This is a genomic window from Clostridium sp. SHJSY1, assembly GCF_031626875.1.
In the GTDB taxonomy this organism is placed as follows: Bacteria; Bacillota; Clostridia; order Clostridiales; family Clostridiaceae; genus Clostridium.
The window spans coordinates 1-57671 of the sequence record NZ_JANDMF010000007.1 but is presented as its reverse complement, the minus strand read 5'-3'; the positions used below and the strand labels follow the sequence as shown (position 1 = coordinate 57671).

Here is a 57671-nt window from a genome sequence, read left to right as displayed (position 1 = left end):
TTCCTTGTAATGACTTAACTGTTTCCTCTTTTCCATAAGTATCATGCATCAAAAATACAACATTATCTACATTAGCTCCTAAACTTGCTAGATTTATTTTAGTGACTTCAATTAATTCTTTAGCGTTTTTATTAGTCTTTCCTTGAGCATCTTCTGATAAAGTATTCCAATCTATAATGTCATAACCTTTCTGATCAATAATAGATCTTACATTAATTCTTCCTCCCCATGACCAATATCCACCCGGAAATCTAATTACCCTTGTTGAAAAATCTTTGCCTAATGCATGCTTTAAAGTATCATTACACTTTTCAATATCTGACATAAAATTATCTACATTTATTATTCCATTTGGATATAAATAACCATAATCATGAGAATAAGTATGATTTCCTATCGCATGTCCTTCTTCTACAGTTCTCTTTAATATGGCTTTTGCTTCTTGGGAGCCATCTAAATTTCTTCCAAATATCATGAATGTTGCCTTTATTCCATTTAATTTTAATATATCTAAAACTTTAGGAGTGTTTGTTGTGGAAGGTCCATCATCAAAAGTTAGGTATACAACTTTTTTTCCATCTGACCTAACAGGAAATTTTATTTCTTCTTTAAGTAGTTTTTCTGTAGTATTACCTACTATAATTGCATCATCTGCATTTGAATCCTTCTCTAATGGAAGATATCCACTATTATCTAAAGATTTTCTTTTTTCATTATTGGTTATTCCTGAATCATCTTTTTTTTCATTCTCTTCCACTAAATTTTCTTCATTTATATTAATTTTATCTGATTCTTTATTAAGCTTTACCTTTACTATAAATCCCAAACCAATAGTTGATAATATTATTAATATACTTAAAATAAGTTTCTTTCTAACAGTTCTTTTATTCTCTATCAATCTCTGGCATCTAGTCATTCTCTCCATGTCATACATCTCCATATATACAAGTATCTATGCTTTACTATTATTTAATTCTTTTAAGAACCTCATTTCTCCATTCTTCTTTAAAATCTAATTCATTTTCACTTAGAAATACATCTAATTTTTTAATATACTCTTCTCCATTTTCAATACAATTATTAAAACAATCCATAAAACCTTCTATTATACTATCATCAACCGAATCAATTGGTTCTGGAAAATGTGTTTCCATATCATATTCATAAGCCTTACGACAGGTATAAGCAACTGCATAAATAATACAATCCCAAGCACTTCTTTCTTTTCCATCTTCAAAAAATTCTTGTATCACAGTCATTCCACTATCCTCATGATATAATAATTTATAAAAATATTCTCCTGAATGCTTTCTATGATTTACCCATTTCCAACAAGAATCTAAAACATCCATGGCAACATAATGCTCTCTTCTTTCAGATAATAATGGGACTATTTTCTCTGATAATCCTAAAAAATAAATTACTTTATAATCATCTATGAATTTTCCAAAATTTATATTCATCATAACACTCACCTAACCATCAACCTATTTGAAATATTCGAAGCTTATATTATTTAATATGTACCTTTTAATACACAAATTATGCATTTTCTACACTTAAAGAATAACTTTAAGTCCAGGCACAATTTATGGAGCAATTAATTCCCTCCTTACAAAAGGCTAGATTAGTTTATATATTGAAGATAAATAAATTTCATAAAAATTAAAGAGCATACGTTATCATCTTCCCAAATAAAGGGCTATAAGAATCTGGTGGTTAAATACAAGTTTTTTATAATTACATATTTAGCTATATAATAGATACCGAGGTGAAAATTATGGTAAACAATTTTGACATCATTACTAATGGTAATACTAGTAAATTAAAACTAGTATTAAAGGCTTTATTAGTAGGTGTTATGACTTCTTTTGTAGCAATACTTTACAGATTTGCTCTTAGCTATGCTGAAGAGTTATCACTATTCTTCTATAGTTTTGAAAAAAATCATAAATGGACTATTCCTTTGGGATTCATATTTTTAGCTTTAATAGGATGGATAGTAGGAAAAATAGTTGAAAAAGAGCCCTTTTCTGGAGGCAGTGGTATCCCTCAAGTAAAAGGCATTATGGGAGGATATTTAACTAATAGACCAATTTCCTCTATAGTTTATAAATTCTTAGGTGGAGTTTTAGCTATTGTTTCAGGATTATCTCTTGGTAGAGAGGGTCCTTCAGTTCAATTAGGAGCTTGTACTGGAGATTTTGTTAGCAAAAAATTTAAAAGTACTAGACTAGAAAGAAGATTACTTATGAGCAGTGGTGCTAGTGCTGGTCTTGCTGCTGCCTTTAATGCCCCTTTATCAGGAGTTCTATTTTCTTTAGAAGAAATTTATAAATATTTTTCTCCCCTTGTACTATTATCAACAATAACCGCTGCTGTTGCATCTGACTTTATTGCTAAAGAGTTTTTTGGACTACAGCCAGTTTTCAAATTTGGCAAGACAACTCCAATTCCTTTAAGCAATTATTGGTTGCTTATAATACTTGGTATCATATTAGGCTTAGGTGGAGCTTTTTATAATTGGATCACATTAAAATGTCAATATATTTATGGAAAAATTAAATTAAATATGCCAATAAAAATGATTTTCCCATTTATTATTGCTGGTATACTAGGATTAATATTTCCAGTTGTTTTATGTGGTGGACATGTTGTAATTAACAATTTAACATTAAATTCTACTTTAGGATTACTTGTGCTAATTTTAATATTAAAATTTTTATTTTCTATAATTAGTTTTGGTTCTGGAGCTCCAGGAGGTATATTCTTCCCTCTTCTCATAATAGGAGGAGTCATTGGAGCCATTTTTGGATACATAGTGATTAATTATTTTGGAGTTAGTGCTGAATTTTTTAACAATTTTATCATTATATCTATGGCTGGATACTTTACAGCCATAGTAAGAGCACCTATTACAGGAATTATTTTAATTACAGAAATGACAAGTTCATTGCAACATTTACTATCACTAACAATAGTTTCTATAATTGCTTATATTGTAGCTGAAGCTTTGAGAAGTAAGCCTATATATGATTCTTTGTTAGAATCTCTTTTAAAGAAAAATAATATCAATAATTATCATAAAAATAGTGAAAAGAAAATAGTTATAGCAACACTAATCCATTTTGGTTCACAAGCTGATAATAAAACAGTCAAAGATATTGATTTACCACAAAATGCCCTAATAATATCTGTAAAAAGAGGACAATCTTCCTTAGTTCCTAATGGAAATACTATTTTAAAAGCTGGTGATGAGCTATTAACTATGACTGATTTGTCTAATGAATGGAAAGTTCGTGAATCATTAGATGTACTTGCAACTGTAGAGTAACTAAAAAAACTATTGGTTAGCTTAGCCAATAGTTTTTTTATATTCAATATAAGGCATTTCAATTGTGTTTCCTGTTTCATTGTATGCATAGTTTACCCCATAAAGAGGATCTCTATTAGAAACTAAATTCATTCCAACAGCATAAATGGTATTAGCTAATTCATTAGAATCTTGAAAAACAGTACCGCTCATAAACCCTTTATCAACTAATTCTCTAGTTGCTGGTGTTCCATCTATCCCAACTAATGTTATATATTTTGATGGATTACCTTTGTTATATCCATATTTCTGTAATATTTCAACAGTACTCATAGACATAGAATCATCATTTGTAATTATAGCTTCAATTTTATCTCCGAATCTCATAAATACGTTTTGAATAGTAGATATATCACAAGATTTATTTAAAATACAAATTTTTGATGCTAGTTCTTGTGTTTTTATCCCTGCATTGTTAAGTGTCAAAATAGTATATTTCATATCATTAAGTGCTGATAGATCTTTATTTTTATTTATAAGCATAATATATTGAAGCATCTTATCATTATTTTTATCAATATAATTTCTATTGTTATTCCATTCATTTATAAGTATTTTGCCTTCTATAATACTTGCTTGTATATAATCATTATCTATTATAATTAATTTATTGTAAGATTTTAAAGTTGGTTTTATAGTGGATGGTTCTATATTAAATAAAATTAATGGCTTATTAATTTGTTTAACTTTATTAATGGTGTATTCAACTAAATTTCCATTCTTATCATGCAGATTTACTAAAAAAATATCATATCCACCATTAACTAAACCATCTATATTTCTCTCTTGTGTATTTACATTATCTTTTCCATCAAAGAAAGTAAATTTCACTGCATTTTCATTTTTACTTTAAATATCTTCTAAACTTTGCTTAACCTGAGCTAGGTAGTTGTTATTAAGATTAGAAATTGCTACCCCAATATTAACCACTTTTCTATTATCTTTATCTAAATCTACTTTAGCATAGATATTATCCTTAATAATATTCATCATTGTAGCAGGTATCATTATAAGGATTAAAATTATCATTATTTTTTTAGTCATCCTTTTCCCTCCCACAGCTATAAATAAAGTTTTAAAGCAACTTCTAATGAATAAAAGGAGTTGCTAGTGCAAACTCTATTTATATAAAATACTCAACAGTTTATTATGTCTCATTTATATTAAAGTTATAAATGAGAGTAAAAATAATTTTATTGAAGGAAGGGGGAAACGTTGTTGTTTTATTAAATCTGTACAACGTAAGAAAAATGAAAATTCAAAAAAACTTTATAAGTATAATTTTATTAGTAATGCTGATATTTACTCTAACACTTAAAACTATAAGTGTAGCAAGCATAGAAGTTTTATCGAATGGTAATAATAACTTTCCTAGTCAAGTTAAAATTGGATATATGCCTTCGCCTAATGAAGAATTGTTGGCAAAAGCTAATGGTACTATTGAAAAAAAATTCTCCAAAACTAAAGTCATTTGGAAAAAATTCAATACAGGTAGGGAGATGATTACAGCTTTAACTGCTGGTTTAATAGATATAGGAACCATTGGAACTCCGCCAGCTGCACTTGGAATAGCAAATGATTTGCCTTTTAAAATTTATTTTCTTCATGATATTATAGGAGAAAGTGAAGCACTTGTGGTGAAAAACGATTCTGGAATAAATTCTATTGATGATTTAAAGGGCAAAAAGATAGCAACTACCTTTAATTCAACTTCAGATTATAGTTTAATAAAAGCATTACAAATAAATAAAGTTAACCTAAGTGATGTAAAACTTATGGATATGGAAATGCCTGATATTATTAAAGCATGGGAAAATAATAGTATAGATGGAGCTTATGTATGGGAACCAACTAAATCAAAATTACTATCAAATGGTGGTAAGATTATTATTACTTCTGCTATCCTAGCTAATGAAGGTGCAATTACAGGAGAAGTAGGAATTGTACATAATGATTTTGCAAGAAAATATCCAAACTTTCTTAAGGAATATATTTCTGTATTAAATGATTCTGTTCATCAATATAAACAAAATCAACAAGAATCAGCTGAGTCTCTTTCTAAAGAGTTAGGAATACCATTAGATGAAACACTTAAGGTTATGAATGAAATAATGGTACTTGATACAAAGGCCCAAACTAATTCAAAATATATTGGAACAAAAGATACCACAGGTGGATTAGCTAAAATATTAAAAGATACTGGTGATTATTTAGTAACTCATAATGCAATAAATTCTTCTCCTAGTTTATCTATTTATCAAGAAGCAATATTAAACAATTTATATGATTAACTCTAAAAAAATGAGCTGCCAACTAAGACAGCTCATTTTTTTAATTTCTATTCTACTACTTTTTTCTTAAGTATAGCAAGCATTGCCATACCTGCTACTGAACCTGCTAAAATTGCTACTGCATACATTGCAGGATTACCTACAACTGGAAGAACGAAGATTCCACCATGTGGTGCTCTTAAAGCACATCCAAATGCCATTGACAATCCTCCAGCAATTGCTGAACCTACTATACAAGATGGTATAACTCTTATTGGGTCTGCTGCTGCAAAAGGAATTGCACCTTCAGTTATAAATGATAATCCCATTATATAGTTTGTAAGTCCTGATTGTCTTTCTCTCTTTGTAAATTTGCTTTTGAAGAATGTTGTAGCTAATGCTATTGCAAGTGGTGGTACCATACCTCCAGCCATAACAGCTGCCATAATCTCAAATTGTCCGCTTGCAAGTGAAGCTGTACCAAATACATATGCTGCCTTATTGAAAGGACCACCCATATCAATTGCCATCATTCCTCCAAGTAATACACCAAGCAATATTTTACTACTAGAACCCATTCCTGTTAAGAAACCGTTAATTGCACTATTTAAACCTGAAACAGGTGGATTTACAACGTATACAATAATAACGCCAATTAGTAATATACCAAAGAAAGGATATAGTAATACTGGTTTAATACCTTCTAATGATTGTGGTAAACCACTAAATATTTTCTTTAATCCAACTACTAAGTAACCTGCTATGAAACCAGCAAGTAATGCACCTAAGAAACCTGATCCACCAGCACTTGCTAATGATCCACCAACAAATCCAACTGCTAAGGCTGGCCTATCACCTATACTCATTGCTATGTAACCAGCAAGTATTGGTAACATAAATCCAAATGCTCCACCTCCAACTTTCATGAAGAAAGCTGCCATTGGTGTATTAGATCCAAATTTTGAAGGATCTATACTATAATCATCTAATAAGAATGATAACGCTATAAGTATACCTCCACCTATAACAAATGGTAACATGTGAGATACACCATTCATTAAGTGCTTATAAATTTGTCTTCCTATTCCTTCTTTTTCATCAGAAGATTCATCTAATCCTGCACCATCATGATGATATACAGGTGCATCTCCATTAATAGCTCTATTGATCAACTCATCTGCTTTATGAATTCCATTAGCTACCTTTGTTTGGATTACTTTCTTGCCATCAAATCTTGCCATTTCAACTTTTTTGTCTGCTGCAACTATGATACAATCACAATTTGCAATTTCTTCTCTAGTTAGAACGTTTTTAGCTCCACCAGAACCATTTGTTTCAACCTTTATGGTTACGCCCATATCTTTAGCCTTATTCTCAAGACTTTCAGCGGCCATAAAAGTATGTGCTATACCTGTTGGGCATGCTGTTACAGCTAAAATTCTGTATCCTGCTTTTTGTCCTTTGTTCCTTTCTTCTCTCATTTTTTCACCCTCTTTTTCATCAATAAGACTCAAAAATTCTTCTTTAGACTTTGCATTAATTAGTTTATTTTTGAAATTGGTGTCCATAAGTATAGTAGAAAGTCTAGCTAATACTTCTAAGTGTAAATCATTTTTCCCTTCTGGTGCTGCAATTAAGAAAAATAACTTTGCAGGTTCACCATCTAGTGAATCATAGTCAATTCCATCTTTAAGGACTATTGCCGCAAGACCTGCTTCTTTAACAGCTTTAGTCTTCGCATGAGGAATAGCTATTCCTTCTCCAATACCAGTTGTGCTTAAAGCTTCTCTCTCAAGTACCGCTTCTTTATACGCTCCCTTATCTGCTAACCTTCCTGTAGAATCCATTAAATCTACAAGTTTATTAATGGCTTCACTCTTAGTTTTTACATTAGGATTTAATTCAATTCCATTTGATTTTAATAAATCTGTTATTTTCATAAAACTTGCCTCCTAAAAATTATTTTATCTGTTCAAGTAATTCATAAACTTTGTCTTCTGTAGCTAGCCCTTCAGAGAAAGCACTAGCACTTCCTGTTGCAACCCCCATTTTGAAAGCTTCAACTAACTCTCTATTTTTTAAGTAACCTGCAATAAACCCAGCAACCATAGAATCTCCAGCACCTACGGAGTTTTTTAGAATTCCTTTTGGTACTTCACTCATAAATACATCTAAATTTGAATTTATAAGTATTGCTCCATCTCCAGCCATTGATATTAAAACATTTTGTGCTCCAAGCTCAACTAACTTTTTAGCATATTGAACTATGTCTTCTTTACTTTTTAGTTCTACATTAAATAATTCCGCTAATTCATGGTGATTTGGTTTAATTAAAAATGGTTTATACTTTAATACATTCATTAATAAATCACCAGTTGTGTCTACTATAAATTTGATTCCTTTGTTTTGTAATTTCTTCATTATAGTTTCATATATATCTTCTGGTAATGTGTTTGGTATACTTCCAGCTAAAACAAGAATATCATCTTGTGATAAGGTTTCCAATTTAGTGAAAAGTTTTTCTAGTTCATCCTTATTAATTGCTGGTCCATTACCATTGATTTCAGTTTCATGATCTGCCTTAATCTTTACATTAATTCTAGACATTCCTTCTTTCAGTTCTATGAAGTCAGTAGTACATCCAAATTCTTTAACTTTTCTTTCAATTTCTTTACCAGTAAATCCTGCTATGTATCCAAGTGCCTTATTTTCTATTCCTAGATTTTTTAAAACTATAGATACATTTATACCTTTACCACCTGCATATATATCTTCTGAATAAGTCCTGTTTACTGCCCCTAATTCAAAATCATTCACCTTGACTATATAGTCTAAGGCAGGATTAAAAGTAATCGTATAAATCACTAATCCTCCACCTCCATTATTTTTGTTAATTCTTTGTATGATTTATCTTTCAATTTTGTTGTAATTATTATTGCTTTATTAATTTCCCCAAAAGTTATAGAACTTATTAGTTTAAATTTTGATTTATCACATAAAATATAAGATTTCTTACTTCTATACATTGCCTCTTCCTTAACCATGGCTTCACTTATATCAGGGGTTGTATACCCTCTTTCTATATCTATTCCATTTGTTCCAAGAAAAGCTTTGGTGAAATTATATTTTCTTAGACTATTTATTGCCTCTACACCTACTATAGCTTCAGTTGTTAACTTTAGCTCCCCACCTAGGATGAAGGTTTTACAATGATTTTGAATTAATTTCTTAGCATGTACTATTCCATTAGTAACAAAAACTGCATTCTTTTCTTCAATAAATCCTATCATTAATTCAGTGGTTGTTCCTGCATCAAGATATACCATGTCATTTGGTTTAATGAGCTTTGCTGCTTCTTTTGCTATCTTTAGCTTTTCATCTAAATTTAAATTTTGTCTTAACTCAACTATCTCTTCTTTTGTATTTATAGATTCCTGATTTAAAGATGTAGCACCTCCATGAACCTTTTTTAATTTACCTTGATTATGAAGTGTATTTAAGTCTCTTCTTATAGTAGATTCGGATGATTTTAAATAGTTAACTAAATCATTAACATATACTACTGATTCATTCTCTAATTTACTTAATATTAATCTATGTCTTTCTTCTGTTAACATTTACATCACTTCCTTGTCTCTAATATACTTCAAAAAAAATCACCTGTCAACGATTTTTATTCAAAAACATTCAACTTCATTCAAAACCAATCATTTTTCACATAAATAATTCCATTTACTTTATTTAAACACTAGAAACATCCAGTTCTAAAACATTAGAAAACTTCAGCTTTGTAAATATAAAAACAAAAAAACTTAGAAAAATAACTATATACATTAGTTTATCTAAGTTTTACATTTTTTATTTATTTTTTAAATGTTTTTTTACTTCAGCCGCATCTAGAGGTTTACTAAAAAGATACCCTTGCCCCAATCTGCAACCATTTTTATTTAATATATTAGATTGCTCTAAACTTTCTATTCCCTCTATTAAAGTATTAAACTTCAATTTATTTCCCATTTCACAAATAAAATTTATTATTGCTACTGTATTTAAGTTACTGTCTATATCTTTTATAAAATATGGATCAATTTTTAAAATATCTATATTCAAATTTTTTAAAAGACTTAATGAAGAATAACCTGTTCCAAAATCATCTATAGCCACCTTTACTCCTAAAGATTTCAAATTATTTACCACTTCTGAAATTTTATTCATATCCTGCATAATACTTTCTGTTAACTCAATTACAATATATTTAGAATCAAGTTTAGTTTTATTAAGATACATCTTTACAACTTCAACAAAATTTGAATCTTTTAATTGGAGTGCAGATACATTAATTCCAATTGGAACAATATCTAACCCCTCATCTTGCCAAAGTTTATTTTGTTTGCAAGCTTTTCCTATAACCCATTCTCCAATAGATGTAATAAGTGACATTTCTTCAGCTATAGGAATAAATTCTAAAGGAGAAATTATTCCAAGAGTTGGATGATTCCATCTTATCAACGCTTCTATTCCCCATAGTTCTCCTGTTTCAAGATATACTTGTGGCTGATAGTGTAAATAAAATTCTTCCCTTTCAAGAGCTCTTCTCAATCCATTCTCCAATTCTACTCTTCTTGTTATTATTTCATTAAAATCTTTATTAAAGAAACAAAAATTGTTCTTGCCATTGCTTTTAGCTTCATACATTGCAGCATCTGCATTCTTTATTAGAGAATCTACTGTAACACCATCTGAAGGATATAGGCTTATACCTATACTGGTTGAAGTATATATTTCATTACCATCGATTAATAACGGTTTCTTGAATTCATTAATAATTCTATTAGCGATTAAAACACTTTCTTTTTTACTTATATTATTTACTATGATTATGAATTCATCTCCACCATATCTTGAAACAATATCATCCTTTCTCACACAGTTTACAAGAATTTTAGCCACTTCATCAAGTGTCTTATCACCAAAATTATGACCTAAAGAATCATTTATATTCTTGAAATTATCTAAATCAATAAATAATATTGCAAAACTTACATCTCTTCCAGCGATTTTTTTTAACAATTCTTCAACATAAATATTTAACTTATAACGGTTTGGAAGTCCTGTGACCGCATCAAAATATGCCATTTGCTTTACATTCTCTTCTGCATCTAAAAGTGCTTCTTCTGTAATAAGTTTTGATTTAAAATTTACATAAGAAAGTATAAAGAACATTGCAAAAATGGTTAAGTTTATTAAATTATCTTGAGTATTGTTCTTAAAAGAAAGAAAAATGCCAATAATTGAAATAGACATAACTATAATATATATCACTAAATGAACCATTTGCCTAAGTCCTAGTATTACAGCAAATGTAACTAACAAAAGTATTTTTATAAAATTTTCATTACCCTTATTCATATATAAAGAACATAACATAGAAATGCTAGATAAATAATATATGGTGTATAAAATGTTTGTAGCTTTTCTTTTTACATAGTCACTTGTAAATGTTAATACAAATATAAATAAATATATAACTGTAAATAATAGACCTGATATAATCATATATAAATTAAAACTTGAATAACTTTTTTCTAGTAAAGCAACTATTACAATGGTGAAAACTCCTGCTATGAAAGTTATTATTCTTAATAAAATATTTGCTTCTTCACTTTGAGACTTTCTTTCATTAATATTTTTCTTCTTTAGCAAAATAATGTCTCCTTTCAGCATAACTATACTGTTTCAAACAATAAATTTCATAACAAGTGTATCTTTTAGAGTAGTTCACCATTTATTATTCCTAATTTCTTTAAAATTATTTTTTAGTAACTGTTATTGCTTCATTTTCATGTAATCTTTCAGCCATCTTATCATAGAACTCCATTTCAATATCCTTAACTTTACCAATTTTATAAATACTAACTCGAGAATCTTCAGAATCATATTTTCTAAACAAATCCATATCATCATTTTCTTTTAACATTACTCCATCTGCCTTAATTCCAAAATCTTCTGGAGAACCTATACATATTTTCTTCCCTGCATATTCAAAATTATATTTAACTATTAAATTTTCTTCATCTATTCTGAAATTTTCAACATCGATTGATACACTATCAGTTAGTTTAATTTTGAATGGAGAAAAATTATCCAAGTCAATTCTTTTACTATCTATTTGCTTCTTTGTATAATTCTTATCACTACAAATTGGAATTAACTTTAATGAAGATATATTTTCAGTATTAATATAATTCATACTTGATTTTATTTTACCTTCTTCTCCACCTTTACAATCTTTATTTATACTAGTTCCTCCAGAAAATTTGCATTCATTTCCATCTTGATCTATAATTAAAAAATTCATACATGAATCATTATAGTCATGACTTTCTGCATAGTACTTAATATTAGTTGTTAATGGTGATATCGTTATTTCATCTAAATAGAAATTAGTATCGTTCGTTGTAAATTTATTTTCTAATTCCTTAATATAAGTATTCTTTTTAAGATCTCTAGTATCTATTGAAAATTTAACTCCCCACTCCCCTTCTTTGCCATATAGTTCTGGAATTTCCATATCTACATTTAAATATCTAGGAAGCTCAGTATAATTCCATGGAATTGTCCATAAATATTGGGCTGTATTATCATCTACAGCTTTACGCTCATAACTACCACTAGTATTTATATTTTTCCCATTAATCCTTAATGAAATTGGAATAAATGGTATTTCTGCATTTTTTGTTTCTGTATTATTATTTTTCACTATAAAGCTAAAAGTGAACATATTATTATCTGCAACTGCATTTTCAAAAGTTACATCTATCCCCTCTTGTGATTTAGTTTGTCCTACTGTATTCATATAGTCTTCATATTGTTTATTTACATCAACTAATCTCTTTTGTACTAGTTCTCCTATTATTGGTATGCTTTCAGCCCAAGTTGGAGTTACTATAGTCATAGATACAAGACTAATTAAAACTAATGATGCTACTGCTACAACTATTTTTTTCTTGCCCCTTTTCTTTGTATTTAAAGAATTCATTAATTTTCTTTTTCCTTTTTCTCTTTCAAATTCACTTACTTCTATTTCTTCAACATCATTAGAATTTATATTTATTTCACTTAACAATTCATATATGTCCTTCATAATTAAATTACCTCCAACTTAAATTTAATAGCCTTATCTTTGAGCTTTTTCTTATTTCTATAAATCCTACTATCAACTGAAGATTTACTTAAATTAAGCCTTTTTCCAATTTCCTCAGCCTTTAGCCCTAAAAAATACTTCATAATAAATATTTCTTTGTCTATAAATTCAAGTTCGTTTAATAACTTCATCATGTCATTTCTATTTTCATTTATTAAAATTTCTTCTTCTAATGTATATTTCTCTTTCAAATCAATTGAATCTAAAATAATTTCTGACTTATTTACTAAACTCCTATAATAATCAATTGCTTTAAACTTAGCTATAGAACATATCCAATTTCTAAAATTATTTTCATCACCATGAAACTTATCTGAGTTGTTCCATACTGCTAAAAACACATCATTTATACATTCTTCTATAACTCCATTATCTTCAAATTTTATCAGTACTTTATGAACAATGCTTTTAACTAAAGGTATATATCTATCATATGTCCACTCTAAAGCATCCTCTTTTCCTTTTTTCAATGCTTTGATGAAGTTTTTATCATTTATTTTCATAGTCCCCTCACTCATTTCTGTATTTGTAAAAGCTCTTACACACTATATAACGGTGCAAGATGAAAAAATTAGCACATTCATAAAATATTTTTATAGGCTGGCTTTAATTGATAATTAAATACTTTACTACATAAAGAAATCCTATATCTTTTTGTTGATAATTTAAGATATAAATTTTACTATAAATGTATTTTATATATATTCTTTAGAAATAAGTCCTTTAAGTCTTATCACATCACCTAAACTACTAATAGAGAATTTATGCTGCAGCCTTTCTGTCTTTCCTTTATTTCATCTGTTATGGCAATTAATCTGGTTATACTTCCCAAAGCTTCCATGGAGGCTATTCCAAGTGTAAATAATATTTATTACATTACATATATCATAAATAAAATTTCCCATCAAATTTTTATACAATTCCACATTGAAACTTCTTAACATTTTGAAGACATTTACAAGCATAAAGAGTTTGTAATTCTTTATGTTTTTGAAAAATCAGAAATTTATTAAAAATAATTTCAAAAATATCTTGCATTATATAATTGCATGTGTTAGTATTGATGAGTAGCAGAAATTTGCTATAAAGAATAAAGTTTTATTTCGATAATTAGTTTCTCTTGTTTAGAGATTATTATCAATTTAGAATCTTTAAAATAGGAGGATTTTCAATATGAACGATAAGACATTAGTATGTAAAGATTGCGGAAACGAATTCGTATTTACTGTAGGAGAACAAGAATTCTACAAGGAAAAAGGATTCACAAATGAACCTGTAAGATGTGCAGATTGCAGAAGAGCAAAGAAACAACAAAACAACAGAAGATAATTTTTGATTGTTATGAGCTATAGTTTAATACTATAGCTTTTTTTATTTGTTTCTTTATTTACATTATAAAAACAATAAAGAGTATCACCAAATTTCTAAGCAATACTCTTTAACAAATAAATTCTACAGTTCTTCTATAACATAGCACCCATTCTTCTGCACTCATCCATACAAGCATAACATTCTGTAGCACAGTTTCTACAATGGTCATCTTTAAACATATCGCATTCTGCTCCACACTTTTCGCAAATATTAGCACATAACTCACAATGTTCTCTTAAAAATTGTCCATTAGTTGACATAATTGAAGATGACATCTGACACATTTGTGCACATTCATTTAAAAGACTAATACAATTCCTTCTTTCATTAACATCAGGTTCATTTAAGCATGCTTGAAAGCATTCATTACATATTTGTGCACACCTATTACAAGCATCTATACATGCTTGATACATATTTTCATCTCTATTTCCTATATCCATTTTTTCGTCCTCCTGCTTTTTTATTAGATGGTTATAACACCTCTAAATATTATTTGTAATTGAACCCTAGTTATACTTGTAATTATAATTATAATTCATATTAATATTCATCTGATCATTTTAATTAGTATACTAATATAATAAAAACTACACTTAAAACATATCTATATTCATTTCAAGAATTACTTTTTATACTTCAAGCTAAATCTATTTATTTTATATCTCTTTTAATTTAATCTTATATTGTCAGAATATTTAATTATTTTTCAACTTTTTTGTTTAATTACACAAATTTAAAATTTAAGGAGTGGTATACAATGAAAAAAAAAGCTATTTCAATTCTTACAACTGCATTTTTAGCATTATCAATAGGTGCAACATTTGCTCCTATGAAAGCTAATGCAGCTACTGACATTGCAGCTTTATTGGAAAAAGGAGGTACAATCCCTGCTGGAAATTATAAGCTTACTAAAGGTGTAAAAGTTACAAAAGATATTGTTGCAAATGGTGTTATAATTGATGCTTCTGGATGCCCAAATGATACTATTGCTATAGTATCTAAAGCTAGTATTACAGGGATCACAATTAATAATGCTAAAAGACAAGGGATTAGTGTACAAGATTGTTCTGGAAAAACTTTAAAGAATTGTACTGTTACCAAGGCCCAATTTGCTGGAATTGAAGTGAAAAACAATGTTTCAAACATAACATTAGATGGTTGTATTTCAAACAATAATTATGACCCTGCAAAAAAAGGTGAAAATGCTGATGGATTTGGAATAAAGAATGGTGCTAAAAATATTACATTGAAGAATTGCTCTGCTACTGGAAATAGTGATGATGGATATGACACATATACAGCTGGAGCAAATATAACTTTTATTGGTTGTAAAGCAATGAATAATGGTTCTGGTGGTAATGGTGATGGAAACGGCTTCAAACTTGGACCTAATTCTTATAATGGTGTAAATGGTGGCTTGATTACAGTAAAAAATTGCACCGCTACTAATAATAAAGGTTGGGGATTCTTAAGAAATCACAACAAAGTAAATCCAGTACAATCTGGAAATACTGCAACTGGTAACAAAAAAGGTCAATTTAATTGGAACTTAAACTAGAAATATATACTTTCAAAATATGAAAAGGTACTCTATTTTTTTAGAGTGCCTTTTATAAATACTTATTCAATTTGATAACACAAAGAAAAATATGTTATAGTGTATTTTGTATATTATAATATAGGAGAAATTACATATGAAAAAAGCATTTATGTTAGGAATAATAAGTTCCTTCTTTTTCGCCTTTACTTTTGTTTTAAATAGAAGTATGAATTTATCTGGTGGTAGCTGGATATGGAGTGCAAGCCTTCGTTTTATGTTTGCTTTACCCATTATGGCTTTAATAGTTAAAAAGAAATATGGATTTATGAATATTCATAATACTATTAAAAATCATTTTAAAGAATGGCTTATATGGAGCACCATTGGTTTTGGACTTTTTTATGCTCCACTTTCTTATGCCGGTGATTATGGTGAGTCTTGGCTTATTGCAGCTTCATGGCAGATAACTATAGTTATGGGGGTACTTCTTACACCTTTATTTAAAAGAAAAATTCCTTTTAAGAATTTATGTGCTTCAGTAATTATATTAGCTGGCGTCTTTTTATTACAACTCAATAATATAGAAAATTTAAATTTAGCTGCAAGTTTATCAACACTTTTACCAATACTTGTAGCAGCTATTTCCTATCCACTTGGTAATAGAAAGATGATGAAAGTTTGTGATGATAATATATCAACAATAGAACGTGTTTATGGAATGATTTTATGTAGCTTGCCTTTCTGGCTTATATTATCTATCTTTGGTGTTTCTAATGTTGGTTTGCCATCAGCATCACAAACTGTACAAGCTTTTTGCGTTGCACTATTTTCAGGTATAATAGCTACATTATTATTCTTTAAAGCTACTGATTATGTAAAGTCAAACCAGAAATGGCTAGCTGTAATTGAATCCACTCAGTCTGGAGAAGTTATATTCTCACTACTTGGAGGAATTTTGCTTCTTGGAGATTCATTACCTGACCTTTTAGGGTTAATTGGGATTTTATTGATAATCTTTGGAATGATTTTAAATAGCGTATTATCAGCAGAATAATTAGACAATTATGAGCCATTGCTTTATTTCAATGGCTTACATATACTTTCACCACTCTCATGGTCATAAATAAAAGATTCTCCTTCTGAATTGCCAGTCTTATCATTAGTATCCCATGTTTGAGATTGAAATGCTAAAAATATTCCTTCCCAATGATTGTTGGGATATTGTAACAATATGCAACCATCTTGAAATACTCCATTTGAAAATTCATAATCCCCAATACTTCCTTGATTCATATGAACTTCATGAATACCCTTCCCCTTATTGAAATGACCTCCATAAACATAAATTATGGCATGTTTTTTAATAGCCTTATCTCCTATTTGCTTTTGAAAAAAATCTGCTAAGTCATTATCAGGACCAATTTTAGTTGAAGGCAGTACTTTCATTTCACATGGATTAAATAAGTTGCTACGTATAAAGTCTACAGCTATATCTTTAGGATTATATTTAGAGCTAGGGAACTTTATATGTAGTTTCTTAGGATAGTCTGTTCTATGAAAAACAAACTCATTATGATATTTTATTGGATAAAATCCCTGTTTCAAATTTTGCAAATGAGTAATCTGTTTAGCATTAAACTTAGAATTAGCAATATATAAAAGATCATTTTCTACTTTCTTACCATTAATTATAATTGGATTTCTCGGAGCAGATTTAGTATTAACTGCAATATCATATTCTATATTATTAACCTTCACATAAATATGCACATGTGGCTTAATTGTATTGATTCTAGCATCACATTCATCATATCTAGAAACTTTTCCTTTTAACACCCCATATAGCTCTTTTATTCCACTCACATTACTACCTCTCTTTAAATTTTGAATTTCATAATTTTCACCCTTACCTTGACAATGATTATATATTTTCTAATATAAATCTTATTTTCTCCATATATAAAAAATTAAATGTGCATAGAAAAAACAAAAAAATTAAGCTCTAACCATAAATAGCTAAAGCTTAATTTCACCTATAATATGCACCCTATTTCCTACCTAAAGCTACACAAACACCTGACATTCCTATTTAATTAAATTCTCTATATCTTTTACTATAAGCTCATCAGTTAAATGATATCTTTCATATAACTTATCTACTGGCACACTATCAGTAAATTCTTTCTTGCTTCCAAAATTCAATACTTTCATTTCTGATGAACCATAGAAACGAGTAATCTTTTCTCCAAATCCACCATCAACAAGACCATCTTCTAATGTAACAACCACTTTATGATTATTTTCTAATGATTTTAATAATTCCTCATCTATTCCTGTTATGAAATGAGGATTTATAAGTGTAGCATCAACATCTAGCTTATCCTTTAACATAGCTTTTACTTTTTTACCCAGTTTAAAGAAACTTCCTAAAGCTACTATAGCAACTTTACTTCCCTTTTCTTCAACCTTAAACTTATTTAATATAGAATAGTCTGTTGTATCTTCTATTCCTGTTGATATGAGCTCACCACTTGGTACCCTTATAGATACTGGATGTTCATTTTGATCTGCTGCCCAATTTAACATAGTTAAATACTCTTCTTTGCATGTTGGAGCCAAATAAACCATGTTTGGTATATTGCTTATTAATGGTATATCAAAAGTACCTAAATGTGTAGAATCACTCCCTGAAATTCCACCTCCAAATACAAGGATAACAGCTGAATTTTTATTTAAAGATAAATCATGTGATAGTTGATCATAAGTACGTTGTACAAATGAACTTGCTATTGCAATAATAGGTTTTCCTCCATTTGCTGCTATACCTGATGCAAAAGCAACTGCATGTTCTTCTGCTATTCCTACATCTGTATAATGAATTCCAGCTTTTTGTCTAAAATCAGGAGTAAATCCAGTAATCATTGGTGTTGCTGCTGAAATTGCAATAACTTTTCTATCTTTTTGATATTTAGCAGCTATAAATTCTCTTGTAATACTTGCATAATTTTCTGGCATTTCAAACTTTTGCTCTGGTTTAACATCAAGTGCTCCTTGAAGTGACCAGTGCCATTGTTCTTTATTCTTCTCTGCTACTTCTAAGCCTTTTCCTTTAATTGTATGCATATGTAATACAACAGGATGATCTATATCTTTTACTTTATTAAAAGTTTCTATTAATTCTTCTATATTATGCCCATCTTCTATATAGTAATAATCAAAACCCAAAGTTTTAAAGAAATTACTTTCAGCTTTTCCTTTTGTTTCTCTTAAAAGAGATAGATTTTGATACAGTCCACCATGGTTTTCTGCAATAGACATCTCATTATCATTTACTAAAACTATAATGTTACTATTTAAAACTGATGCATTATTAAGCCCTTCATAAGCTTGTCCTCCACTTAAAGAACCGTCTCCTATTACAGCTATAATATTTTCATTATCTCCTTTTAAATCTCTTCCTTTAGCAAGGCCTGTTGCAAGGCTTACTGAAGTTGAAGTATGTCCAACTGTAAAATAATCATGCTCACTTTCATTAGGATTAGTATATCCAGAAACTGAATGATATCTATCAGGATTCATAAAGGCTTCTTTACGTCCTGTTAAAATCTTATGTGTATAGCTTTGATGTGAAACATCGTACACCATCTTATCTTTAGGAGAATTAAAAACATAGTGCAATGCTATTGTTGCTTCAACCATTCCTAAGTTTGGTCCCATATGACCACCAGTTGCATTTACTTTTTTAAGTAAAGCTTCTCTAACCTCACTGGATAATATGTTTAACTCTTCAATTGAAAGTTTTTTTACATCTAGAGGTGAATTTATTTTATTTAAAATATTAAACATAACAATCTCCTTTTTCCTTTAGTTTTTTTATTCATAGATTTATTCTACATAGAAGACTATAACCCTAAAGCCAACTTTAAAGTCAATACTTTCTTTATAAAATTTTTAAAGTTTGTACATATACATATTTTTGTTTATAATATTTTTATGTTATCAATATGATGTAAAAACAACTAATAATGGGAGGTACTATGAAATATACAATTAGAGAAGTTGCAGAAATGATGAACTTACCACTTTCTACAATAAGATACTATGATAAAGAAGGTCTTTTACCATTTTTAGAAAGAAAAGAATCAGGCTATCGTGTTTTTTCAGATTCAGATATTGGTATGCTTGAAATTGTAGAATGTTTAAAAAAAACTGGAATGCCAATTAAGGACATTAAAAAATTTAGTGATTGGGTAAAGAATGGTGAAGGTTCATTGGCTGAAAAATATGAAATGTTTCTTGAAAGAAAAAAAATCATTGAAGCTCAAATGGAAGAATTACAAAAATCATTAGATTTAATTAATCGTAAATGTTCTTATTACAAAGAGGCTATTGAAACTGGTACTAAAGATATACATAGAAAAATATGCTCCAATGTATAATTATAACAAATACAAAAAAAACAGATAACCATTTAAATTTAATGATTATCTGTTTTTTCGTGTTATGCAGCCCTATTAATTTTTTATTTTCATTATACTTTTTCATTGTTTAACTCCTTGTTTTCCTTATGCAGTAAAAATTGTATTTTTCTTATTATCTATTATATAATGAAATAAATATAATTTGAAGTTTAAATAAAGAGGCAAATTTTAATGAATGGAGATGAGAAAATCTTATGAAAAGAATCAAGCTTATTTTACCTGCTGAAGATTACAAAAAACAAGTTATAGATTATAAAGAAGAATTCACTACTAATGGAGACAGTATGGATGGTACTGCTGGACTGAAAAATGCTACTTCTTTTGAAGAATGGCTTTCAGCTATAAAAGATAATTTAAGTGAAGAAACAGTAAGAGAAGGTTTAGTTCCAGCTTCAACATATTTAGCAATAAGAATAGATGACAATAAAGTTATAGGCATGATAGACATTCGTCATAGATTAAATGAATATTTATCGCAATTTGGTGGACATATTGGATATAGTGTTAGAAAATCTGAGCGTAGAAAAGGATATGCAAAAGAAATGTTATCTTTAGCTTTAGAAAAATGTAAAGAGCTAAATTTATTAAAAGTTCTAATAACTTGTGATTCTAATAATATTGCATCTGCAAAAACTATTATTTCAAATAATGGAATACTTGAAAATGAAGTTGCAGAAGAAAATAGATTTACACAAAGATATTGGATAAAATTATAAAGACAATGACTATAATCACTGTCTTTATTTCTAAATTATCTTAAAAATTCAACATTGCCAGTATTGGATATGGTTCCCCTATCAATATCTCCTTCTCCTCCAACCTTTATTGAATTATAATCTTTAACTATAAAATTATCAGTTTTATTATTTTCATTAAATTCTGGCAATTCAATCAATATGCCATTATCAAGTTTATTATTATCATTACATAAAAAGGCATTACTTTCTTCAACCTTTTTTAGATTGTCCACATTACCATCTATAGCTTTCACTGGAATGAAATATTTAGGAATTGATTCTGTATTTATCTCATTTCTAAATATTTCAGTTAAAGCTTCATTTTTAGTTAAAAATCCATCACTCTTTACTTTTGAATTTAAAACATATGGAGTGATACTAGTATCTATACTTTTTTCTCCTGAATCTAAATTTAATAACTCTGAGTTACTTATCTTTTCTGAACATATTGAATTAGTTGTGTCCCTAAAGCAATATCCAAAAACTGCAAATAAAACAATTCCTGATATCATAAAGACTGTCTTTGATCTTTCTCTCATTTTCAACGCTCCTCGTGCATGAATACAATTAATTTATAGATTAATAATGGATTAAAATTCCATTATTATTAACACCATAAAATATAGCACAAGTAAACTTAAAAATACATACTATATTGAAATTTTAATTATTTTTTTACATTTTCCTCAAATATCTTTTTATCACTATGAATGATACACTAATTTTAGTCAACCAAATCAATTAAAATTACAAATTTTCTTTTAGATTCAACTGAAATAAAAAGCTTGTACTATGTAATATCATATATTTTCTTGTATTCACTAATTGCAAAATTATCAGTCATTCCAGAAATCTGATCTGCTATATTCCGTACAATTACTCTTCTCTTCTTGTAATATTCAAGATACTCATCTTTATCTTTAAATTCTTTTAAATCCACATTGCAAATCTTGTTAATTTCCTCTCTAACTATATTTATATCTCCATCTCTAAAATCAATTACATTATTACTAAACTTCCTAATATCTAAATAGATTCTCTTTAATGTTCCATCTGGAAGAATCATAATATTCTCATAATATGCTTTAAAAAGTTTTTCTACAATTTTGCCCGCCTTACCATCAAATCTTGAAACATCAAAACTATTTATTACTTTCTTATTTATAACTTTTTCTAAATACTTTAATATAAACTTGCCATCTACACTAAAATCTATAATTTGTTCATCTACCCTATTATATTTTTCAAAAAAGTCGTTACCACTATTTATATACTTTTCTATATTTAATCTAGAAGCTTTAGTTACGTCATTTATAAAAAATGTTACAATACCTGATACAATTCTAGATCTTTTTATGTCATTTTCATCTATAAAAACTCTATTTTTTCCTTTTAGTTTGCTTTCTGTTTTTATAATAACTTCAATAACATCTCTAATCTTCTCCATCTTTTTTATATTACATATTTCTAATAGTTCAGAAATTGATAAATGCTTAGATGCTAAAGCATCATCTAAATCATGACCTCTTTGTGCAATTTCATCTGCTATATTTACAATTTGTCCTTCTAGAGTTGTTGGGAATGTATAATCTAAAAATAAATTTTCTTTATCTCCATTAACTAAGAATTCATCAATATTAAAGCACTTCTTTTCATCACACTTATGACAGTTTTCACAATCTTTTGTTTTTTGTATATTAGTATGTTTCAAAACTCCTTCTAAAACTTGATAAGACACATCTAAGCCATCAAAATCCAAATATTTTTCTTCTAAATGGCTTAATACTCTAATACCTTGAAAAGAATGTTTAAATCCTCCCATTTTGAGTTCATCACAATTTTTAATTATTTTAAGTTCGTTTTTTAATATAGAATTTAATGTACGTTCTCCTTGATGACCAAAGGGAGTATGTCCAATATCATGTGCTAAAGCTATAGCCTCTACTAACTCATTATGTAAATTCAAATTACTACATATCCCTCTTGCTATTTGTGAAACTTCTAGGGTATGTGTCATTCTTGTTCTGAAATGATCACCTTTTGTAGAGGTAAATATTTGTGCTTTATCTACTAATCTTCTCATTGATTTAGCATGTACAATTCTTTCTCTATCTCTTTGAAATTCTCCTCTTATTACTAAATTATCACTTGGAGTAAATTGTTTACCTATATATCTTCTACAATATTGATTTTTTTGGCTCAACTTATGATATTGTTCTTCTGCTTGAATTTCCTTATACTTCTTTTTTTGTCTGTTAATATCTTCTATATCAATTTCAAATAGATCTTTTACAGAAAACTCTAATTGTTTATATAAATTCATTGAAGTTTCAATACTTAAATATGAATTTTCATAAAAATCTCTTTCTAAATCCAATCCTAAATGCTCTAAAAAATTAGAAATTACTAGCTGTGACTTTACCTTCTCTACTATGTTAAATTCTAAATTCTCCTTAGAATTTTTTTGTGCTTCCCCAAAATAAATCTCTCTCCCAATATATGTTTCTTCATTTTCTTCAGTTATTATAAAAACTATTTTATAGATATTATCCTTATTTAAAACTTTAGATACATCTTTATCATTTCCATTAAGATTGTAGTATCCTTTCTCTTCTTGTTTGTAACTTTCACTAACCCTATCAATAATAACGTCACATTTTCCTGATAGTAGTTTAACTAACAAAAATTTTTCATTATTCAAAAACTCGCCCCCTAGACTTAATTTTACTTTTATAACCTTTTTCTATTATTACAAATATTTTAATCATCTTACTATTTTACCATTTTTATCGATTTTTTGTTAATTCATTGTTAGTATAAATATACAAATTCATCTGCAAACAAAAAAGCACTAAATTAATAATGCTTTTTATTACCAGTAAAAATCAATTTTTCAATTGGATAGTTTGTATATTTCCATCAAGATTTATTGTCACTTCTATTACATCATCTTTAGTTTCTATAGCTCCATTTGTGCTACTTGATTTTAAAGTATATACTCTCTCTACTGGATTATTATCATCAAAGTCTTGTGTCAAATTTCCTGCTTTAGTACCTGTCCTATATGATATTTCTAAATGTTTTGCAGAAGACAATTCAGATAAATCCTTTTTATAATTCACTGTAAGTTGATAATTAGCATCTCCATAGTAATTTATCTTACCATCTTTTTCAGTGATTTTACTTTTTCCATCTACATTGTATTCAGCACTCCAAAGTTCATTTTCACCTCTGTAATTATAATTATAATTTTCAACTTTTTGTTTTGTACACCCTACTATCACAAAAAGCATTAAAGTAGTTAAAATTATCCCTAACTTTTTCAAATTTTATCCCCCGATCAAATTATTTGCAATATTATATATGAATGTTGAAATTATTAAAAGTAAATATACCACTTCCTTGTTTTAGTTGTCCTTTATCATAAATCTGAATAAACCCTTTATAAATATCATTTATAAGAGTTGAACTTATATTTAAATTATGATGGGCAGGTAATATTTTATTTACTTTTAAGTCTTTGGTTTTCTTTACCGATAACATAAAATCATAGGGATTTGTAGTTGGATAAAAAGCATCTAAAGTTCCTTCATAAATCAAATCACCTGAATACAGATATCCTTTCTCCTCTTCATAAAGACATATATGTCCTGGTGAATGACCTGGTGTATGTATAACTTGGATATTTCTATTGCCTAATTCAATATAGTCATCATTATATAATATTAAAGAAGGTTCTCCTTGGAATAACTCATAATCATTTATATTAAAATCTTTTGGAAACTTACATGGGGCTTTAGCAAGATTTGTTTTTACAACATTCAATGGGATTGGAAACTTTGTAGATAACCACTCTTTTTCAGTTGCAAAAACTCCAATATTTTCAAAATGCTTATGACCTCCAATATGATCCCAGTGGACATGTGTAGTAACAACTTGAATTGGTAAGCTTGTAATTCTTTCAACAGCTTTTCTTATATTCGCCACTCCAAGGCCTGTATCAATTAGAAGGCATTTATTACTTCCTAACAGTAGATAACAATGTGTTTCTTCCCAATGTTTATATTCGCTAATTGCATAAGTTTTATTATCTATTTTTTCAATAGTAAACCAATCCTTCACTAAAATCACCTACCTTAAAAATTAAATAAATATAAAACTATATATTTATGAAAGGTTACATTGTTCTCTTAAGCTAGCCTTTAATTTTCTTCTCACTACATTTGTAAATATGAATGTAATTATTAAAACCATTTCCGTATATAAAGAATTTATATGAATAACATAATTAGAAAGTGCAACAAAGTTCACAATAGCACCTAAAATCATAAATATTATAAAAAATAATATCATTAAGATAATTCTCTTTGTATTTCTTTTAGTTAGTATAGCTCCTTTTCTCAGCCATTTAGTAAAAATAAATGTAGCAAATATATAATCAATTATATAAATAAATATCATGTTTAAAGACATTGGACTCTTTAACACCCATAAAGCTAGGCTTGATAATATCAACATGAATAAAGCAAAGTAAATACTATCAACAATATAAAATAAATTTTTATTCTTAAATTTCTTTGACTTAATTATCTCTTTACAAAATTTTTCTATATTATCACCAACAATATTTTTAACATCCATTTCATCTTCCTGTGCACTTATTAATAGATCTTTTACATCTTCACTAACCTCATGCTGAAATTCTCTTGGTATATTACTACTTGATAAATACAATACTATTTTTAAATAAGATTCTTTGTATTCTCCTTTTAATTGACCTACTATGCTCATAGATTTCCTCCTATAATATTATTCACATCAACATATAGCTTCTTCCAATAGCTAATGAAATTTTCAAGCTCTAACTTCCCTTCTTGTGATAATCTATAATATTTTCTATTCACTCCCGTTGTTGATTTCTTTTTTTCTGATATTATAATATTATTTTTCTCAAGTCTAAGAAGTAATGGGTAAAGAGTTCCTTCTACTATATCTTCAAAGCCACTCTTCTTTAATTTTGTTAAAAGCTCATATCCATATGTTTCTTCTTTAGAAATAATACTAAGTATACAACCTTCTAGAATTCCTTTAAGAATTTGAGAATTATTATTCAAAATGTTTCGCTCCTTTACCTTGTATTACAAAGTATATTACAATTATATACATCAATACTTTGTATTGCAAGGTATTTTATATTATGGTATTTCATTAGTAAAAATTCTTAAAATTTTATATAATATAATAAATTTCTTGTTTATGGAGGTTAAATAGGTTGCCAATCTATGATTTTTTACAATGGGAAATTAAATTTCATGAACTGATTAAAGATTTTCCATTTAAATATCATTAAGATTTTATTTTGTTAGTGATTTATTTTAAAATCCATTATAATTTTTGTGTTATGTAAATAAAATATTTGTACACTATCACCTTCTTTTATTTCATTAACTTCTTCTACTTTATAATCTACTCCATTTATAGTTATTAAATCATAAGATGGTGACCTGGAACCTTTTATACATTGTACCTTTTCTACATTACTATTTTCAATTATTTCATATTTGCTATTGTTGTAGGCTGAGAAATCCTTAATATAAGGAATATCTATAATAAGCATAATAATACCAATAACTAAACTGAATATTCCTAAAAAGAAAACTCCACATTTCTGAAACAAAGTTAATTCACTTAAAGGTTTCTTTTCCCCATTCCTTAAAGAAATTTTCTTGTTAATAAATACTTGCTTAATAAAATAGATAAAAGAAACTGTCATAAGAAGTAATCCTAGTGTGTGAGTGATTAAATTATGTAAAAACATATTAAAGCCTCCAATATGTATAATTTTCTAATCAGATTATACCACTTATTCTCCTTATTTTCATTTTATCTCTTATAATATAAACAAAAAGTAGGAAGTCTAGTTTTAACCTATACTTCCTACTCTAAAAATATTCCATTACATATTATTTAAAATTATATTCAGTTACAATACTCTCTCTATCATTAGTTTTATCATTAAAATATTCATATAATGATATGGCTAAAAAGCTTCCTGTTATATTATAAATATTCTTGAATCCAAGATTTTGAAGGGCTAAAGCAGCATTATAGCTTCTTTGACCTGTTCTACAATGTAGATAAACTGGCTTATCTTTTGGGATTTCATTTACTCTTTGTCTAAGTTCACTTAATGGAATGTTAACAGAATTCTTTATATGTCCATTAGCATATTCCCCTCTTTCTCTAACATCCACTATATAAGCATCTTCTTCTACGAGTTTTCTTACCACATCAACATTAACCTGCTTAAAGTCTCCATTCAAAAGATTAGATCCAACATATCCAGCATAGTTAACAAGATCTTTTGCTGTAGAGAATGGTGGTGCATAGCACAATTCTAAATCTTTTAAATCTTCAACAGTTCCATTTAATTTTATAATTGCTGCTATTAAATCTATTCTCTTAGTAACATCACCTTTCCCTATAGCTTGGGCTCCTAAAACTTTTCCTGTTGGAACTTCATATAATAATTTAAGGTGTAATGGAGATGAATCAGGCATAATCCCAACTTTATCATTAAGAATTATCCTTACTACTTCATATTTTATTTTTAGATTCAGGAATTTTATAAGTGCTTCATTTAATCCAGTAGATGCACCATTATAATCAAAAACTTTTATTGCAGAAGAGCCTATGTATCCATTATTTAATCCTTCTCTTCCATTTATATTATCTGCAACAGATCTAGCTTGTTTTTGAGCTGGGCCTGCAAGAGATAATTTTGTTTCTGAATGGGTTAATGAATTATACACCTCTATAGCATCTCCAACTGCATAAATATCCTCATCATTAGTTTTGTAATTTTTATCTACTTTTATTGCACCTGTTTCTCCAATTTCTATACCTGCATCTTTTGCTAATGAAGTTTCTGGAGACACCCCTATTGCCATAACAACAGCCTTTGCACTAATCTTTTTGCCTGAAGATAAAACTACTGTGTCTTTTTCAAATTGTTCAACCTTATCTCCCACAATTAAATTTATTCCCTTATCATAAATTTCCTTATGAAATATTTGAACCATATCATAATCAAAAGGTTTTAATATTTGCTCAGTTGATTCTATTAGAGAAACATCATACCCTGCTTCTCTTAAATTTTCTGCAGCTTCAACACCTATATATCCACCACCAATTACTGCTATATCTTTTATTTCATTTTCTTTAATATATCTATTTAACTTATCTATATCTACAACATTTCTTATAGTAAATACATTAACATCTTCTATCCCAGAAATATTAGGCATAATTGGTTTAGCACCTGGAGAAAGGATTAACTTATCATAATTTTCTTTGTACTTTTCACCTGTTACTAAATTTTTAACTTCTACATATTTTTCTTCTCTATTTATGGATAATACTTCATTGTTTACCCTTGCTTGAATATTATATTGAGCTAAAAATTTTTCTGGACTCATTAGAACTAATTTATTAGCTTCATCTATAATTCCACTTAAATGATATGGAAGTGAACAATTTGAAAAGGATACATGAGGTCCTTTTTCAAACATTATTATTTCATCTTCTTCACTAAGTCTTCTAAGTCTTGCTGCAGCTGATGCACCTCCTGCAACTCCGCCTACTATTAACATCTTTCTTTTCATAAATACCTCTCCTCCAACTGTTGATTAATTTCTTTTACTTCCTCTATATGCCCCCATTCCACCAGAAACATTTATCACATTAAATCCTTGACTTGAAAGTGTCCCACAAGCTCTTGCACTTCTTCCCCCCGATTGACACATTATGTAATATTCTTTGTCCTTTTTTAAATACTTTTCTGGGTTATCTAAAAGTTCTCCCATCGGTATATTCTTTGCTGTTTTTATACTTCCACTTGAATATTCATACTTTTCTCTTATATCTATTAAGTCAACATTTCCAATTAAATCATCCATTTCATTTACATTAACATTTTTTACTTGCTCCCTTTTTAAAAATCCTAACATTTTAATTCCTCCCTAAATTTTATATAAATTATTATTTTTAATAGCTTAACTTATTTTAACCTTATGCCAAATCTTTTATTATTCTTAATTCAAATTTGCTATGTGTTTAGTATATATTAGATTTTTATTAATTTATGTGATTTAGTCACACTCTACAAATAGAACTGATAGACCTTTTAAAAATCCTTAATTTTTCAAACATATCTAATATAAATATTGGTGAACATTTTTATGGAGTAATAGCTGAAAAGTAGATTCATAATGTGATTATTGACATATAATCGTCATAAGTATATCATATACATAAAGGGCATATGCCAATAACTTGTGTTTCATATGCTAATTTATCGTATTATATGGAGGTTATTATGAAAATTGCATTACCATCACGTAACAATAATATTGATGATCATTTTGGTCATTGTGAATACTTCACTGTTTTCACAGTTAATACAGAAACTAAGGAAATAACAGCTTCTGAAACTGTTCAGTCACCAACAGGTTGTGGTTGTAAATCAAATATCGCATCAACTCTTTCTGACATAGGTGTTAAAGTTATGTTAGCAGGCAATATGGGAGAAGGCGCTGTAAGAGTTCTTAATAATGCAGGAATAGAAGTTTTGCGAGGCTGCTCAGGAGATGTAAAAACTGTAACTTTAAATTGGCTTGAAGGATCTCTTAAAGATTCTGGGGACTTCTGTCATGCCCATGAACATGAATGCCACAATGAATAAATTATAGCAAAAAGATTAGCTGGAATTTATTTTCTAGCTAATCTTCTTATTATCAATAACCACTATTTTCTATTACACCATTTCCTGCAAAATTGTTTTTTCTTGTTACACATTACTTTTTCCGAACCACATTTTGGGCAAACTGATCTATCCTGATCATAGTTTATTTCATATATTTCCTCACAATCTAAACATTTAAATTTACAGTGATTTGTAGTGTAATTTCCTCCATTTATATTAATTGCTTTTCCTTCTGTTAAAGCAATAGCAACTTTTTTTCTTGCACTGTCAATTATGTTTTGAAATGTTTGTCTTGATACTTGCATTTTTTCTGCACATTCTTCTTGATTTAATTCTTCTATATCTTTAAGCCTCATTGCTTCAAGTTCTTCAACCTTCAGAACAATTTCTTCCAGTTCACATTTTGGTTTTCCCCAAGGTACAAAATAATTATCTTCTGGGAAAAACTCAACTCTTCTAAATTTTATTGGTCTAGCCATCTTTGTCCTCCAAAAGTGTAATATATTTATTATAAACTTCAATGATCTTATTAAATTTATTCTCAATATATATTATACTATCACATTTAAAACATTAAAATTATTTTTAATATAGTTAACTTCTTAACTTTCTTTTCTATGAAAAAGCATGATATTTGATGATATAAATGCAGTAATAGGGATAATAAGAATAATTCCTATTCCACAACAAACAACTTGAAATACTTCTGACCCAAAAACTTTTGTATTTAAAATAGTTCCTAAGGAATACTTAAGTTCACTAAAGTATATTATTAAAGTCATAAATCCACTTATATATGCAAAAAGTAATGTGTTAGTCATAGTTCCTAAAATATCTTTACCTATATTCATTCCTGATTTAAAAAGTTCTCCTTTTGTCATATTAGGATTATTTGTATATACTTCATTTACTGATGAAGTTATAGATATAGCAACATCAATAACTGCACCTAACAATCCAATTAGAATCTCACATATTACTATTTTAGAAAAATTAAGTTGAACATAAAAAGAATAATATGCAATCGTTTCAGCCTGCTCATTTCCAAATCCCTGTATATTAGCATTTATACTCATCTTGTATGTAATTACTATTACTATCAATATAACAAGAGTTACAGATAATAAAGCTGATAGTGTCTTTTTGTTAAATCCATTAATAAAAAATAGTGTAATATAACTTATTAAAATTGCACCTATAAAAGTTACTTTAATAGGATCAACCTTGGCACCTATTAATATAAACATCAAAAATAGTAGTACAAAATTTAAAATTAGTGTAAAAAATGATTTCACCCCTCTGCCCCCACCAATAAAAGCCATTAAAATAAATAAAATTATAAGTAATATTAATATTGTATTCATCCCTTTTATACCTCTTCCATTTTGTTATTTTTAAAAATTAATATAGAAACATAAATGGTTATAGGAATACTTAATACAATTCCTATGCTTCCAGTAATTGCTCTCATAAATTCTAAGGAAAGATTAATATTTATTATATATGAAATAGGATTTCCATTTCTTAAAAGCAATAAAATCATAGGTATGCTTCCACTTATATAAGCAAAAACTAAAGTATTTGCCATAGTTCCCATGATATCTTGTCCTATTTCTTTTACTGATGCAATTAACTTCTTTCTCTCTATATTGGGATTAGTATCATAAAGTTCTTTAACTGCAGAGCTTATAGATATAGCTATATCCATTATTCCTCCCAAGGTTCCTATGATAAGTTCAATAAAAAATATCTTTTCTGGTGGGTGAGTAAGAAATTCCATATCTTCAAAATGTATACCACTCCAATTATTTGATTTTATAACTATTCCAGCAATTATCATAGATATTATAGTTCCTGATATAGTCCCAATTATAGCTGACAAAGATTTTTTATTTTTCCCAGAAACTATTAATATTGAAATAACTATAAATAAGATACTTGCTATTACAGAGAGGATAGTAAAATCATATCCATTTGAAAATAGGTTAATCAAAATAAATAAAATTGCAATATTTATAACAACACTTCCTAAAGATCTAAAACCTTTAATTCCACCTATAAATAATATTAAAAAAATAAAAATATTAACTATATATACAATGTACTTATCCCTCTTAAATTCTGAAATTCTCGTAGATTCAATATGTCCATTTTTTTCATAGATATTAATAAACACCTCATCATCAACTTTCAAATCTAAATCATTAATTTGAGAGAATGAAGTTTCATTATTAATTTCAACTTGCTCTCCTTTATGCTCCCCATTCATTATAATGGCTTTCATCTTTTGTTTTTTTATTGGTTCAATTTTCTCATTTTCAGTATTTTTTTGATTTGACTCCTCTTCTATTGACAATACTTTTGCTATTGGTTTTCCATACATATTTTCATTTGTTGAAATAAAATATATACTTATGGATGATATTATTGCTAATCCTATAAAAAGAGCTATTTTCCTAATATTATTTTTAGCTTTTAAAATTTCTTTAAATTTCATCATTAATTTTAACTCTCCTTTCTAATTTACAATAATAATCATACTCCTTAAGACAAATTTAGCCAATACATATAAAATAATAATGGAATTACTTAATGAATTCTAAAAGAAATGAAGAGGTATATTTCATTTCTAAAATATACCTCTTCATTTACTTTATTTATTATCTTTTTTACATAAAAATTTCTTATTTTTTATATGCATCCACAACATGGTTTTCTATATATTCTAACTCTTCCCTTGATAAATTTACTTTTTCTTTAAGAAAACTAACTGCTGTATTAGGCAAATATGTATCTTCCTCTATTCCATATTCTACTCCTTTATATAAAGCTACAAACATTTTTACTGAACCAGTACCTATCTCATTTGATAGATTTTCACCATAATAAGCCTCTAAGTCTTTACACTTAAATTCTTTAATATTATCAACATTTTTAATATCAAAAGCTTTTTGAAGATCCTCAACTGAAATTTCAAAGTTGTTGCTTATATCTAAAAAACTAAACGAACCTTTTATATCCGCTGGATTTTTCTGTCCTGATGAGTTACCATTTTGTATTGTCCTCACTGTTTTTGAGGATTCTGTTTTCCAAAGTCCTGCTAAATTGCTGCTGTATATTCCTCCAAAAAATATTAAAAATAGTACCATGGCTAAAGTTAATGTCTTAATTTTCATCTATTTCTCTCCCTTCGCGCTTAACATAAGGTTATCCCCTATTGGACATGATACTTCTGATGTACATTTTAAACATCTTATACATTGATGATTTGTCACTGCATCTTTATCAGATATTTCAATGTTCATAGGACAAGAATTGTTACATTTTTTGCAGCTTACACAAGTAATTTCATTTCTTCTAATTTTAAATATACTCATTAAATTTGTAACACCTAAAACAGCTCCAAATGGACATACATATTTACACCAAGGTCTTTCAACAAATAGTGATGCAATAATAATTATACTTAAAGATATTAATCCACCTATTGCAACTTCTGAAGTCCAAAAATTGAATAATGCATGATATGGATCTATATTGGCAAATAGTAATTTTCCTGAATTAGCTGTCATATATACAACCCAAACTAAAACTAAATATCTTAGGTATCTTAAATATTTATCAACCTTATATGATATAAATCTATTATATTTATTTTTAAATATCTTTCTTCCTATATTCCCAATAAACTCTTGAACTGTACCTAATGGACATATCCACCCACAAAATACTGGTCCAAATACTATCCCTAGAAATATTACTATCCCTAACATAACAAAAGATGATTCATGAATTTTTTGAACAAAAGTACCTTCTGTTATAAGTGAATACATTGAAACAACGCCACCAAAAGGACATACTGCATGTAATGATGCTGAACCTATAAATGGTATTGACAATCCTTTTTCTACTAATTGGTGATTGATTGAAATTAATAATACTAATACTAAAAAGAATAACTGTATACCTAATCTTATTGCCTTATTTTTCTTTATTGCCTTTTTGTTTAACATTCTCAATCCATCCCTTCATTTCTTTGATATGCTCAAATTATAACTTAAATAATAATTCAATTTGTGTCTTAATTATGTCTTACTATTTACTGAAATAATGTATTATCCATCAAGCAATTACAATATGATTAAATTAAAGAAAATTCACCCCACACTTTATGGAAAATGTGAGGTGAATAGAGTAATGATAACTCAACATATCAATTTAGTTATTTATTTTTCACACTATATTTTATTAATGATATTCCTTGAGTAGCTGTTCCCATAGGACAATATACACACCATGAGCGTGGTTTATATAAAAGCATAGTAATTATTCCTAATATAGTTGAAGTTAACATTACACTATAAAAACCAAAGGCAAATTGAGCAATCCAAGGCGAAACAAAACTAGTATCACCCCACTGCCAAGGCATTTTCCAGGTCCAAAGTAAAGTCACTACTTCCTTCATATTATTAGTCCCTGAAAAAACTAAATAAGTGCTGAAAATCATATTTATAAACATAATAAGAAAAAATACTAAAAATCCATATCTAAACCATTTACTTCTAAAAAACTTTGGCATTGGTTTATTTCTTGATAATTTAAATTCTTTTCCTAAAAGTTTAAAAAGTTGACCTCTTCCACAATAACTATTGCAATAAGTCTTCCCCCCACCAGAGATAGATATAATTAGTGGAATTGCAAAACAGATTAAACCAATCCATGCAAAAAGTATATTAAATACACCTAAAAACAAATATACTGTTGAAGCAATCCATAAATATTCATTCCATGATTTCTTTTTAGTTTTAGCCATATTATTTCACCTCTTCTTTAGCTATAATTTCTATAACCGAAGCTGGACATGCTCTTTCACATTTCCCACATCCAACACATCTAGTTTGATCAACTTCTGCAAATACACCTTGAACAACCTTTATAGCACTTATTGGGCATTCCTTTATACAGGTACCACAAGCAACACATTGATTTTTTAAAACTTGAGCTTTCTTTCTTATAACTTTCTTTTTCTCATTTTCCACAACAAGATTCTCCTTTATGATATTACTTAATTTTTTAATATCTTTTATCTAAACAATAAATTCATATTGCTTTTCTCGCATGATTATATTGTATTTAGTATGTCTATTATTTTCTGTAACTTTATCACTAAAATAAAAGCCCATGAAAATATAATATTTCCAAGGACTTAATATTAAAACTTTATTCACAGCATTCTTTCACATATGAAAAAAAGAGCTTTCGCCCTTCTTCCTCTAACTACATATATAGTAACTTCTAAAATAAATTAAACACATTTTTTATTCATTTCTTTTCTTGCTACATTAGTTAACTTAAGTTTTTTATAATCTATAGAAACAACATTATTTTTGTACTTACTTACATCTTGGTCATTTGTTACTGCCCAATCTCTTCCTGTAATATATCTTTTAGATACAAGTCTTTTCAAATAATGTGCTATTTCATTTACTGCAAACTCTTCCTCTATATCACAATTATACTTCACTTTATCATTTCCATTAATTCTTTCATTTACATACTCAAGAACATAAAATTCTTTTTCTCCCATTGTTTTCACCACTTTCTTATTTTCTATATTATACACAATTTTTGTAGTATTTGCATTTATGATTTTAAAACCAATTTTACTACATTTTTCTTATAAAAAGTGTTTTTTCCTTATTTATTTGTAAACTTTTAAATACAGCATTAATTTAAAATAAATCAGTCTAATAAGTCTATAATTTCTTTATAATCAAGACTAATTATCTATAAATATACTATAAATATTTCTTTTTTCATAAGTTATTATCTCATCTTTATACTCCTTATCTTTATTAAAATTATAAATAACTAGATACCCAACATCTAAATCTTGAATATCTAAATACTCTTTAAATTATTTTAATCCTTTTTTATGATATTCACCGCCTCTCCATATTTTAAATTCTATTATATATTTATTTGAAAAATAATGAATATTTTCTCCATAATCTACTTTCCTATTTATCATTATATCATAGGTTATTATTTCTTAACCAATAAGTGCATTTTTAGTGTAAAAAAAATCAGATGGATTTTTATTTCCATCTGAAAAATTATACTTTATTTTGTTAATATAAAACTATTTTAGTTAAAAGTGAAGTGTACGAGATTTCGTTAAAAATTGGCTAGTCTCAATTTTAGACTTACTTAACCTTTTTTCATAATCATTTTCATCATTACATAAGAAGAATCCTAACAATACTAGAAAAATTATTATATAAATCATAATCTCACCTCATTATCATTGTAATCCTTTACCTTCCCTGTTTCAAATGTCTTCATTATTATATTGATAAGTTAATATGAGCATAAATAAACAATATTCAATAAAACTAATATAAAAAAACTCATCTTAAATATATTGAGTATTTTAAATAATAAAGTATGAAATTTATAAGAAATCACTAAAATTATATTGCCTTATTTTTCATAAAATCCCAACTTGTTAAATCTATACCATTCATCGATTTTTTCTATAGACTTAAAATTCAAACACAACATGATCTCCCTAGCAAATTCTAATGAAGCTGTACCATTTGCAGTTATTATACCTAAATCACAAACTACTTGTTTTTCAATAAAATTCCTATCTCCCTTGTAATGTGGTGCTTGTGATTTCATATATGCCAATGTATTTCCTGTATGTTTGATTTTATCTAAATGCCCCTTTTCTGCCAAAAAATTAACTCCATTACATATTGCTGCAATTGGAATATGATTACTTATGGCATGCTCTACAACAAGTTCAATATCATTATTTTTCTGTTTCATCCAAGCATCACCACCAATCAAAAGTAACATCTCGAAATTTTGAGGATAATCATTTACATCATAATCAGGAAGAATTCTAAAACCTCCCATAGAAATTTTAGTCTCCTTGTCTAGACTTAAAGTTTTTACAACATAATCTGTTTCTGCTCCATTGAGTTCTGAACAAATATAGGCACTTTCCCAATCTGCATATCCATCAAAAATAAATACAAGTACTTCTTTTTTCATTGTAACACGTCCTTTCTTAATTATTGTACAAGGATAAATAAGACACCTATATGTCATATTTGTAAATATAAACAACTAAAAATAGCAGCTAACCATATTGGATTAGCTGCTTCTATAAAAATTTTAACATATATGATAAGTAATGCGGAAAAATATGCTCTTAAACCATCTGACATAATCGTTGAATCAAATATTCATAATAATGATGTTATAATCTCTATATCTAACAAAAGTGAACATTTATCTCAAGATAAATTAGATAAAATGTTTGAAAAGTTTTATAGAGTTGACATCTCAAGATCAAGTACTGTTGAAGGTTCAGGATTAGGCCTTGCAATTTGTAAAAAAATAGTTGAACTTCACCATGGACAGATTTGGGCTGAATGTCATGCTGATATTATAACTATACATATTAAATTGCCTATTAAAAAAATTTTACTATAGTTTAATTTTTTTTAATATTAGGAAATGAATTCTTTTTGCATACTATATAGATAAGAAGTTAAAAAAGTATCAATTTAATTAATTTGTAATATTATAGTATTAAACAATAAACGGGAGGATTAAATTGCAAAAAGAAAAACTAAAAACTCTTGCAGTAGTATTGGTGGGTTCCTTTATGACTACTTTAGATATAAATATAGTCAATGTAGCCCTCCCCCAAATGGCATCATCACTTGCAGTAGATTTAGATAGTATACAGTGGGTTGTTACAAGTTATCTTTTAATTATTTCAACTTTTGTACTTATGTTTGGCAGGCTAGCTGATATGAAAGGCAAAAAGAACATATATCAAAATGGTTTCTTAATATTCTCACTAGGTTCACTACTGTGTGCTTGCTCTAAAACAATATATTTCTTGATTATTGCAAGAATTGTACAAGGCTTAGGAGCTTCTATGATGATGTCATGTAATTTTGGCATTATTACAATGGTTTTCCCATTAGAAGAAAGAGGAAGAGCTACAGGCACACTAGGAACTGTAGTTGCATTGGGCACTATGGTTGGACCACCGTTAGGTGGATTTATAGTAGGAAGCTTTAGTTGGCAAATAATATTTTTAATAAATATTCCAATAGGTATTTTAGCATATTTAGCTGGTGTTAAATATCTTCCTAAAGAGAAATTGTCTAAAGGTAATCAAACTTTTGATATTAAAGGTACTATAACTTTTGCAATAGCTGTAGCAGCATTTTTTATTTCTCTTTTAAATGGTGAATCTCTTGGATGGAGCAGTATACCAATTATTCTTGGATTTTTTATATGCTCTATAAGTTTTATAGCCTTTTGTTATATTGAAACAAAAGCTCCTGTTCCAATGCTAGATTTTATACTTTTTAAAAACAAAATTTTTTCAGCTGGGATATTTTGTGCTTTTATATCCTATTGTGTTATATATTTTACAAATATAATACAACCATTTTACTTGCAACATGTATTGAGTTTTTCACCACAGAAAGCTGGTTTTATAATGATGGTTTATCCTGTTACAGCAGCTATCATGGCCCCACTTAGTGGAATATTATGTGATAAGATAGGCTATAAAATCCCAACTTTTATTGGAATTTTCTTTACATGCTTAGGAATATTTATAATGTCTTTTTTAGGATTGACTTCATCTAATTTATTTATAATTATCAGCATGACTATACTTGGATGTGGTTATGGGTTATTTCAATCACCTAATAATGCAGGTGTTATGTCATCTGCTCCAAAAGACAAACTTGGGATATCAGGAAGTATGAATTCTTTAATAAGAAATTTAGGTATGACTAGTGGTATTTCTATTTCAATATCCATTTTTTATAGCCATATGAGTTCAAAATTGGGAACCCATGTTTCTGCACTTTCTTCTGGAAGTCCTGATATTTTTATAAGTTCCATGAATTTCACATATAAGATTGGTGCAATAATAGCAATATTGGGAGTAATTGTTTCACTTTTTAGACTTTTGGATAAAAAATACACAATTTATAAGATTAAATGATAAATAGAGATTAAAATTTTAGTCTCTACAATGCTGTTTCAAAACTAATATAGTTAGTTTTGAAACAGCCTATCTTTTTATAAATAAATCCCCTTATATAAATTACATAATAATTATTTAGGAATATAATCCTCTGTTAAAGCATATTTAGAAAATATCTCATATATAGTTCCATCACTCTTCATCTCTTGCAACTTTTCATTTATTGCATTTAACAATGTAACATCTTCTTTCTTTAAAGGATATGCTGAATAAGAAGATATTTCTGGTTTATATTGGTTTGGTGATAATAATTTAAAATTTGATTTAGTTTTAGACAAAAGAGTACTTTTTGCTATTAAAGATTCTGTCATTATAGCATCTATAGTTTTATTTTCTAATGCTAATATTAAAGAGTTGTTATCATAAAAAGCCATAAAATCTTTAATAGCTCCTTTATTCTTCCAATCTTTAACTATCTCTTCATAAGTTGTGCCTCCAAGTATACCAATAGTTTTACCCTTTAAGTCTTCTTTACTATTAATATTAGAATTCTTTAAGGTCAACATAACATCACTTTGAGTGTACATTGGAATTGTAAAAGCTAATAATTTTTTACGTTCATCTGTTATACTAATTTCTTGGGCTACTAAATCAATATTTGGGTCATTAATAAACTCTTGCAATGCATTAGAAAGTGAAATGTATTTTACATTCACTTTTTTAACTCCTAGACGTTTAGCTACCTCTTTTATAATTTCTGCATCAAAGCCACTGAACTCACCTGTTTGAGAATCTCTATAAGAATATGGTACTATATTAAATGATAATACAGTTAATTCGCCTTTCTCTTTTATCTTTTGCAACCTATCTACTGTTTGCATTGATATACTATTTTCATTTGGTAAATCCATTGCAAAACATGACATATTAACAGTCAAGTTTAATATAACAGTTAAAAACATTAGACATTTGAAAAATTTTTTCACTTAAACTCCTCCTTTTAATGTACTTTAATCTATAAATTATCCATACATTTCTTTAATAATATAATAAACAAATCATATATTTCTATGTTTCCTCTTGCTTCATCTGAATATTCTTTTAAAATGTATTTTTATAAAAGAACTTAGTTATAAACAAACATCCCTAGTCACGTTAATGGTAACTAGGGATGTTTGTTTATTCTGTATATGTTAGCATTTTTATGCTTATATTTAATATTAAATTATCTCTTGTTATCTATATCATCTAATAAATAATCCATTTGCTCCAAGAAATTTGCAATATCTTCAAAAATTATACCTTTATTAGTCATTTGGCTATTTAAATTTTCAATATACTCTGTAACTACATTATAATATTGGTGAGAGTCTCTTATATTTTCTCTTATATTTTTTACTTCTGTATTAGATTCTTTCAATATGATTGAAATCATTTCATTAATATTATTAACACCATGAACATTTTCTTTTATATTTGAAAAAACTTCTTCAGTATCATTTGCTAGTTCATAACTTTTATTTATAGCTTTTTTAAAGTTTTTAAGGAAAATATTTAGTTGATTTGTGTCCTTCTCTATATCTTCCACACTAACAGTTGCAACTTCTCCTAACTTCTTAATTTCTTCAGTTAATTCTACTATCTCTTTAATAGCATCTGTAACTTCTTTTTTTTCTTCTCCATCTTTTCCCGCTTCTGTAGATAATTTTAATGCCAGTAAATTGCTTTTATCAGCAATGTTCATAATTTTAGTTGTATAATCCTTTATTTCAATATGAGGTTTCTCAAAACTTTCAAGAATGCTTCCAATAACTTCAAAACTCTCTTCTACTAATTTTGAACTATCTCTCAAATTTAAAACTTTATTATGTGAATCTTGTACAGATTTTAATATATTCATAATTTTATTGTTAAATTCATATGAAAAATTTTCTATTTCATTAAATTGTCCAGTAAAATTTGTTATTGATCTACTTATTTCATCTGCCTTATCTCTTACTTCTACAAATGATTCTTCAATTCCTTTTATTCTTTCTGCTGTGCCAGTTTCTTCATCAACTAGATCATTTGTTCTATTTTTTAAATATCCTACAGAATATGCAAGAGGATATACTTCTTCACTTAAGTCTCCTTGTTTTACTTTTACTTCTTTACTTACTATATTATTTTCTTCACCTATTTTACGTTTAAAAAAATTCATTTTATCAAATAAGCCCACTATATGTCACCTCCATTATTCAAAAACAGCACATACCATTGTTTGATTTACATGCTGATTAATATATTGTTCACCTTCACTTACAATTCCTACATGTCGCCCTACTGAGCTCATTAAATCCACATATTCTTCAGTAAATTTTATATTTTCAAATAATGAAAATCTATATATACAGTTTATTGAAAATACACCTGATATCTTAGGAAAATCTCTTCTAATATTTCTTAATGTATCATAAACTACATCTCTATAATCTCTTAATTCTAGTATATTCAAAACATCATTTTGATTAATTCTTTTATAACAACTTAAAGCCCCTTTTTCATCTACTGACTTAATTGCTGCTAAAAATTCTTCTTTTCCTATTACTCTTGCCAATGGATTTGCAAGAGCTCCATTTGATACCCCCTGTACTAATACCCTACTATTACCTCTATAACTCCACTGATTTTCAATAACGCAATCAGTTATTTCATCCTTTGATATTCCCAAAGCTTCACAATAAACCTCTGCTGCATTTCTTCCATTTAATTCTATTATCTTTCTATTTTCCACATCAACCTTAGTTGCTATATAATTTTTACTTTTTTCTTTATAAATATTTTCACTATAAACTTTTACTTTGCCCTCTGTGTTTTTTATCAAAGCATATACACAAGCATCAGTGTATAACTTTCCATTTAATGATACATATTTACCACCATCTCTATCTACACCTTGTGCAGTTCCTCCAATCAATGGTATATTCTTCATGTTTATAGCTGAAGAAATTGTAGAGACTATCTTTTCTTCTCCACTTGTGCAAAATTCTAAACAAATTGTATTATCTTCACCTGGATTAATTCTTTGGATCCTATTTTGTAATGTCTTAATGTATTTTACTGGCGCTGTTTTAGCATTTTCTAAAACACCAACTCCTATTTCTACTCCACCAGTTATAGCCCATATTACGACATTATCTCTTACTACACTTCTATTTGCAAAACTATATCCTGTTGTTCCAATAACAATTGTGTTTGGATACTTTTGATTAATTAATGAAACAACTTCTTTAAATTTACTTGCCTTTGAAAAGATAAATATTGCTTTTGGATTGCTAAGTCCATTAGTAGCTTCTTGTACTGCTGTTTGTATATCATGGCTTTCACCTATTCCAATGTAATCTTTCATGTAAACTTCACTCCTTTTATGGATAATTCACTATTTCTCTTCTTCTTTCTATCTTTTATTATTTTCCACTTTATATATTATTTTTATCCTATATTTTTTATAGCTATTGAAATCTAATTCGAGATAGTGTTAGAATTAATTACATAGAATTATTCCAACCTTTTTTATTAAGTTAAACTTGAAATTTGATAAATTTATATTATATAAAGGATATATTAATCCATTGAAAAAATTTAAAAGAATATATTGAAACAACTGATAGGTTTATCTGTAGACTTTAAACTTCATATTTTAATAAGGTTCCCCTATCTAGGTATTTTGATTATCTTTTTATACTACAGTTATGGCTTGTTTTTCTTTATTGTAGTATAAATAATATAATTAAATATTTTACCAGTAACCCCATTTCCCCACTCAATTTAGTATATTTAGTTTTTAAGAGCAATATATTGAATATATTTTATCAAAATTTGTCGACTTTGTACATGTGTTATTTCTATACAATTTATGTAAAATAAAGATTTTATACATATATGTTGAAATTCAAAGATTTGATTTTAGTATTGCTTGAGAAGTGATTCGTGTTAATACAACTTATTTTAGTAAAATTAATTATAAAGAAACCCTAAATAAAATCATTTTATATTTATGATTTTTAAAAGGCTATATTTCAACATAATATTGAAATATAGCCTTTAATTAAATTATTTTAATGTATTATTCTTCTTGCTTTCCACACTGTTCCTAGTTTTGCTATTTTAACTACATCACCTGTATGTGGTGCATGTATTACTTGTCCATTACCAATATATATTTGAACATGTCCACTATGTGGGAATACTAAATCTCCTGGTTGAAGATCTTTTTTACTTACTGCTATACCTTGATTAACTTGTGTTGACGTTGTTCTTGTTATGTTAATTCCTAAAGCCTTCTTATAAACATATGATGTCAATCCTGAGCAATCAAAAGCATTAGGTCCACTAGCCCCATATTTATAAGGCTTACCTAAGTATTTTTTAGCTTCTTTTACAACAGCCTGTCTTTTTTCCGATAATGTAAGTGATTTTGAAGAACCTTTACTTAACGTTTCAAAATTACTACTTTGCAAATCTTTATTGGTATATTGAGCAACAGTTTCAACTGTAGATAATGCTTGTGCTTTGCTTTCTGTAGCAGCACTAGCTTGAGTAAATGGTATAGCTTGTACAATTAATAATGCACATAAAACAACAGTAATATTTCTTTTTTTCATAAAATCAACTCCATTCTTTTTGTATACGTTTATTTTATCACTTTTTCATAAAAATGTAAAATAATCTACAAAAATACTTTAATTGATTTATTTTCATAAAGTTTTTTATAAGATATATTCAAAATAATACCATTATAACTTTATTTTTAACATAGTATATATTTCAACATAATTCATTTATTAAGTATACTCTTCTTAGTAATTTTTATTTTGTTTTATTATCTAGCTTTTCTTCTCTTAATAGTGAGAAAATATTTAAACATAGATGGAGCATAAATTCAAATATGATTTTTTCATTATATTGTATCCATTCATCTATTATTTTTGTTTCATTAACCCATCCATTTGGGTATTTTTTATTTATATAATTACTATAATCATGTACTCCTAATGAATACCATTTTGAAAGTTCACTATATGTAGATTTTTTTAAGTAATCATCAGTTTTTTGTATTGTATCATAATCTGAATTTCCATAAAAGTTAGTATAATAAGTTGAAACTCCCTCATGATATGACTGAAACTGCCATGAGTATATCTGAATATAAACAGATATACATTGATTTTGAATTTCTTCAAGATGTTCACAAAAGAATTCATATAAATCAAAAAGTATATCATTGTCCTCTACATCAATACTAGTTGTATAAGAATTTAATACTATTCCTAAAACTTTAACTTCTTCTATCCTTTTGTGAAATTCTTGTAATTCTTTTTTAATTTCATTTTTCACAATTTATAACTCCTTCTATCAATCAAAAAATTACTTTTTAAGTTTCCATAAACATATATATTCCAAGAATACGCTGATTATCTTTATATGTAAGCAATTAAAATCTTTAGACGCTTCCACTAAATTCATATATTTGTTTGTCTATTTATTAATTAAAAAAAATTCCCATAATACATAAAACCATACCCACTAACTTCTTTATTGTGATTCCCTCTTTAAACACTATTGCACCAACAATTAAAAGAATGATTGCTATACTCATATTTGCCATCAATGAGCCTTTACTGAGTTCCCATCCACTGCGATACATAAAAATATAACCACCTTCAATCCCAACTACAACTAGTCCTAACAGAATATTTGATATACTGACTTTTGTAAGCTCCATAACAAAATAATTTTTTGAAGTAATTAGAAATGTAACAACACTTATTAAACAAGCAACTCCATAGGTTACAAACAAACCAATAAATATGTTTGTGTTACTTTCAATATTTTTACTGATTAAATGATAGAATAAATTACATATAACTACTATCAAAAGAGGCATTAAATAATTTATATTCATTTATCTATGCCTCCTAAATCTTTTTTCATCCAAATATGTGGACATTCCTCTTCAAAATGTACTTCTCCTTGCTTTTTATACCCTTGCTTTTCATAAAACGCTATAGCTTGTAACTGTCCTGATAGCATTACACTTTTCCCAGCATCTTGCTTGATAATATCCTCTGCTACATCAAGAGTTCTTTCTCCAATACCTTTTCCTCTCCATTCCTTTACAACAGCAACTCTTCCTATAACAAATGATTGTTTTGTGCTATTAAAGTAAATTCTACATGTTGAGATTGGTACTTCCATTTCATATATAACTATATGCTTAGCAGCACCATCAATTTCATCAAATTCTTCAATAAATCCTTGTTCTTTTACAAATACCTCACTTCTTATTATTCTAGCTTCTTCTGGTAAGTAATCAAAGTATTTGACTTTCATTTTTTAACCTCCTTCAAAACAAAAGACATCCAGAAGCTAACCTTATAGTGTGAAAACACACCGTACCTACGGTTGGCTTTTGGATGCCTCATAATGCAATCATCCGGTGATGAAAGCACAAGCTTTTATTTATTTTTTACATAAATTATATCTAACAAGTTATTATAAGTCAATGAAAGTTATAAATAAACTACAGAATTATAGTTACTTCATCACCTTGCCGTGATTTTACTTCCACCATTTTCAATCCTTTGTAGCCTTTCAAATGTTTCAAGCTCTTTGCAAGTTCATCGAAATCTATACAATCCAATATTTCTTTTGTCTGATTATCAATATGCTTATCTATCCTCTTACATATAAAATTAGCTATTTTGCAGGCAGCACCTGCAATGCTTAAGGGCACAGGAATAAAAATTTTTTTTCCTGTTTCTTCTCTTATATAAATTCTCATAATAATATTCCCCTTCAGTGATGCTACTCAACTACAATTTCCACATTGTCTCCCTTTTCACTCTTCACATCTACAATCTTTCCATCTAATCCCTCAGATACAGCTTGAAGAATAGCTTGTATATCTATATCCTCAATGCCTTCGACTCCTTCTATCTTAGGTATTCTCTTAATGGCATTTCCTAAAGTTTTTATAAACTTTACAGGTATATTTATATTTACATTATCTCCAGTTGATGAGTTAACCTTAATTTTAAGCATTTTATCTACATTATTCTCAGCAATTGAAACAACTTTTTTTGTTTCATTTAAAGCTTCTATTAATTCACCAGCTTTTTGTGAATCTATTTTTCCCTCTTCCAACATTTTCAATACTTTCATAACCTCTTCATTCATTTAATACACTCCTTTAAATACTATTTTCTTAATAAATCTAATGCTTGCTCAGCTGTAATTTCTCCCTTTTCAAGCTTATCAATTACTTCAGCTCTGTTATCTTCTTTTTTAGTCATTTGTGTATATCCTAAGGATACAATTAAATCCTCTAGTTTACCTCGAACTGTAGGGTATGATATTCCTAGTTCCTTTTCTACATCTTTAATATTACCTCTGCATTTTATAAAGACCTCAACAAAATTTAGCTGTTCCATGGTTAAATAAGAGAACTTAGACAATTCGAAGTCATTTTCAATAACAGTGTTGCACTTTTTACATTTTAGTTTTGTAACATTAAGTTTGGAAGAACATACAGGGCACTGAGTTATTATTTTATATGTCATACTAATCACCCTCCATAATTTCATTATACTACCATAATTAAAAAAATCAATATTAATATTAAATATTTTTATACTTTTTCATTAATATATTAAATATATTAATTTGAAAATTAAATATTTGAATCAGAAAGTTCTATTTAATATAAAAAGAGAAAATTATGCCTAGTTAGCATTATCTTCTCTTTTCTTTAACAAACAGTCACCTTTTTAATTTTAGTTTTCTATATAACTTCAAGAAATCAAACTTTAGGAAATGAAACAGTAATTAAGAATCTCCCATTATTATAAAAAGCCTTTATCTTTCCATTCAGCTGTTTAGTAATTTCCTTAGCTATTGCCAGTCCTAATCCTGTAGTCTTTTTATTTCTAGATTGATCCTTTGTATAAAAACGTTCAAAAATATTATCTAAATCATCTCTAGTCATAGGTTCACTTACATTAGAAAAAGTGAATATGTACCCATTTGATTCCTTGATTCCAAAGCAATATTCCCCTTTACCATGTATGATTGCATTAAATATAATATTTGAAAATATTCTTTTCATCCCTTGTTCATCTCCTTGTATTATGCAAGGTTCTTCTGGCAAACGAACAGTTGGTTCCTCAATGTCATTAAGTTAATGACATTGAGCTATTGCCCTCTTTAACTACTCTTCATTCCAAAACTTTTCAGTTTCTTTTAAAATATCAGAAGTTTCTGTAATAGTTGCTTCAAATATTGTTTTGCCAGTTTTCTCAAGGTAATGTTTTATTAAATGATATCCACATGCATATCCTGCACAATAAGGCATGCCCACAGATTCTACTCCACGCATTGCAATAATTTCATCCCCATAAAGAAATGCTGAAATTTTGTTAAAATCATTACAGTTTAAATTTTCTTTAATTGCAGGTTTTATAACTGTATTTAAGGCTTCTGTTGTTGTATTTTTAACCCAAAATCCAACCTTATCTTCCCCAAACACAAGTGTAGCAAAATTTTCTGCTAACCCTTCGCTAACAATCATATCTCCTAAGGTTATTTCATTGCTCCATTTCATAAATTGCCATCTTACATTGTGATTAGCTTCATGAGCTAATGCAACTGGTAGCATTTTAAGTGATTTCTCATTTGGAATTATAGTTCCAATAATATATCCTGGAATTCCACCATCACCACAATAATCTCCTGTCATCTTTGACATTGGATTTAATGGATCATTTAGCAAAATAGTAAAAATATATTCTTGTATAGGAAGTAAAATACCATCCTCTTCAAATCCATTGAGTGTTTTTCTAATACTTTCTTCACATTCATCCCATAACTTTTCATCACTTATTTTTTCAACATCCTCAGTTCGTTCCTTATCTATTTGTCTAGGTAAAAAGCCACCTGCCATAGTGCTTGCTGTAATAACATCATATCCACCTTCATCCTTAGCTTTAAGTGGAGTTTGAGTGCATGACCACTTAAATTCAAATGGTTTCATAAGCTCATATCTGTAGATATCATCACGCTCATTTATTTTTGCTAGAACCATTTTTCTATAGATTTTATCTGATCTGATTGCTGTAATTTTCATTTTATCTCTCCTTTTCTCCGCTGGTATATTTATACAATACACTTTTACTCAGGGTTAAGGTCAATAGGTTTTAGTGAGATAATTAAGTTAATACATAAGAATTGATGTACTATTTCCACTTGGTAAATATCCAAATTATGTTATTATATAGATAGAGAAGTTTTTTTGAGCTAGTCAGTGTATATATAACAATAAACCTCATTAGTACATCACAATTAGTTTATAGAATAAGGAGAATGCTTTTATGATTAATAGTTTAGATTTTTTACAAAGAGTTACAATAGAACGTCCAGTGGGTACTGAAAAAAATGATATTCTTCTAAAATATATGGAAGAGCTATTTATAAATGAAGGATATAGTGTTACTTCTTTACCATTTGATTGTATTGTTTGGGAATATGGAGAATCTATTTTAACAATTGGTGCAATTAAACTAAGTATTTCTGCTAGTCCATTTTCACAATACTTTAATGGAACTGGAAAAGTACTTTTTATAAATTCCATAGAAGAACTAAAAGAAAAACAATTAAAAGATAAAATCTTAATTATTTATGGTAGTTTAGCTCAAGGTGCTTTGCAACCAAAAGATTTTCCTTTTTATTATCCAAATGAGCACAAGGAAATTATTTCTATATTAGAAATCCAAAACCCTAAAGCTATAATTTCTTTAACCGGAAAAAGTCAATTTAACGGAATGAATCCATTTCCAATGTTTGAAGATGGGAATTTCTTAATTCCTACTGCTTATGCAAGCCACAACTTATTACCTGAAATTTTAGAACTTATTAAGAACAAATCAGATATACAATTAGAAATCAAATCTAAAAATAAACCTAGTAAAAGTAAACAACTAGTTGCTTCTAAAAAAGTTAAAAAAAGTCTTGGAAAAATTATAATATGTGCACATATGGACAGTAAATACAACACTAAAGGAGCCCTTGACAATGCTACTGGTGTTGCTGTTTTGATGAAGTTAATGGAAAGTTTAAAATCTATAGAAACAAAATTTGATATAGATTTTGTCCCATTCAATAGTGAAGAATATTTTGGTGTTAATGGACAACTGAAATATTTTGACTATATCATTGAAGAAAAATCTAAAATTAAATTAGTAATAAATATAGATTCACCTTGTCACCAAAATTCAAAAACAGCAATTTCATATTATAACCTTGAAAATAACATAGTCACTCAACTAGATAATATAATTCAAAATAATAAACATATAGTAAAAGGTGATAAATGGTTTGCTGGTGACCATTGTACATTTGCCTTTAATGAAATTCCTTGTTTAGCTGTTACATCATCTGACTTTTATGATGGTGCTCTCGATTATACACATACATCATTAGACACATTAGACACTATTGATTCTGAATTAATATTACCTACTGTATTATTTTTATTAGAAATTATTAAAAATCTTAATTGTTAGAAATCATTATTTATTCTTGGCCTTATCATATATGTCCCTGTTAACCTTTCTTTATAAATTCCCATAATGGAAGTAAAAGATTTTAATTTTTCTTATATTAATCTTGCTTAGCTTTTTTATATGCTTCAATAAATCTTCTAGCTTCATTTTCAACTGCATCATAATCCCCAGTTGATGCTCCTTTTGTTAGATTGCTACCAGTTCCAATAGCAACAGCACCTGCTTCTATCCACTCATGTAAGTTTTCAACTGAAACTCCACCTGTTGGCATAAAATCTCCTTGTGGAAGTGGCCCTTTAAATGATTTAATTACAGATGGTCCATACAAATTACCTGGGAATATTTTGATTATATCAACCCCATATTCTAAAGCAGTTATTGCATCTTTAACAGTCATAATTCCTGGCATAACTAAAACTTTATATCTATTGCAAAGTTTTAATGTATATACATCTAAACTTGGACTTACAATAAATTGTGCTCCAGAAAGTATACATGCTCTAGCTGTTTCAGAATCTAAAACAGTTCCTGCTCCAACGATTACATCTGTACCTCTATATTTTTCAATGGCTTCTTTTAGCATTTCTAATGGTTCTGGAACTGTCATTGTAAGTTCCATAATTTTTATCCCACCCTTTACTGAAGCATCTACTATTCTATTTGCTTGTTCCTTTGAATCACCTCTAATTACTGCAATAACTCCAGCATCTAATATACTCTTTAATATTTCATTTTTTTTCATTTTGACACCTCATAATAATTTAATATTTTAATTAAGTTTTTCATGATACCTATACTCTCTAGGTTTTATGTATCCTCATAAATATTCACTCTTAACTAAAATTTGCTATACAATTATGGTATTATAGTGTAATCTATATATCAACGAAAAAAATAACATTCTGTACTAGTACAACTTTAAAGGAGCTTTATAAAATGCTAAAGTATGAAGAAATTATTGAATACATAAGAAATGATATAAAACATCAAAAACTTAACCATCCTCAAAAGTTGCCTTCTATAAGATCTCTAAAAGAACTGTTTCACTGCAGCACAGGTACAGTTTTAAAAGCTTATGAAAAACTTGAGCATGATCATATTATCTATCCAGTACCTAAAAGTGGATATTATTTAGTCAATGATTTTCATAATGAAATTTCTTCTAAACAATCTCTAATAGATTTTTCAGCTGTAAATTTGAATTCTGAAACTTTTCCATATGAAAATTTTCAACATTGCTTAAACAAATCCATAGAATTATATAAAGAAAAACTTTTTACTTATTCTGATCCTAGAGGATTAAATTCTTTAATTAATGTATTGGTAAAACACATTCAAAATTATCAAATATTTACCAAACCTAATAACATAATCATCACCTCAAGTTCTCAACAGGCTTTAAACATTTTATCTGTTATGCCTTTTCCAAATGGTAAAACCAACATTCTTGTCGAGCAACCTACATACTATGGAATGATAAAATTTTTAGAACTTAACAATATTCCAACACTTGGTGTAAACAGAGGTTTTAATGGAATAGATTTAGATGAATTAGAGAAGTTATTTAAATATGGTAATATTAAATTTTTCTATAGTATACCTAGATTTCACAATCCAACTGGAACTTCATATAACAGATTTGAAAAGCAAGAAATTATTAGACTAGCGGAAAAATACGATGTGTATATAGTCGAAGATGACATTGCTGCTGATTTAGATATAAATAAAAAAAATGATCCTATGATTTCTTATGATACATTATCTAGAGTGATTTATTTAAAAAGTTATTCAAAAGTATTAATGCCTGGCTTAAGAGTTGCTGCACTTATATTACCTGACCTCTTAATTAATATTTTTTTAGAATACAAAAGATGGTCTGATATTACCAGTCCAATTTTGTCACAGGGAGCTTTAGAAATATATATAAAGAATGGTATGTTTGATTCCCACATGAAACAATTAGTTAATTTATACAGCAATCGTATGAATTGCTTAAAAAAGTCCTTATCAGAATATAGACACAGAAATATACTATATAACATTCCTAACTCTGGATATTTTGGCTGCATTTATACATATAATCCTTTAAATTATGATAAAATACTGACTTCACTATATCATAAAAACATTAAGCTATTTGATACTCGTGAATGTTTTCTTAAAGAATATAGATGTAATAATTACTTTAGAGTTACTATTAGTGAAACAAATGAAAAACAAATATCAAAAAATATCCCAATAATACTTGATTCTATTGAAACAAACTCGCACTAGATTACTTTGTATAAATAATAAAATTATAAAAAAGATAATCATTTTTTCATCTATTATAATCTTTTTTTAATAATATTGTCACAGTATTGGCATAAACTTCCTTTATATTAGATATAGATTATATTGTAAATAATAGAAATCGAGGTATATTTATGCAAGTTAATTTAATCAAAATAGGTCATGGAAATTTAATTGCTTCAAATAGGATTGTAGATATATTAAAACCTGAATCACTGAAAGGAAAAAAAGTAATTCAACAAGCCAAAATTCTAGGCAGGCTGATAAATGCTAATTATGGAAGGAAAACAAAGTCTATAATAATTACAGATAATGATTATGTAATCTTATGTAGCATTAATCTAAAAAACATTAGAAGATAGTAAGTAAAATTAACTTCTACTCACTATCTTCAAGGTTAACTGATTTATTAATTATTTGATATGAACATAGTATACTACACATCTATCCCTTTATGCCAGTTATATTATTCCAATATCTATTTTTATTTTATTTAATTTCTCATCTGTTTTATTCATTTCCTCTTCACTTACATTAAAAAATGGCAAATGAGATAATTCTCTAATAGACATAGATCCAACATTTTTAATCATGTCTTCTGGTAATTCTAAAGCTGATTTTAATTCTTCAGAAAATACTTGTTTAACTTCCTGGTTTTCTAACAATTCTGATAAACTCATATTTATATTGTAATATTTAATATAAGATTCTGTAGGTATATACTTAAATACATAGGTTCCACTTACTAAATTAATTGATTCATCACTATTAACTTTTAATTTACTTTCCTTTAATAGTTCTCCATTTACATATAATTTATCTAATCTTACATGTGGCAATATTAATGTTGCTGATGCATTAAATGGTATAATAAATTTAAATTCTAAACTTCCATCCTCTTCTATATTCCATCCACTTTCATATAAACCTACTGGGGAATTAAAACTTGATTTTGCATATTTAAAACGATAATCTGGCATTGGTGTAAGTTTAACATGCCTAAATCCTGGAGCGTCTTCAACTGGATTTATTCCACACATAATTCTATACATCCACTCTGCAATTGAACCATATGCATAATGATTTAATGAATTCATATCTGTTCCACTTATTTTTCCATCAGGAAGTACGGAATCCCAACGCTCCCAAATAGTTGTTGCCCCCATGGTAACTGGATACAACCAACTTGGATAATCCTTATTCAATAGTAGTTTATAAGCCATTTCATTATACCCATTTTCTGATAAAACCCTGCATATATATGGACTTCCTACAAAACCTGTTTTTAAGTATCCTTTATCCTTTGATATTCTATCAAACAAATCTTTAGCTACCCTTTCTTTATGTTCTTCAGGTGCTAACCCCATAAATAGTGCAACTATATATGCTGTTTGATTTTTTAAGGCTAAACGTCCATTTTTAGTAAAATACTCATCTATTATAGCTTCTCTTATTTCCCTTGATAAAGTTTCATATTCTTTTGATATGTCTTCTTTTCCTATAACTTTAGCTGCTTTGGCCACTAACATAGAGGAATAACAATAATATGCTGATGCTATATAACTTTCTTCTGTCCCACCAGTTGGCATACTTGGATTTTCTCCATCTAAAGCTAGCCAATCTCCAAAGTGGAAACCTGTAGTCCATAATCTCCTTGAGCCACTTTTTTCAACAGCTCTTCTAATATAATCAACCCAAGATTTCATACTATCAAATTGATTTTCTAAAATTCTTTTATCCCCATGATATAGATACATTGTCCATGGAATAATGGTAGCTGCATCTCCCCATGCACTAGACCCTCCACTTGTCATGTTAATTGATGGTACTACCATTGGAACCATTCCATTAAATGACTTTTGTTCAGCATAAAGGTCAAATCCATATTTACTAAAGAATGCATATGTGTCCATATTGAATGCTGCTGTCCCTGAGAAAACTTGTGCATCTCCTGTCCATCCCATTCTTTCATCTCTTTGTGGGCAATCTGTAGGAACATCTAAGAAATTCCCTTTTTGTCCCCATAAAGCATTTAAAAACAACTTATTAACTAATTGATTACTAGTTTCTATATGCCCTGTTGTTTCCATATCAGAATATAAAACACAACCTGTAAAATCTTCTACCTTAACTTCACCTATCCATCCAGTTATTTTTACATATCTAAATCCATAGAAAGTAAAATAAGGTCTAACTTCTTTTTCTAAGCCATCTGATATATATTCAAACTTCGCTTTGGCAGTACGTAAATTATCTTTGTAGAAATTACCCTCTTGAAGTAATTCCCCATATTCAAGTATAATTTTCGTCCCTTTAGGAGCACTAGTTTTAAATTTTATCCATCCCACCATATTTTGTCCCATATCTAATACAGTTTCTCCAAGAGGTGTTTTTATAATTTCAATTGGTTTAATTTCTTCCTTAATAACAACTGGCAAGCTTAATCTTTCTTTTAGTCTTCCATAGCCTAACTCTATCTCTTTTACATTATAAGTTTTTTCACCTTTAAAAGAATCATCTTGCATTTCTCCATCATATATATCACTAAATTTGATTTTGCTTTCTCTGCACTTCCATGTAGTATCTGATTTTATGATAGTATTTGTTCCATCTTCAAAATTTACAACTATATCACATAATAGTGCAAATTTATCATCATATATTTCTACTGCTCCACCCTCAAATCCAAATCTACCTTTGTACCATCCATTTCCCAACATCACTTCTATCTTGTTTTCACCTAACTTTAAACTATCAGCAATATCATAAGTTTGATATTGAATCCACTTATCATAGGCATTACAATTTGGAGTAAGGTATTCTTCTCCTGCCTTCCTATTATTAATGTTTATTTCATAAAGCCCTAAACCACAAACATAGGCACGAGCTGATTTTATTTTCTTTTCAATATTAAATTCTTTAATTATAACTGGATGTATATCTTTATTTATTTCTGGAGTTATCCATATTCCACTCCATACTTCACCTATTTTACCTGTTTCAAACCAAGCTATATCACTAACTGCATTTTCATCATTATCAGCCCAAACTTTTACTCTCCAATAGTACCTAGTGTAAGACTTTAATTCTATATCTAATTCATATCCAAGACTATCTATATTTTCTTTTTTCCCACTATCAAAAACTATTTCATTAAATCCTTCATCAAGAGCTACTTCTATCTGAGCAGCTTCTTGCTTTATTGCATTAGTATCTGTTACTACATATGAAAACTTAGGTTTTCCTAAATAAAATCCTAATGGATTCCTTATATGATTTGTTTTCATTCTAATTATTTTCATGTGTTACACCTCTTACTAAAAAATTAAAACTTTAGATAACTAACTAATCAAATCCTTTACATCAACAAAAGATAAATCTTTAAATCTATAATTTGATTTAAGATTGTTTGAAGCATAGCCAACAGCTAAAACTTTCATTCCACCAGCAATAGCTGCTTCAACACCAGCGTCAGCATCTTCAACTACTAAACACTCCTTTGAATTTATCCCTAACTTACTTGCTGCAAGTAAGAAGACTTCTGGATCTGGCTTACTATTTTCTATCCCATTACCATCAGCAACTCCATCAAAATAATTTTTAAGTCCTATTTTTTCAAGAATAAATGGAGTATTTTTACTTGATGATCCAATAGCTACTTTTATATTATTTTCTTTTAAATCTCCAAGTACTTTCATAACCCCTGGCAATATATCATTTGGAGTAAGCTGATTTAGTAACTCTCTATATAAATAATTCTTCTTTTCTGCCATTTGATTTTTTTCTTCATTATTGTATGTCTTTTTAGCTTTTTCTAAAATTATTTCTAAGCTTTCCATTCTGCTAACTCCACGAAGTCTCTCATTTATTGTTCTATCAAAATATATTCCTTCATCATCAGTCATCTTCTTCCAAGCTCTATAATGATACTCATCTGTTGAAACTATAACTCCATCTAAATCAAAAATTACTGCTTTAATACTCATTTTTTACACCTCTCAAGCTTAAAATTTTGCTCCCCACACATTGCAGAATGGATCTACAGGACTAATTCCTTTAAATTCAGATTTTCCTGTGATTTTTTCAATTACTGCATCTACTACATATTCACTAGATGAATAGGCGTTTATAAATGTCTTAATCATAGGTACATCTAATAAGTGATATGGATTCGCCATAGATATAAACATAGTTGGGATATCATTTACAAACCATGGAGCATTTGCTGCCATCAAGTGTATCCAATCTATTCTTACTGTTGTTTGGTTACTGGCTGTTTCTATATTTGCAAGGTATAAAATTAAATCATATTTTGATTTTAATTCTTCCACTCCACCCTGAAATATTTCTCTAAAGTCTAATCTTTTGTTATCAAACACATCAACTTCAAAGCCTTCCTTTTCAAGCTTTTCTTTTACTTTATCACTTGCTTTTTCTCCTTCTTTAAAGCCACCATCATCACTATCACCTAACACATATAATCTAATTCTTTTATACTTTTCTGGAGTTATTGGTAAAAGGTTTTGAGTATCCTTAACTAAAGTTACAGATTTATCTGCACATTCTCTTGCCCAAGTTTCGTGTTCTTCACACTTTAAAACACTTAATTCCTTTTCCTTTAAAATTAAAGTACCTTCTTCTTTTTGCTTGTGTAATCCTAAAGAAGCTTTAGTTGCTAAAATTCTTATAACAGCCTCATCCACTCTTTCAATAGATAAAATTCCATTTTCTATTCCATTTAACATGAAATTAAAATCTTCTTCTACATTTTTATTAAATAAGAACATATCACATCCAGAAGCTATAGATTTTGGTACTGATATCTCTCTTCTTTCTGCAACATTAAATCCAATCATAGGAGTTGCATCTGTAACTATAAGTCCATTAAATCCTAATTTTTCTCTTAACAATCCATTTAATAATTCTTTTGATAAAGTCGCTGGCATTATTTCTTCATCCTTTAAACTTGGATTAAGTTTTTTGCTATAACTAGGTAATAGAATATGTCCTGCCATCACAGTTTGAGCTCCTGCTTCTATTAATTCCTTATATATCATTCCATAAGTTTTATCCCATTCTTCCACTGATAATGAATTTACAGAACTTAAAAGATGTTGATCTCTTTCATCTACTCCATCCCCTGGAAAATGTTTTATAGATACTGCAAGGCCTGCTTCATTTATACCTTTCATACATTCTTTCGCCATTCTAACTACCTTATTGGGATGACTTCCATAAGTTCTTACATTAGTTATAGGATTTCTAAAATTCATATCTATATCTACGATTGGTGCAAAAGCCCAGTTACATCCAGCTGCACGACCCTCTCTAGCTGAAACCAAACCCAATTTATATGCCATGCTCTCATCATCAGTAGCAGCAACTTCCATCTGCTTTCCAAAATAGGTTCCATCTGTTGCAATCCCATTTCCCCCTGCTTCAAGGTTTGCTGAAAGAAGAAGTGGAATTTTAGAATTATCTTGAAGAACCTTATGAATTTTTCTTATTTCTTCACCTTTTCCTGGCCTATACATCATTCCACCAGGTTTTATCTTTGTCAAAAATGCTTTTAACTCTTCTTCATTATCTGTAACACCAACAGGGCAAAATAGTTGTCCTATTTTTTCATTTAAATCCATTTCACCAAATGTTCTCTCTACCCATATAATATCTTTATCCTTTAAATAAAAAGGTTTTGCTTTTAAATCTACCATATTCATTCTCCTCTTCTTACTGCGAAACTACTTTTTCAATTTATATAAATACTATCATTTACAAACAAGAAACTAGTCTTATTTATTTGCAAAAATAGTATCTCTTTTTGTAAAATTTCCAAAAACATTTCCATAACATTAAAATATGAGACTTATAGTCTTTAAATTGTTTTAAAATTGCCTAAAATACTAAGCTGCTTCTTTCTTTTCAATTTCTTGCTCTAATTCAGGAATTGGGATTACAACTAGAGCTGAAAGTATTGAGAAAACTGCAAGAACTATAAAGAAGAATG

Annotated in this window: 61 protein-coding genes (1 of these 61 running past the window's edge); 13 read left to right on the top strand and 48 right to left on the bottom strand. The window is 28.0% G+C overall.

Annotated elements, in window-relative coordinates:
• Both NNC19_RS05950 and NNC19_RS05945 read right to left on the bottom strand, forming a co-directional pair.
• Positions 1 to 925, bottom strand: partial view of a polysaccharide deacetylase family protein gene (locus tag NNC19_RS05950; RefSeq protein ID WP_310937710.1) — the 5' portion only. It extends 50 nt beyond the left edge of the window; only the first 925 of its 975 coding nucleotides appear in the window; it begins with the start codon at positions 923 to 925; the stop codon falls past the left edge of the window.
• A gap of 40 nt (positions 926 to 965) precedes the next feature.
• Positions 966 to 1466, bottom strand: a complete 501-nt coding sequence (locus NNC19_RS05945) for an Imm6 family immunity protein (protein ID WP_310937709.1) — start codon at positions 1464 to 1466, stop codon at positions 966 to 968.
• Positions 1467 to 1780: 314 nt separating this feature from the next.
• Here NNC19_RS05945 and NNC19_RS05940 point away from each other — a divergent pair, with 314 nt between their 5' ends.
• Positions 1781 to 3334: a ClC family H(+)/Cl(-) exchange transporter gene (locus tag NNC19_RS05940; RefSeq protein ID WP_310937708.1), complete on the top strand. Its 1554-nt coding sequence runs from the start codon at positions 1781 to 1783 to the stop codon at positions 3332 to 3334.
• Positions 3335 to 3355: 21 nt separating this feature from the next.
• Here the strand turns inward: NNC19_RS05940 and NNC19_RS05935 are convergent, their stop codons facing one another.
• Together NNC19_RS05935 and NNC19_RS05930 are read right to left on the bottom strand one after the other, a co-directional pair.
• On the bottom strand, positions 3356 to 4204 hold the full coding sequence (locus tag NNC19_RS05935) for a substrate-binding domain-containing protein (RefSeq protein WP_310937707.1): 849 nt from the start codon (positions 4202 to 4204) through the stop codon (positions 3356 to 3358).
• A gap of 18 nt (positions 4205 to 4222) precedes the next feature.
• Positions 4223 to 4417, bottom strand: a complete 195-nt coding sequence (locus tag NNC19_RS05930) for a hypothetical protein (RefSeq protein WP_310937706.1) — start codon at positions 4415 to 4417, stop codon at positions 4223 to 4225.
• Positions 4418 to 4623: 206 nt separating this feature from the next.
• On the opposite strand from NNC19_RS05930, the gene NNC19_RS05925 reads away from it, so the two are divergent.
• Entirely contained in the window at positions 4624 to 5664 is a 1041-nt protein-coding gene (locus tag NNC19_RS05925) for an ABC transporter substrate-binding protein (protein WP_310937705.1), read from the top strand.
• 47 nt (positions 5665 to 5711) lie between these two features.
• On the opposite strand, the gene NNC19_RS05920 is transcribed toward NNC19_RS05925, so the two are convergent.
• From NNC19_RS05920 to NNC19_RS05895, 6 genes are all read right to left on the bottom strand, one after another.
• The gene (locus NNC19_RS05920; protein ID WP_310937704.1) at positions 5712 to 7583 is read right to left on the bottom strand and encodes a fructose-specific PTS transporter subunit EIIC; all 1872 of its coding nucleotides are present in this window, start codon (positions 7581 to 7583) and stop codon (positions 5712 to 5714) included.
• A gap of 19 nt (positions 7584 to 7602) precedes the next feature.
• Positions 7603 to 8508, bottom strand: coding sequence for a 1-phosphofructokinase (gene pfkB / locus NNC19_RS05915; protein ID WP_310937703.1), 906 nt, complete (start codon positions 8506 to 8508; stop codon positions 7603 to 7605).
• Positions 8508 to 9260 (bottom strand): DeoR/GlpR family DNA-binding transcription regulator, encoded by a 753-nt coding sequence (locus NNC19_RS05910; protein ID WP_310937702.1) that lies wholly within the window; start codon positions 9258 to 9260, stop codon positions 8508 to 8510. Before NNC19_RS05910 ends, pfkB begins: the two co-directional genes overlap by 1 nt.
• A 241-nt stretch (positions 9261 to 9501) precedes the next feature.
• Positions 9502 to 11346 (bottom strand): EAL domain-containing protein, encoded by a 1845-nt coding sequence (locus NNC19_RS05905; protein ID WP_310937701.1) that lies wholly within the window; start codon positions 11344 to 11346, stop codon positions 9502 to 9504.
• 106 nt (positions 11347 to 11452) lie between these two features.
• Entirely contained in the window at positions 11453 to 12787 is a 1335-nt protein-coding gene (locus NNC19_RS05900) for a DUF4179 domain-containing protein (RefSeq protein ID WP_310937700.1), read from the bottom strand.
• Positions 12788 to 12789: 2 nt separating this feature from the next.
• Positions 12790 to 13350 carry a sigma-70 family RNA polymerase sigma factor gene (locus NNC19_RS05895; protein WP_310937699.1) on the bottom strand — a complete coding sequence of 187 codons (561 nt, stop codon included), beginning with the start codon at positions 13348 to 13350 and terminating at the stop codon, positions 12790 to 12792.
• A 670-nt stretch (positions 13351 to 14020) separates the two neighbouring features.
• On the opposite strand from NNC19_RS05895, the gene NNC19_RS05890 reads away from it, so the two are divergent.
• On the top strand, positions 14021 to 14176 hold the full coding sequence (locus NNC19_RS05890; RefSeq protein WP_310937698.1) for a zinc-ribbon domain-containing protein: 156 nt from the start codon (positions 14021 to 14023) through the stop codon (positions 14174 to 14176).
• Between the two features lie 134 nt (positions 14177 to 14310).
• Here NNC19_RS05890 and NNC19_RS05885 read toward each other — a convergent pair whose 3' ends face one another.
• Entirely contained in the window at positions 14311 to 14661 is a 351-nt protein-coding gene (locus NNC19_RS05885) for a four-helix bundle copper-binding protein (RefSeq protein WP_310937697.1), read from the bottom strand.
• A 317-nt stretch (positions 14662 to 14978) separates the two neighbouring features.
• On the opposite strand from NNC19_RS05885, the gene NNC19_RS05880 reads away from it, so the two are divergent.
• Both NNC19_RS05880 and NNC19_RS05875 read left to right on the top strand, forming a co-directional pair.
• Positions 14979 to 15779 carry a right-handed parallel beta-helix repeat-containing protein gene (locus NNC19_RS05880; RefSeq protein WP_310937696.1) on the top strand — a complete coding sequence of 267 codons (801 nt, stop codon included), beginning with the start codon at positions 14979 to 14981 and terminating at the stop codon, positions 15777 to 15779.
• A 136-nt stretch (positions 15780 to 15915) separates the two neighbouring features.
• Positions 15916 to 16815, top strand: a complete 900-nt coding sequence (locus NNC19_RS05875) for a multidrug resistance efflux transporter family protein (protein ID WP_310937695.1) — start codon at positions 15916 to 15918, stop codon at positions 16813 to 16815.
• A 23-nt stretch (positions 16816 to 16838) separates the two neighbouring features.
• Here the strand turns inward: NNC19_RS05875 and NNC19_RS05870 are convergent, their stop codons facing one another.
• Complete coding sequence (locus NNC19_RS05870) at positions 16839 to 17624, bottom strand: YukJ family protein (protein WP_310937694.1); 786 nt, start codon at positions 17622 to 17624, stop codon at positions 16839 to 16841.
• A gap of 222 nt (positions 17625 to 17846) precedes the next feature.
• The gene (locus NNC19_RS05865; RefSeq protein WP_310937693.1) at positions 17847 to 19607 is read right to left on the bottom strand and encodes a 1-deoxy-D-xylulose-5-phosphate synthase; all 1761 of its coding nucleotides are present in this window, start codon (positions 19605 to 19607) and stop codon (positions 17847 to 17849) included.
• Between the two features lie 191 nt (positions 19608 to 19798).
• Here NNC19_RS05865 and NNC19_RS05860 point away from each other — a divergent pair, with 191 nt between their 5' ends.
• Both NNC19_RS05860 and NNC19_RS05855 read left to right on the top strand, forming a co-directional pair.
• Complete coding sequence (locus tag NNC19_RS05860) at positions 19799 to 20200, top strand: MerR family transcriptional regulator (RefSeq protein ID WP_310937692.1); 402 nt, start codon at positions 19799 to 19801, stop codon at positions 20198 to 20200.
• 236 nt (positions 20201 to 20436) lie between these two features.
• A complete protein-coding gene (locus NNC19_RS05855; protein WP_310937691.1) occupies positions 20437 to 20958 on the top strand; it encodes a GNAT family N-acetyltransferase in 522 nt (173 codons plus the stop codon).
• Between the two features lie 35 nt (positions 20959 to 20993).
• Here the strand turns inward: NNC19_RS05855 and NNC19_RS05850 are convergent, their stop codons facing one another.
• From NNC19_RS05850 to NNC19_RS05810, 9 genes are all read right to left on the bottom strand, one after another.
• Positions 20994 to 21518, bottom strand: coding sequence for a hypothetical protein (locus NNC19_RS05850; protein WP_310937690.1), 525 nt, complete (start codon positions 21516 to 21518; stop codon positions 20994 to 20996).
• Positions 21519 to 21769: 251 nt separating this feature from the next.
• Positions 21770 to 23680, bottom strand: coding sequence for a dGTP triphosphohydrolase (locus tag NNC19_RS05845; protein WP_310937689.1), 1911 nt, complete (start codon positions 23678 to 23680; stop codon positions 21770 to 21772).
• A gap of 184 nt (positions 23681 to 23864) precedes the next feature.
• Positions 23865 to 24305 (bottom strand): hypothetical protein, encoded by a 441-nt coding sequence (locus NNC19_RS05840; protein ID WP_310937688.1) that lies wholly within the window; start codon positions 24303 to 24305, stop codon positions 23865 to 23867.
• 31 nt (positions 24306 to 24336) lie between these two features.
• Entirely contained in the window at positions 24337 to 25101 is a 765-nt protein-coding gene (locus NNC19_RS05835; RefSeq protein ID WP_310937687.1) for an MBL fold metallo-hydrolase, read from the bottom strand.
• A 45-nt stretch (positions 25102 to 25146) separates the two neighbouring features.
• Positions 25147 to 25770 carry a DUF1048 domain-containing protein gene (locus NNC19_RS05830; RefSeq protein ID WP_310937686.1) on the bottom strand — a complete coding sequence of 208 codons (624 nt, stop codon included), beginning with the start codon at positions 25768 to 25770 and terminating at the stop codon, positions 25147 to 25149.
• Complete coding sequence (locus tag NNC19_RS05825) at positions 25767 to 26093, bottom strand: PadR family transcriptional regulator (protein WP_310937685.1); 327 nt, start codon at positions 26091 to 26093, stop codon at positions 25767 to 25769. The genes NNC19_RS05830 and NNC19_RS05825 overlap by 4 nt, the downstream gene beginning before the upstream one ends.
• Positions 26094 to 26341: 248 nt before the next feature.
• On the bottom strand, positions 26342 to 26797 hold the full coding sequence (locus tag NNC19_RS05820; RefSeq protein ID WP_310937684.1) for a hypothetical protein: 456 nt from the start codon (positions 26795 to 26797) through the stop codon (positions 26342 to 26344).
• Positions 26798 to 26942: 145 nt separating this feature from the next.
• Positions 26943 to 28643, bottom strand: coding sequence for an FAD-dependent oxidoreductase (locus tag NNC19_RS05815; protein WP_310937683.1), 1701 nt, complete (start codon positions 28641 to 28643; stop codon positions 26943 to 26945).
• Positions 28644 to 28667: 24 nt separating this feature from the next.
• On the bottom strand, positions 28668 to 28988 hold the full coding sequence (locus NNC19_RS05810; RefSeq protein ID WP_310937682.1) for a rhodanese-like domain-containing protein: 321 nt from the start codon (positions 28986 to 28988) through the stop codon (positions 28668 to 28670).
• 368 nt (positions 28989 to 29356) lie between these two features.
• On the opposite strand from NNC19_RS05810, the gene NNC19_RS05805 reads away from it, so the two are divergent.
• Positions 29357 to 29722, top strand: a complete 366-nt coding sequence (locus tag NNC19_RS05805) for a NifB/NifX family molybdenum-iron cluster-binding protein (RefSeq protein ID WP_310937681.1) — start codon at positions 29357 to 29359, stop codon at positions 29720 to 29722.
• 62 nt (positions 29723 to 29784) lie between these two features.
• On the opposite strand, the gene NNC19_RS05800 is transcribed toward NNC19_RS05805, so the two are convergent.
• From NNC19_RS05800 to NNC19_RS05750, 10 genes are all read right to left on the bottom strand, one after another.
• Positions 29785 to 30222 (bottom strand): DUF134 domain-containing protein, encoded by a 438-nt coding sequence (locus NNC19_RS05800; protein ID WP_310937680.1) that lies wholly within the window; start codon positions 30220 to 30222, stop codon positions 29785 to 29787.
• A gap of 123 nt (positions 30223 to 30345) precedes the next feature.
• Positions 30346 to 31107: a YibE/F family protein gene (locus NNC19_RS05795; RefSeq protein WP_310937679.1), complete on the bottom strand. Its 762-nt coding sequence runs from the start codon at positions 31105 to 31107 to the stop codon at positions 30346 to 30348.
• Positions 31108 to 31112: 5 nt separating this feature from the next.
• Positions 31113 to 32243: a YibE/F family protein gene (locus NNC19_RS05790; RefSeq protein WP_310937678.1), complete on the bottom strand. Its 1131-nt coding sequence runs from the start codon at positions 32241 to 32243 to the stop codon at positions 31113 to 31115.
• Positions 32244 to 32427: 184 nt separating this feature from the next.
• Positions 32428 to 32919, bottom strand: a complete 492-nt coding sequence (locus NNC19_RS05785; RefSeq protein ID WP_310937677.1) for a hypothetical protein — start codon at positions 32917 to 32919, stop codon at positions 32428 to 32430.
• Positions 32920 to 33756, bottom strand: coding sequence for a 4Fe-4S binding protein (locus tag NNC19_RS05780; RefSeq protein ID WP_310937676.1), 837 nt, complete (start codon positions 33754 to 33756; stop codon positions 32920 to 32922).
• A gap of 209 nt (positions 33757 to 33965) precedes the next feature.
• Entirely contained in the window at positions 33966 to 34556 is a 591-nt protein-coding gene (locus NNC19_RS05775; protein ID WP_310937675.1) for a 4Fe-4S binding protein, read from the bottom strand.
• A 1-nt stretch (position 34557) separates the two neighbouring features.
• Complete coding sequence (locus NNC19_RS05770) at positions 34558 to 34782, bottom strand: 4Fe-4S dicluster domain-containing protein (protein ID WP_310937674.1); 225 nt, start codon at positions 34780 to 34782, stop codon at positions 34558 to 34560.
• A gap of 266 nt (positions 34783 to 35048) precedes the next feature.
• Positions 35049 to 35330, bottom strand: coding sequence for a hypothetical protein (locus NNC19_RS05765; protein ID WP_310937673.1), 282 nt, complete (start codon positions 35328 to 35330; stop codon positions 35049 to 35051).
• A 564-nt stretch (positions 35331 to 35894) separates the two neighbouring features.
• On the bottom strand, positions 35895 to 36032 hold the full coding sequence (locus tag NNC19_RS05755) for a hypothetical protein (RefSeq protein WP_310937672.1): 138 nt from the start codon (positions 36030 to 36032) through the stop codon (positions 35895 to 35897).
• A 194-nt stretch (positions 36033 to 36226) separates the two neighbouring features.
• Positions 36227 to 36805, bottom strand: coding sequence for a type 1 glutamine amidotransferase family protein (locus tag NNC19_RS05750; protein ID WP_310937671.1), 579 nt, complete (start codon positions 36803 to 36805; stop codon positions 36227 to 36229).
• 132 nt (positions 36806 to 36937) lie between these two features.
• On the opposite strand from NNC19_RS05750, the gene NNC19_RS05745 reads away from it, so the two are divergent.
• Together NNC19_RS05745 and NNC19_RS05740 are read left to right on the top strand one after the other, a co-directional pair.
• On the top strand, positions 36938 to 37249 hold the full coding sequence (locus NNC19_RS05745) for an ATP-binding protein (protein WP_310937670.1): 312 nt from the start codon (positions 36938 to 36940) through the stop codon (positions 37247 to 37249).
• A 124-nt stretch (positions 37250 to 37373) separates the two neighbouring features.
• Positions 37374 to 38792, top strand: a complete 1419-nt coding sequence (locus NNC19_RS05740; protein WP_310937669.1) for an MFS transporter — start codon at positions 37374 to 37376, stop codon at positions 38790 to 38792.
• 113 nt (positions 38793 to 38905) lie between these two features.
• Here the strand turns inward: NNC19_RS05740 and NNC19_RS05735 are convergent, their stop codons facing one another.
• The 12 genes from NNC19_RS05735 to NNC19_RS05680 all read right to left on the bottom strand — a co-directional run bounded on the left by NNC19_RS05735 (position 38906) and on the right by NNC19_RS05680 (position 47937).
• A complete protein-coding gene (locus NNC19_RS05735; RefSeq protein WP_310937668.1) occupies positions 38906 to 39760 on the bottom strand; it encodes a transporter substrate-binding domain-containing protein in 855 nt (284 codons plus the stop codon).
• A gap of 239 nt (positions 39761 to 39999) precedes the next feature.
• Positions 40000 to 40974 carry a methyl-accepting chemotaxis protein gene (locus NNC19_RS05730; protein ID WP_310937667.1) on the bottom strand — a complete coding sequence of 325 codons (975 nt, stop codon included), beginning with the start codon at positions 40972 to 40974 and terminating at the stop codon, positions 40000 to 40002.
• A 33-nt stretch (positions 40975 to 41007) separates the two neighbouring features.
• Positions 41008 to 42162, bottom strand: a complete 1155-nt coding sequence (locus NNC19_RS05725) for an FIST N-terminal domain-containing protein (protein WP_310937666.1) — start codon at positions 42160 to 42162, stop codon at positions 41008 to 41010.
• A 709-nt stretch (positions 42163 to 42871) separates the two neighbouring features.
• The gene (locus NNC19_RS05720; protein WP_310937665.1) at positions 42872 to 43417 is read right to left on the bottom strand and encodes a C40 family peptidase; all 546 of its coding nucleotides are present in this window, start codon (positions 43415 to 43417) and stop codon (positions 42872 to 42874) included.
• Between the two features lie 205 nt (positions 43418 to 43622).
• A complete protein-coding gene (locus NNC19_RS05715; RefSeq protein ID WP_310937664.1) occupies positions 43623 to 44150 on the bottom strand; it encodes a hypothetical protein in 528 nt (175 codons plus the stop codon).
• 148 nt (positions 44151 to 44298) lie between these two features.
• A complete protein-coding gene (locus NNC19_RS05710) occupies positions 44299 to 44718 on the bottom strand; it encodes a transporter (protein ID WP_310937663.1) in 420 nt (139 codons plus the stop codon).
• Positions 44715 to 45146, bottom strand: a complete 432-nt coding sequence (locus NNC19_RS05705) for a GNAT family N-acetyltransferase (RefSeq protein WP_310937662.1) — start codon at positions 45144 to 45146, stop codon at positions 44715 to 44717. The genes NNC19_RS05710 and NNC19_RS05705 overlap by 4 nt, the downstream gene beginning before the upstream one ends.
• A gap of 190 nt (positions 45147 to 45336) precedes the next feature.
• The gene (locus NNC19_RS05700) at positions 45337 to 45597 is read right to left on the bottom strand and encodes a hypothetical protein (RefSeq protein ID WP_310937661.1); all 261 of its coding nucleotides are present in this window, start codon (positions 45595 to 45597) and stop codon (positions 45337 to 45339) included.
• Between the two features lie 23 nt (positions 45598 to 45620).
• Complete coding sequence (locus NNC19_RS05695) at positions 45621 to 45992, bottom strand: SHOCT-like domain-containing protein (RefSeq protein WP_310937660.1); 372 nt, start codon at positions 45990 to 45992, stop codon at positions 45621 to 45623.
• A 20-nt stretch (positions 45993 to 46012) separates the two neighbouring features.
• Positions 46013 to 46375, bottom strand: coding sequence for a DUF2089 domain-containing protein (locus NNC19_RS05690; protein WP_310937659.1), 363 nt, complete (start codon positions 46373 to 46375; stop codon positions 46013 to 46015).
• 239 nt (positions 46376 to 46614) lie between these two features.
• Positions 46615 to 46962: a HAMP domain-containing sensor histidine kinase gene (locus NNC19_RS05685; protein ID WP_310937658.1), complete on the bottom strand. Its 348-nt coding sequence runs from the start codon at positions 46960 to 46962 to the stop codon at positions 46615 to 46617.
• 60 nt (positions 46963 to 47022) lie between these two features.
• On the bottom strand, positions 47023 to 47937 hold the full coding sequence (locus NNC19_RS05680) for a DUF2268 domain-containing protein (RefSeq protein ID WP_310937657.1): 915 nt from the start codon (positions 47935 to 47937) through the stop codon (positions 47023 to 47025).
• A 244-nt stretch (positions 47938 to 48181) separates the two neighbouring features.
• On the opposite strand from NNC19_RS05680, the gene NNC19_RS05675 reads away from it, so the two are divergent.
• The gene (locus NNC19_RS05675) at positions 48182 to 49372 is read left to right on the top strand and encodes a M28 family metallopeptidase (RefSeq protein WP_310937656.1); all 1191 of its coding nucleotides are present in this window, start codon (positions 48182 to 48184) and stop codon (positions 49370 to 49372) included.
• A gap of 97 nt (positions 49373 to 49469) precedes the next feature.
• On the opposite strand, the gene NNC19_RS05670 is transcribed toward NNC19_RS05675, so the two are convergent.
• Entirely contained in the window at positions 49470 to 50114 is a 645-nt protein-coding gene (locus tag NNC19_RS05670; protein WP_310937655.1) for a bifunctional 4-hydroxy-2-oxoglutarate aldolase/2-dehydro-3-deoxy-phosphogluconate aldolase, read from the bottom strand.
• Between the two features lie 194 nt (positions 50115 to 50308).
• On the opposite strand from NNC19_RS05670, the gene NNC19_RS05665 reads away from it, so the two are divergent.
• Positions 50309 to 51646 carry a PLP-dependent aminotransferase family protein gene (locus tag NNC19_RS05665; RefSeq protein ID WP_310937654.1) on the top strand — a complete coding sequence of 446 codons (1338 nt, stop codon included), beginning with the start codon at positions 50309 to 50311 and terminating at the stop codon, positions 51644 to 51646.
• Positions 51647 to 51798: 152 nt separating this feature from the next.
• Positions 51799 to 52026 (top strand): extracellular matrix/biofilm biosynthesis regulator RemA family protein, encoded by a 228-nt coding sequence (locus NNC19_RS05660; RefSeq protein ID WP_310937653.1) that lies wholly within the window; start codon positions 51799 to 51801, stop codon positions 52024 to 52026.
• A gap of 99 nt (positions 52027 to 52125) precedes the next feature.
• On the opposite strand, the gene NNC19_RS05655 is transcribed toward NNC19_RS05660, so the two are convergent.
• Genes NNC19_RS05655 through NNC19_RS05645 form a run of 3 tightly spaced genes read right to left on the bottom strand, consistent with a single transcriptional unit; the run spans position 52126 to position 57378 of the window.
• Positions 52126 to 54966, bottom strand: a complete 2841-nt coding sequence (locus tag NNC19_RS05655) for a family 78 glycoside hydrolase catalytic domain (protein WP_310937652.1) — start codon at positions 54964 to 54966, stop codon at positions 52126 to 52128.
• A gap of 39 nt (positions 54967 to 55005) precedes the next feature.
• Entirely contained in the window at positions 55006 to 55650 is a 645-nt protein-coding gene (gene pgmB, locus NNC19_RS05650) for a beta-phosphoglucomutase (RefSeq protein ID WP_310937651.1), read from the bottom strand.
• Between the two features lie 18 nt (positions 55651 to 55668).
• Positions 55669 to 57378, bottom strand: a complete 1710-nt coding sequence (locus NNC19_RS05645) for a glycoside hydrolase family 3 N-terminal domain-containing protein (protein ID WP_310937650.1) — start codon at positions 57376 to 57378, stop codon at positions 55669 to 55671.
• Between the last annotated feature and the right edge of the window lie 293 nt (positions 57379 to 57671).

What these genes read in the sequence shown, in the direction of transcription:
- NNC19_RS05945 (WP_310937709.1), bottom strand. Translation starts at nt 1,466, where the DNA reads ATGATGAATATAAATTTTGGAAAATTCATAGATGATTATAAAGTAATT.
- NNC19_RS05940 (WP_310937708.1), top strand. Translation starts at nt 1,781, where the DNA reads ATGGTAAACAATTTTGACATCATTACTAATGGTAATACTAGTAAATTA.
- NNC19_RS05930 (WP_310937706.1), bottom strand. Translation starts at nt 4,417, where the DNA reads ATGACTAAAAAAATAATGATAATTTTAATCCTTATAATGATACCTGCT.
- NNC19_RS05925 (WP_310937705.1), top strand. Translation starts at nt 4,624, where the DNA reads ATGAAAATTCAAAAAAACTTTATAAGTATAATTTTATTAGTAATGCTG.
- NNC19_RS05920 (WP_310937704.1), bottom strand. Translation starts at nt 7,583, where the DNA reads ATGAAAATAACAGATTTATTAAAATCAAATGGAATTGAATTAAATCCT.
- NNC19_RS05910 (WP_310937702.1), bottom strand. Translation starts at nt 9,260, where the DNA reads ATGTTAACAGAAGAAAGACATAGATTAATATTAAGTAAATTAGAGAAT.
- NNC19_RS05900 (WP_310937700.1), bottom strand. Translation starts at nt 12,787, where the DNA reads ATGAAGGACATATATGAATTGTTAAGTGAAATAAATATAAATTCTAAT.
- NNC19_RS05895 (WP_310937699.1), bottom strand. Translation starts at nt 13,350, where the DNA reads ATGAAAATAAATGATAAAAACTTCATCAAAGCATTGAAAAAAGGAAAA.
- NNC19_RS05890 (WP_310937698.1), top strand. Translation starts at nt 14,021, where the DNA reads ATGAACGATAAGACATTAGTATGTAAAGATTGCGGAAACGAATTCGTA.
- NNC19_RS05885 (WP_310937697.1), bottom strand. Translation starts at nt 14,661, where the DNA reads ATGGATATAGGAAATAGAGATGAAAATATGTATCAAGCATGTATAGAT.
- NNC19_RS05880 (WP_310937696.1), top strand. Translation starts at nt 14,979, where the DNA reads ATGAAAAAAAAAGCTATTTCAATTCTTACAACTGCATTTTTAGCATTA.
- NNC19_RS05875 (WP_310937695.1), top strand. Translation starts at nt 15,916, where the DNA reads ATGAAAAAAGCATTTATGTTAGGAATAATAAGTTCCTTCTTTTTCGCC.
- NNC19_RS05865 (WP_310937693.1), bottom strand. Translation starts at nt 19,607, where the DNA reads ATGTTTAATATTTTAAATAAAATAAATTCACCTCTAGATGTAAAAAAA.
- NNC19_RS05860 (WP_310937692.1), top strand. Translation starts at nt 19,799, where the DNA reads ATGAAATATACAATTAGAGAAGTTGCAGAAATGATGAACTTACCACTT.
- NNC19_RS05855 (WP_310937691.1), top strand. Translation starts at nt 20,437, where the DNA reads ATGAAAAGAATCAAGCTTATTTTACCTGCTGAAGATTACAAAAAACAA.
- NNC19_RS05850 (WP_310937690.1), bottom strand. Translation starts at nt 21,518, where the DNA reads ATGAGAGAAAGATCAAAGACAGTCTTTATGATATCAGGAATTGTTTTA.
- NNC19_RS05830 (WP_310937686.1), bottom strand. Translation starts at nt 25,770, where the DNA reads ATGAGCATAGTAGGTCAATTAAAAGGAGAATACAAAGAATCTTATTTA.
- NNC19_RS05820 (WP_310937684.1), bottom strand. Translation starts at nt 26,797, where the DNA reads ATGTTTTTACATAATTTAATCACTCACACACTAGGATTACTTCTTATG.
- NNC19_RS05815 (WP_310937683.1), bottom strand. Translation starts at nt 28,643, where the DNA reads ATGAAAAGAAAGATGTTAATAGTAGGCGGAGTTGCAGGAGGTGCATCA.
- NNC19_RS05810 (WP_310937682.1), bottom strand. Translation starts at nt 28,988, where the DNA reads ATGTTAGGATTTTTAAAAAGGGAGCAAGTAAAAAATGTTAATGTAAAT.
- NNC19_RS05805 (WP_310937681.1), top strand. Translation starts at nt 29,357, where the DNA reads ATGAAAATTGCATTACCATCACGTAACAATAATATTGATGATCATTTT.
- NNC19_RS05800 (WP_310937680.1), bottom strand. Translation starts at nt 30,222, where the DNA reads ATGGCTAGACCAATAAAATTTAGAAGAGTTGAGTTTTTCCCAGAAGAT.
- NNC19_RS05795 (WP_310937679.1), bottom strand. Translation starts at nt 31,107, where the DNA reads ATGAATACAATATTAATATTACTTATAATTTTATTTATTTTAATGGCT.
- NNC19_RS05790 (WP_310937678.1), bottom strand. Translation starts at nt 32,243, where the DNA reads ATGATGAAATTTAAAGAAATTTTAAAAGCTAAAAATAATATTAGGAAA.
- NNC19_RS05785 (WP_310937677.1), bottom strand. Translation starts at nt 32,919, where the DNA reads ATGAAAATTAAGACATTAACTTTAGCCATGGTACTATTTTTAATATTT.
- NNC19_RS05780 (WP_310937676.1), bottom strand. Translation starts at nt 33,756, where the DNA reads ATGTTAAACAAAAAGGCAATAAAGAAAAATAAGGCAATAAGATTAGGT.
- NNC19_RS05775 (WP_310937675.1), bottom strand. Translation starts at nt 34,556, where the DNA reads ATGGCTAAAACTAAAAAGAAATCATGGAATGAATATTTATGGATTGCT.
- NNC19_RS05765 (WP_310937673.1), bottom strand. Translation starts at nt 35,330, where the DNA reads ATGGGAGAAAAAGAATTTTATGTTCTTGAGTATGTAAATGAAAGAATT.
- NNC19_RS05755 (WP_310937672.1), bottom strand. Translation starts at nt 36,032, where the DNA reads ATGATTTATATAATAATTTTTCTAGTATTGTTAGGATTCTTCTTATGT.
- NNC19_RS05750 (WP_310937671.1), bottom strand. Translation starts at nt 36,805, where the DNA reads ATGAAAAAAGAAGTACTTGTATTTATTTTTGATGGATATGCAGATTGG.
- NNC19_RS05745 (WP_310937670.1), top strand. Translation starts at nt 36,938, where the DNA reads ATGATAAGTAATGCGGAAAAATATGCTCTTAAACCATCTGACATAATC.
- NNC19_RS05730 (WP_310937667.1), bottom strand. Translation starts at nt 40,974, where the DNA reads ATGAATTTTTTTAAACGTAAAATAGGTGAAGAAAATAATATAGTAAGT.
- NNC19_RS05725 (WP_310937666.1), bottom strand. Translation starts at nt 42,162, where the DNA reads ATGAAAGATTACATTGGAATAGGTGAAAGCCATGATATACAAACAGCA.
- NNC19_RS05720 (WP_310937665.1), bottom strand. Translation starts at nt 43,417, where the DNA reads ATGAAAAAAAGAAATATTACTGTTGTTTTATGTGCATTATTAATTGTA.
- NNC19_RS05710 (WP_310937663.1), bottom strand. Translation starts at nt 44,718, where the DNA reads ATGAATATAAATTATTTAATGCCTCTTTTGATAGTAGTTATATGTAAT.
- NNC19_RS05705 (WP_310937662.1), bottom strand. Translation starts at nt 45,146, where the DNA reads ATGAAAGTCAAATACTTTGATTACTTACCAGAAGAAGCTAGAATAATA.
- NNC19_RS05700 (WP_310937661.1), bottom strand. Translation starts at nt 45,597, where the DNA reads ATGAGAATTTATATAAGAGAAGAAACAGGAAAAAAAATTTTTATTCCT.
- NNC19_RS05695 (WP_310937660.1), bottom strand. Translation starts at nt 45,992, where the DNA reads ATGAATGAAGAGGTTATGAAAGTATTGAAAATGTTGGAAGAGGGAAAA.
- NNC19_RS05690 (WP_310937659.1), bottom strand. Translation starts at nt 46,375, where the DNA reads ATGACATATAAAATAATAACTCAGTGCCCTGTATGTTCTTCCAAACTT.
- NNC19_RS05680 (WP_310937657.1), bottom strand. Translation starts at nt 47,937, where the DNA reads ATGAAAATTACAGCAATCAGATCAGATAAAATCTATAGAAAAATGGTT.
- NNC19_RS05675 (WP_310937656.1), top strand. Translation starts at nt 48,182, where the DNA reads ATGATTAATAGTTTAGATTTTTTACAAAGAGTTACAATAGAACGTCCA.
- NNC19_RS05670 (WP_310937655.1), bottom strand. Translation starts at nt 50,114, where the DNA reads ATGAAAAAAAATGAAATATTAAAGAGTATATTAGATGCTGGAGTTATT.
- NNC19_RS05665 (WP_310937654.1), top strand. Translation starts at nt 50,309, where the DNA reads ATGCTAAAGTATGAAGAAATTATTGAATACATAAGAAATGATATAAAA.
- NNC19_RS05660 (WP_310937653.1), top strand. Translation starts at nt 51,799, where the DNA reads ATGCAAGTTAATTTAATCAAAATAGGTCATGGAAATTTAATTGCTTCA.
- NNC19_RS05655 (WP_310937652.1), bottom strand. Translation starts at nt 54,966, where the DNA reads ATGAAAATAATTAGAATGAAAACAAATCATATAAGGAATCCATTAGGA.
- pgmB (WP_310937651.1), bottom strand. Translation starts at nt 55,650, where the DNA reads ATGAGTATTAAAGCAGTAATTTTTGATTTAGATGGAGTTATAGTTTCA.
- NNC19_RS05645 (WP_310937650.1), bottom strand. Translation starts at nt 57,378, where the DNA reads ATGGTAGATTTAAAAGCAAAACCTTTTTATTTAAAGGATAAAGATATT.